The sequence below is a fragment of the Mesorhizobium sp. M0029 genome (genome assembly GCF_040323735.1).
Lineage (GTDB): Bacteria > Pseudomonadota > Alphaproteobacteria > Rhizobiales > Rhizobiaceae > Mesorhizobium.
Map to the genome: position 1 here is coordinate 1 of NZ_JAMYVF010000029.1, position 40,540 is coordinate 40,540.

The window sequence follows — 40,540 nt, forward strand, 5'->3', positions numbered from 1 at the left end:
GGCTCTACGACCGGCGCGATCTCGCCGAGGCCAAGGCCGATCTCGCCGCGTGGCTGTCCAAATGGTCCGCCCGCTACCCGCGGCTGACCACCTGGGCGGAAGACGCCATAGAACAGACGCTGACTTTCTTCCGGCTGCCGCGTCAGCATCACAAGCACCTCAAGTCCACCAACATGCTTGAACGGCTCAACGAGGAAATCCGCCGGCGCACCTATGTCGTGCGCATCTTCCCGAACGCCGAAAGCTGCCTGCGCCTGGTCAGGGCGCTGGCCGTCGAAACCAACGAAAACTGGATGGAGGCCAACCGCTATATCAACATGGATGATCTGCGCGAGCACAAGAAGCTCGCTCTGCGCCAAGCCGCATGACCAGCATCATGGCCGCCCCATTTTGCAGAACTTGACGCACACAACCCGAAGCCAATGCCGCTATCCGCGAGGCTGTCGAGCGGATCAACACCCACGTCATGCGCCGACTGGACAGTGCCGTCGCGACCTGTTTTTTTGGCGATACGTCCAGCAGGTGCTGCCGGCCGAGGAATACGAATCTCCCGAGTGGCGGCTGGCGTGAGTATCAACAGACTTAACGTCGAGTTCGAGCGCTATTTCTACTCCGTGCCGCACAGCCTCATCCGAGAGCAGGTGGATGTCCAGGCGACAAGCCGAACGATCGAGATCTTCTTCACCTAAACGCGTCGCGGCCCATCAGCGCCGCTATGGTGGGGCCCGTTTGGCATGTCGATGGTTGGATTGGTCAGCATTTGTTGATTATCTCCTTATGAAAGTAGCCTGGGCCGCGAAGAAGGGGCCTGAGAAGCTCGATGACGAACAACGCCGCGATCTCCTTGAAATCGTCGAGGATCGCTACGAGAAGCGTTCCACCATGCGTGTTTCGGTAATTCCCGGACACCCTTTTCGCTAAATCCCGGACAGTGATTTCAGTAATTCGCAGGACAGCGATTCCGCTAAATCCCAGACAGTTTTTTTCGAGAGCGGATTAAACGGTCGGTTCTCGGCTGCGCCGTTTGGCAATTTGGCCTCTCACGATGATGTTGAGAGGGGCCATGCCGAGACGGAAGCAAGCGAGACGAACGAGCGTGAGGGATATCCAAGCGATCTTGCGCCTGACCCATGAGCAGGGTCTTTCGGTGCGTGAGGTGTCGGAACGGCTCAAGATCAGTAAGACGACCGACCTATTTGCTGGGCGCGGGAGGCCGGGCTGTCATGCTGGCCGCTGCCGCCGGGCCATGATGACGCGGCGCTTGAGCGGCTACTGTTCGGCCGTGCCGGTCGTCCGCCGCAAGATCTGAGCGAACCGGAGTCTGCGCTGATCGCCCGGGAGTTGAAGCGCAAGGGGGTGATGCTGACGCTGTTGTGGCAGGAGTATCGCGCCGCCCATCCCGACGGCTACGGCTACACCTGGTTCTGCGAGCACTTCGCCGCTTTCGAGCGCCGGACGAGCGCGACATTCCGCAACCGGCATGCGGCGGGCGCAGTGATGCAGACGGACTATGCCGGGCAGACGGTGCCGGTGATCGATCCGGCGACCGGCGCCATTTACCCGGCGCAGATTTTTGTCGCGGTGCTGGGCGCCTCCAACCTGACCTTCGCCTTTGCCAGCTCCAGCCAAAAGCTGCCGGACTGGATCGAAGGCCAGGTGCGAGCGCTCGCCTTCTTCGGCGGTGTCACCAGAGCGATCGTGTGCGACAACCTGAAGGCCGGTGTCGTCAAGGCGCTGTGGTTCGAGCCGACGCTGAACGCGACCTTTGCCGCCATGGCCGAGCATTACGACACCACCATCCTGCCGGCCCGCAGCCGCAAGCCGCGCGACAAAGGCAAGGTCGAGGGCGCGGTGCTGATCGTCGAGCGTTGGATTCTGACACGGCTCAGGAATAGATCCTTCTTATCGATCGCCGAGCTCAACGCGGCGATCGCCGAACTGCTCGAGGAGCTGAACAACCGGCCGGTGCGCCATGTCGGCCAAAGCCGCCGCGAACTGTTCGAGGAGATCGAGCGGGCTGCCTTGAAGCCGCTGCCGGCGGCACCGTTAGAATACGCCGAGTGGAAGTCAGCGAAGGTCCATCCTGATTACCATGTCGAGGTCGACAAGACCTTCTACTCGGTGCCGCATCGGCTGATCGGGCGCACCGTCGAGGTGCGGCTTACTCATCGAGTGGTCGAGATCTTCCACGATCACCAGCGTGTCGCCAGCCATGTCCGCGCTCGCAGCGTTCCGGCCATGTCACCGTCAACGAACACATGCCCAAGGCGCACCAGCGCTACGCCAACACCACGCCGGCCAGTCTGATCAGCCGGGCGGCCAGGATCGGCCCGAACGCCGCCATCCTGGTCGAGCGCATGATGCACGACCGGCCACATCCGGAGCAGGGATACCGCTCGGCCATGGGCATTCTGTCGCTGGCGTCGCGCTATGGGCCGGAGCGTCTCGATGCCGCCTGCGAGCGGGGCTGCTGATCAACGCGATCGCCTACTCCTCTGTCACCGCATCCTCAAAGCCGGCCTGGACCGAGCCAGCTCCGCTGACCGGGAAAGCCGACAACCCAGCACGCCAACATCCGCGGCTCCACCTATTACCAGTGAAGGAAAGGAAGAAAGAATGCTGACGAACCCCACCCTCGACCAGATGCAGGCCCTCGGTCTGGCCGGCATGGCTGCCGCCTGGCGCGAACTGGCCGAACGGAACAACGCAACGAGCTTAGCCGTGATGAGTGGCTCGGCCTGATGCTCGACCGCGAGGTCGCCATACGGGCCGACATCCGGAACCGGCTCGCTCAGCCAGGTTGCGCTTTCCCGAAGCCTGCATCGAGGACATCGACTTTGCCGCGCCGCGCGGGCTCGACCGGCGCGGCACCATGGCGCTCGCCCAGGGTGAATGGCTGAAGGCGCATGAGAACCTGATCGTCACCGGCCAGACCGGAACCGGCAAGTCGTGGCTGGCCTGCGCCTTCGGCCGGCAAGCGGCACGGCTCGATCATTCCGTGCTCTATGTGCGCGTGCCGCGCCTGTTCGAGGATTTGGCGCTCGCCCGTCTCGATGGCCGCTTTCCACGCCTCATCGACAAACTCACCCGCGCACAACTGCTCATCCTCGATGACTTCGGAACCCACAGCCTCACCGATCAACAGCGCTTCCTCGAAGGAACGTTATCGCCGCAAATCCACCCTGATCACCGCCCAGGTCCGGTGGCCAGATGGCATGACCTGATCGCAGACCCCACCGTCGCCGACGCCATTCTCGACAGGATCGTGCACAACGCCCACCGAGTAGTGCTCCAGGGCGACAGCATGCGAAAGCAAAAGGCCGCGCCCCTCTTGACCGGCACCGCGACCATCGCCGTCGACCGCCTTGTCCATAGTGCCTATCGCATCGAACTTTCCGGCGAAAGCATGCCCATTCCCAGGCGCAACTCCCGCTTGACCGAAAAAAACGAGTTCGTCGACAAATATCGAAAGAGACCCAGAGGCGCTCTAAGCCGTCCGGTTTCCTCTCGGAATCGCTGTCCGGATTCATTGTAATACGCATGGTGCCGCGGCCGTCGGCGGTGCGCGCCCGGAAGCATTGGGCAAGACCGCTGTTCCTTTGGAATCAGAGAGACTGCCACGCCAATTGGATCATGTCGCGCCGGACGCCCACATTTGCGCGCGCCAGCCCTTTCTCGCGCCGGATCAGGTGCGTCGATCGCTGGCCAGCATCGACCGACGCACGGCAATTGGACGCCGTGACTACGCCATCCTCTGTCGCTGGCGCGATTAGGCCTGCGGTCAGGTGAGGTGGTGTCGCTGCCAACGCGGAGACCGCGCGATTAGGCTCGACCGGTGGCAAATTCCGCAACTCCCACCGCATTCAGTTGCTCAGAATATAACGCCTCTTCCTTGTAGCCGTGCGAAGTGGCAAGCAGGATGACCCGCGCATCACGGGGTACCGCGCCCTCCGCGAGTAGCCTTCGCAATCCGGAGACGGCAGCAACGCTCGAACGCTCCAGATACAAGCCTTCCCGCCCCAGAAGCGCCTGATCCGCGGCGACTTCAGCATCAGTCACGGCTACTGCCGAAGACCGCGTCATCTCCAACGCCTTCAAGGACTGATATGTTACCGTATCCCCGCTGATCGACACCATGCTAGTACTGCCAGGATAACTGCCGGTCATACCCTGCCCCGCAGTCGCACGCCCGATCCGTGGCAGAGGCTCAACGGCGTGAACTCTGGGCAATGACTGAATCAGCCTCGCCGCCTGGAGGTCGACATAGCCCTTTGCGATCCCCCAGATCAGATCACCACGCGATAACGGTACCACGATATCGGTCGGGGCGGCCTGACCAAGTTGCAGATATAGCTCGAACGCGATGGCCCGATAGCCGTCGACCCCGAAAGGATTGCTCCCGACGGGCGGGGTCAGGTAATTCGTCACAGGATACCATTCGCCCCGGCGCGCCATTTCCCGAACGAGCTTCCAACGATCGTCGGGATGCTCCGTCGCGATGATCCGTGCGCCGTGCATTTCAAGTGCACGCCGCCAGTTCGGCGTGATTTGCGGGGTTGTGACCACAACGCATTTGAGCCCAGCACGGGCCGCGTAGGCGGCCGTAGAGACCCCGGCATTGCCTGTAGAAGCAACCGCGACGGTGGGCGCCCCGATGTGGAGCGCCCTATGGACGATCATAGACGCCATGCGGTCTTTGTGGGAGCCAGCAGGGTTGACGAATTCGTTCTTCGTGTATAGCGTCCCGACACCCAGGGCATCAGCCAGTCGCTTCATGCTGGAAAGCGGCGTATTGCCCTCACCAAGCCCCGAAGCCATCGGATAGCTGAGCCAGTCCCTGATGCGTCCCGCTTCTAGCGAAGACGGAAGTTCTGCGAAATGCGGGGCGACACTTGAAGGAATACCTGCGTCATGACACGCCGGACATCCTTCGAAGTGATCGTCGATCGGATAGAGCGTGTCGCAACGGATGCATTGCATCCCGGCGACACGTGGGTTGAGTTCGACCGCCATAGGCTCAGGCCTTGGGGGAAGGTTCGATATCCTGTAGTAGTTCGAAGAGGCAGTCGCCACGTTTGGTTAGCGTCGGATAGCGCCGGGAGACTACCATGCCCGAACGAGCGAAAAAGACCTTCTCCGGCTCCCTGTGCGGCCAGTGAAGCCAATGGATAAGCCCGGCGAGCTGCCCCTCCGCTACATCCTCGCCAGGTTCGGCCAGCGGTTCAAAAAGCCCGTCGGTCTGAGCATAGACCATGAGCCCGGTGCTGGAGCTTTTCATGAGCCGCACACGTCCGGCGGCCTCGACTTCGCAGGACGGCAGAATGCCGATATGCTTCAGAAGCCGCATGGCACCGTTCACCGCAAGATCCGTGCCGACCGGGTTCAGCGTCGCACCGCCGCCAAGTTCTGCCGTGATTACGGGAACGCCGCTGTTTTCCGCAGCGGCCGGTAGAGTGGTATTGCCTCCCATGCCTGTGCCGTCGGTCAGATAGCCGATTGGAGCGCCGAGCACCTTGAGCAATTCGACCTGCTTCGCATGCTGCTCCGGAGTCTTGCCCGGGCGGATCAGACTGCAGGGCGTGTAAAGAAGCGAACGCCCTCCTGAATGCAGATCGACGATGAGATCGGCCATCGGCAGAAGAATGGACGTGATGTAGTGGGCGATCATGGAAGTCGCCGTTCCATGGGCCTGCCCCGGATAGAGGCGGTTGAGGTTGCCCTCGTCGATCGGCGAAACCCGACGCCCTGATTCGACCGCAGGGAAATTCAGACACGGAATGATGATGATCCGGCCGGCAACGTCTTCGGCCTCGAGGTTCCTTGCAAGACGCATAAGGCCGATCTGGCCTTCGTATTCGTCACCGTGAACGCCGGCGACAAGAACCGCGGTAGAACCGTTGCCGTTCCTGATGCAGATCAATGGGATAGGAACCCACCCATATGCCGAGGTATCGATCGAGATCGGAAGACGCAGGCAGTCCTCCTGCTTCCCGTCTTTTTCGTAATCGATCGGCGACCAAATACGGGTTAATTGAGTCATCTCTTACCCTACCTTCTCATGCTGGATATTGGCTGCCAGATCGCGCCTAGCGCAGGTGATCCCTTGCCACATACGTTGCTGTGCGGTTCATTTCGGCCCGATACCAAGAGCTACCGCGACGACATCCGTAGCTCAGGTCACGGCGTTCACTTGACAAACTCGGACAATTGAGCGCAGCGCGGCACGGAAGGGATATCAAACACGCACGCCAACTTGTCGAACGGGGATTCCGTAATGCCGTAGATTGTCATTCCCGCCCTATTTGTCGCAATGTAGTAAAGTCGGCGAAGCATGGGGTACCCGCTAGGAACACCAAAGACCTCGCCTGCCTTTCCTGAAGCCGGCACCGCGTCGATGATTATTCTTATGTTTGTAATATTGATATCGTGACGACTAAGCACGCTGGTCACGAAACCAGCGCCGAACTCATCGACAATGCCGCCATCGACATCTGACGACAGATAGGTGGCGTCGTACATAATGGGAGAATTATCCCCAGAGAAGACCATCTTGCGGACGCATAGCATCGCCACTTCCGGCGGCTCGAATGTCTGCATCGCTGATTCCGAAATCTTCTCTCGCGCGATCGATAGGAGCCGCAGGTTGGCATTCATAAGCCAAGACATCGAAGCATCTAGCTGGAGAAGAAAGCGCTTGTTGTCTTTTACGAAGGTCCCCTTCCCGGCAACAGTCGTCAGCATACCCAATGACTGCAGATCACGTAATGCCCGCTTTACCGTAATAGCGCTGACCCCGAATTCTTCGCTCAACATTGCCGTGGACGGGATGAGCGCACCCGGCTGATAGGTTCCGCCCTTTATCCGCTCCAGAAGTTCTTCCCGAACCGCCTCGTGAAGCGACGGCGCGCTTTGCAACAGAGAAATGCTCACAGAGATCCCTACCTTGTTCCGACTTGCTCGAACACCCTTCCAAACCGAACCATCGCCGGCACTCCGAGAAGACGTTTCAGATAGATGCTTCGAATTGATAGATGCTTCGAAAGAAGCGGTATACCTAGTATAGCTCCAGGTCAACTGGGTTGCGCAGTCTAGCACCCCTAATTCGTCCGATGGTGACATCCACAAAGCGCTTTTATCAGCTCATGTGCTATTCTCCTGACACGGACAAGCAGCGGCGCCGGAGGAGAGGGCCGCCGCCCATCCTTCATAAACGCTTCTTTCTTTGTAGCGTCCATGCGCCCGCTTTGAGCCTCTTAGGCGCGTTCGGCATGCTCGGCCGCTCCCGGTTGCGCAACTCCTGACGTTGTAGACTTACCTGAACGCCGCCCAGGCGACCTCGACCAAGCATGGCGCGTGCGGCGGAAGACCCGGGCTTGCTGATTCGGCCATATCTGGCGATGCCGAGCGGATTGCCGGACGCGGGAATTGAGCCGAAGTAATGCACCAGTTCTGCGGTTCGGCGAACCGGTGAACATCCCAATGGCCGCAACACCGGTAACCATCGCAAGCCGCCGGACTTGCGGGTGTAACCGCATCTCTGGCGAGGTTACCTCTGCCAGATTCTGAGCCAGCTGATATGTCTAATGAGAGCGGCCCGTTTGTCTTCGGGAACCACTTATCGCTCGATCCAGGCACAGCCGCGGTCGTTGAGCAGATCGGCATGCCGGCATGCCGGCACTTCGGCACGCAGTACGCTTCCAGGATGCACGTGCGACGCGCGCAACTAGACCGCTAAGCCGCCCGGCCTGCCCCGTCGGCAGCCTTCGGCAGAAAGCCGCTGGCGCATGCCAAAAATCCGAGATCTCCAGCGCGGATCAGATGGCGCCGTCATGATCATGCCGGGTACTAATGCAATATCTGCTCAAGGAACGTGCGGACGCGTCATTGGCGGGATTGCCAAAGAATTCCTTCGGCTCGCTCTGCTCGACGATTTTGGCTGCATCCATAAAAACCACGCGATCTGCGATATTGCGCGCAAAGCCTGATCCGATACCCTTGTTTGGACCGCCGGAAGGTGGAGTTTCAATTCGACCATGGTCAGTTCAGCGGCCTGACTTGGCCCAACGGGCCCAGTCCACCTCGAACCGAACTGTGCACTCTCAGGCCGCGCTCCAAACCTCAACAACGCGCATTCAGCCCTTGGTCCAGGACATTGGCCGGCCGACTGGCTCGCCCAGGCGCTGCGGGACATAGGTGCGTTACACGATACCCGATCCCGAAGATTTCACACGCCTAAGTGAGACTGACGACTGGATGGAGGCGATTCCGGGAATCTTGGTCAGTGTCCCGGTCAGAAACGTCTCATACTCTTTCAACCCGGACGTCAAAACCCGAAGGAGGTAGTCGTTGTCGCCCGTCATCAGCCAACAGTCGACAACTTCACGATGCTTCTTGATCTCGGTCTCGAAAGCGACGAGTGCGGAATCGATCTGGCGCTCCAGCTTCACAGACATGAAAATCGCGACCGGCAGGCCCAGCTTTTCCTCGTCGAGTGTCACAGAGTAGCCCGTGATGATCCTCTCGGATTCCAATCGGCGCAGGCGCCGTAGGCATGGGGATGGGCTGAGGCCTACCTTTTCGCTCAGCTCTTGGTTCGTCAGTCGAGCATTGGCCTGCAATTCACGCAGGATCTTGCAGTCCATCGAATCCAGTTTGGCAGACTTCATCGGCGTTATGGCCTATTTGTGGTAGATTCGGTCGAAGTTTTCCAGAATCGAGAAGAAAATAGCAAGGAACTTGCGGCAAATGAGCGGTAAATTGCCAAGAAACACACCGCAGCGAGAGAACCCGTGAAATGGTCAAGGCAACCTGTGACCTCGAAATGCTCCGCCGACTGGAGAGGAAAACTCTCTGGCTCGCCTGCTGGATAATTGACCAGGCGAACCGGCGCGAAAAGGTGGATGGCGTCAAGGTTGGCGGCCATCAGGCATCGTCAGCCTCGATGGTCTCGCTGATGACTGCACTTTATTTCGACGTACTGGAGCCGCAGGACCGTGTCGCAGTCAAGCCTCACGCCTCGCCGGTCTTCCATGCGATTCAGTATCTGATGGGCAATCAGACGCTCGAAAAGCTGCAGAACTTTCGCGGCTATCAGGGCGCCCAGTCATACCCTAGCCGCACGAAGGATGTGGACGATGTCGATTTCTCGACCGGCTCCGTTGGGCTCGGTGTTGGGATTACGCCGTTTGCGTCGTTGATCCAGGACTACATAGCCGCAAAGGGCTGGAGCCCCACCGGTATTAAACCTGGCCGGATGATCGCGCTGGTCGGCGACGCCGAACTCGACGAAGGCAATGTATACGAGGCGCTGCAGGAAGGCTGGAAAAACGACCTGCGCAATTGCTGGTGGATTGTCGACTATAACCGCCAGAGTCTGGATGGCGTTGTGCGCGAGGGTCTCTGCGATCGAATAGAGACGGTGTTCAGGGCATTCGGCTGGGATGTCGTGACGCTCAAATACGGCGCATTGCAGCGTGCTGCCTTTAAAGAGCTTGGCGGCGAAGCGCTCAAGCAATGGATCGACGCCTGCTCGAACCAGCTTTATTCGGCGCTGTTGTTCCAGGGCGGCGCCGCCTGGCGCAGGCGCCTGCTCGATGATCTTGGCGACCAGGGCAACGTGAGTGCGCTCATGGATCGGCGCTCCGACGATGAGCTGTCGGAGCTGATGAATAATCTTGGTGGGCACTGCCTCGAGACCCTGACGGACACCTTCAATCGCGTCGACCACGACCGTCCGACCGTCTTCATCGCCTATACTGTAAAGGGTTACGGTACGCCGCTCGCCGGCCACAAGGACAACCATTCTGGGCTCATGACCTCTGCACAGATGCAGGCCTTTCAGGAGCAGATGAAGGTCCGGGCGGATCGCGAATGGGAGTGCTTTGAGGGGCTGGATGGATCTGCGGAAGAGATCCAGGCCTTCCTCGGCTCCGTGCCGTTCTTCGCAAAGGGCCGCCGACGACACCGCGCCAAGCGCATCGAGGTGCCGCAGACCATTGCCGCCAGCCCAGCCGCAGTGCGCGAAGAAATTTCGACCCAGGCCGCCTTCGGCCGTATTCTCGACGCGATCGGCAAATCCAGCAGCGAACTCGCCGCCCGCATCGTTACGACCTCACCGGACGTGACAGTTTCAACCAATCTCGGACCGTGGGTCAACCGCCGCCAGCTCTTCGCGCGTCGGGAACTTATCGATCTCTTCCGCGACCAGCGCATCCCGAGCGCGCAGAAGTGGGATTTCTCGCCCAAAGGGCAGCACATCGAGCTCGGAATCGCCGAAATGAACCTGTTCCTGCTGTTGGGCGCGGCCGGACTTTCCCATTCTCTATTTTGTGAACGGCTGCTGCCGATCGGTACGCTCTATGATCCATTCCTGTCGCGCGGCCTCGACGCGTTGAACTACGCATGCTACCAAGACGCACGCTTCATCGTAGTGGGTACACCATCCGGCATCTCACTTTCGAGTGAGGGCGGGGCGCATCAGTCGATCGCTCAGCCGCTAATCGGTATCAGCCAGGACGGGCTGGCGAGCTTTGAGCCGGCCTTCGCCGACGAACTCGCCATTATCATAGCCTGGGCCTTCGATTACATGCAGCGCGACGGAGAGGGCGATCCAGACGAGCGCACATGGCTGCGCGACGAGACGGGCGGCTCGGTCTACCTTCGCCTCAGCACCCGCCAGATCGAGCAACCTGGCCGTAAGCCGAACGAACATTTCGCACAGGAGGCGATTGATGGGGCGACTTGGCTAAAAGAACCTGGGCCTAATGCCGATCTCATTATCGCCTATCAGGGGACGGTCGCGACCGAAGCCATTGCAGCTGCGGGCATGCTAGCCGACCGGCGGCGCGATATCGGTGTCCTGTCCATCACGTCGGCCGATCGTCTGAACGCCGGTTGGCAAGCTGCCCAGCGCGAACGTGCCCTCGGCAATTTGCGTGCACTGAGCCATGCTGAGCGCCTCCTTGGCAAATTGCCGCGCCATTGCAGGATTGTCACCGTCATCGACGGTCACCCGGCGGCTCTCTCTTGGCTGGGTGGGGTGATGGGCCACAAAACGGTCAGCCTTGGGGTCGAGCATTTCGGGCAGACTGGCACGGTAAAAGATCTTTATCGGCACTACGGGATCGATGCGGCGTCCATCGCCGCGACTGCAGCGAGCCTCACAAGCGGGAGGTCAGAAAATTCGTGAAGGCCGGCTGCGGGTCGGGTGTTGAAATGGCGGTTAACAGTGATGCGCGCGGAGATCGTGCATATCTCTCTTAATCTGATCGAGACCGCCGAACTTGATGGCTACGCCGGTTGTGGTCACGCCGATCAATTGACCATCGAAGTTTGCCAGCCCCCATCCGCAGCAGGAACCGAGAAGGCTAAATAGGCATGAGGTTCGAGTGTAAGAAGCCTGGTTCCAGAAGCTGTCAGATATCTCGTCACTGGCCACGACACAATGTTGAAGGAAGTGCGGATTCCGAACGAAGCCGGCCGCCTGTGCCGTCCGGCGGGGCTTCTGGTCGAGAGACATATTCGCCCGGGGTCAGTCCCTCGGGCATGAGGCCCCTCGTCATCAACGAGGAATGGCTGATGCCCGCCAAGAGAGAACTGACCAGAGACAAATCCGACAGATGTTGCGTGACGGTGTCAGCGCCGCCGGCAGACCGGGCGCACGCACGGGGCGCGCAGTACGAGCCAGGATAATCTGCACGGGCGGCAAAGGCCGGCTTGAGCTGGCCTCTGTCTGCCAAGCTGACCCACGCAGTCTTGGAGCAGCGCCATGCCAGCAACAAGCCGGGCTGCGCCGACGCACCGAACCGAACTGGGCCACGCTGGCTTGCGAGCTGAAACGACCCGGCGTCAATCTAATGGTGCTATGGAGGAATATCGCGAATTTCGCACTGGTGACTACGGCGACAGCCGTTATGTCACGGCCAAATCTACGTTGCGGGTGCAGGGGTGAGCCAGGGATCTCAGCGATTTTCCTGGTTGGGAAGGTGATGGTTGTTCCCTACAAGGCTTTCAGGAAAGGATCCGTCCAGTCGACCTGGGCACACAGGTTTGCCAATCGGCGCTTTGAGCTAGTCTGCTGCTTCCTTCCGCTGGAACTGTTCTCGCCGACGCAAGCAGAGGCGAAGCGCCGGCCAGACGAACCGGCCGAAACGGCGACATAGCTGCTATCGTTTAGACCACTGTGCCGGCACAAGGATGCCGGTATCCTGCAGACGCCGCACCTCGTCCTCAAGGATGTGGTCTCCGCATAGGTGCTTGACGATAATGAGTCCGTTTGGGCGTGTCACGCTACCGAGTTTGCGCAACGCGTCCGGTCGGACATGCCCGAGCGTGAAGACGCCGCAGCAGACCGCGATGTCATAGCTGGCGCTTGAGTGGGTGGAGAGCGGCCCGTCCCTTTTCGGCCATCTCCTCGGAGAGGTCGATCCCATAGATCAACCGGAAGCCGAGGCGTTCCAGTTCCACGCCGATGAGGCCTGTTTCCGCAGCCAGCGTCCAGGATTGCGACTGGCCAAATAAGGTGTCTGCACGGCGCCCACCAGTTCCGCCACGATCGTCGGCCCGCAGTACCCGTCGCGGCCGACATCCAGCTCGTGGGAACCGGCCCATTCGCGATAGAAGTTGGCCACGCGACCGGCACCCCGTCGGGGGCATGGGATTCCTTGATGCGCTCTCGTGCGGCTCCAGTGCAGTCTGCCGATCGAGGATGTTCATGACAGTTCCTTCATATTGGGAGCAGACGGTCATCGGCGGCGCGGCGGTCGGCACCTGCTGCCGCGCTGGCAACGAGGGCTTCAAAGCTCGTGCCAATTGGCAGACAGGCGAAGAAAACAGTTTTGGTGACAGTTTTCAGCTATTTGGGGCAAAATATGAGATTGGCTAAACAAACCTGTGTCGCGTACCCGACAAAGCTCTGACGGAATGGCGGCCGGGTTACTTCAAGCCGCTGGACGTCGACGTTGCCCGTATCCATCCGGCGGGTCGCGCCTTGTTCGTGCCGCTATGAGCGGAGCGCTCTCGGCCCTGCGCACCGACAGGCGCTGCTCGGCGCTCATACCGCGAGACGCGGCACGTGAAGGTGGCGCTCTCGGCGATGCCGGTGAAGAACGACCGAAAGGATGCACGCGGGATCGCCCAACTGCTGCGGATGGGATGGTGCCGCCCGGTTCATGCCAAATCGGTGACTTGCAGGGATAGCCGAGCCCTTCTTGTTGTGACGCAACCTTCTGCAAGGCAAGCTTCTCAACGTTGAACTGAGCATCCGCGGGACCTTGCGCGGCTATGGGCTGAAGGTCAGAGAAGTCAGTCGTGGAAGGTTGAGGCGCGCATCCGGGATCGGACAGCAGGGCACGTCACTTTGGAGACGGTGGTTGGTGCGATGCTGGCGGCGCGGACGCGTGGTGGTGCGAGTTCACCAAGCTCCATCGCGAGATGCTGAAGATCGCGCGCGCTGCCGAGGTTTGCCACAGATTGATGAGCATACCTCGGATCGGGTCCTTGGTTGCGCTCACCTATCGCTCGGCGGTAGACGACCCGATGCGTTTGGAAAATCCAGTACGGTCGGAGACTACTTCGGGCTTACGCTCAAAATATTAATCCGGTGAGACCGATCGGGACGGTGGTGTCAGCAAGGAAAAGCCGATTGAATTGCACGACCAATTGTGCGGATGACATTACGGTCGAGGCTCATAGCCAGATGCGTCTTGCCCGTGCCCGAGGACCGAGGAACAGCACTGAGTCGGGCGATGTAGACCACATGTTCGCCTGATGAAGGGCGACCCATCTCACAATATGCGGGGTTATCGAGGTTTCCGCTGGATACCCCGCGTCGAGCCTCATGCATAGGAGACACCAGCCGAAGAAAGACGGCGTCATCTGGGTGTATGGCACCAATGATGACGACGGAATCTTGGCCTTCACCGATGAAGGCATCGAGGACGTCAAACTCCTCCTCGAAGAACATCATCGCGTCTCCCCATCGAAAGCTTGACCCCAGCACCGCAGTGCTCATGGCCGCCGGATACGCACGTCTGCGGTCTTAACCGGTCTTCACCGGATGATACCACAGGTTTCGATTTCGTCGGTTGTATAGACCCTTCGGGCCTGGCGGCAAAACCTCGATCTGGGTGACGAGCGTTCCACTCTGGACTTGCAGATTTTTGCTATTCACCAAGGGTCGGAAATGGTGTGATCGACCAATCGATTAAATCTACGGCACGCTGAAGTATCGCCTCGGTCCGAGCCCGGCTGGGTGAAGCGGCGATGACATATCCGAGATGGTCTCGGTAATCGCCTTTCCTGACGATCGGCGTCTTGGGTTGAACATAGAATTTGACCTCGGCGACACCTGCTACGGCAGCTGCCCGATTGTCGCCACCGATCCAATCGAGGATGCCATCGCGATCCGGACGCAGGATCCGCGCTGCCGCAGTCTGCGAATGCCTTTTGCGCAAATTACATTTATCGCCGGTGGCAAGCTTGATGTGCTCGGTAATGAGATCGACACCGAAAGCCAATTGAACCAGCTGAGGTCCGGGCGTGCCACCCAGACGCGGATTGACCTCAATAACGACTGGGCCACGCTTTGTCCACCGAAGTTCAATGCTCGTGGGCCCCCAGCCAAGGCCGAGAGCTCGCAAACAGCTCAGCGAAACGTTGGCGATACCCGTACGCTCGTAATCAGTCAGCACGGCCGGATAGGTGAACTCATGATATACGAAATACGGTGGAGGCCCGAAGTCAGCGGCGCCAATCCCCAAAACCTCGTTTTCCATTGTGTTAGCGTAGTAAAGGGGGCCTTCTGCGAATTCTTCGACCAGGATTCTCGGCGAAGATCGCCATATGTACTGCCCGCCGAACAGATAAGCCGTATGCTCGGCCAACTCATCGGCGTCGCGGCACAATCGGACGCCGCAGCTGCCCGCGCCCACGGCTGGCTTAAGAACCACCGGCAGGCCGATCTCCGCGGCCGCGCTCTTTACGTCCGCCGCATTCACTGCCGAGCGATAAGCAGGTATCGGAACGTCGGCCTCCGCGAGGAGCTGACGCTGAGTGAATTTGTCGCAGCACCGTTTTATGGATGTGGGGTTCGGGCCCGGTAGATCGAAATGACGGCAGAGCTTGCCAATGGTCGCATAGAACGCCTCCAGCGGTGATGTAATTCCAGCAATGTCGTAAATGTCCCCTAGACAGGAACATTCACGGATCAGCGCATCGAGATTGTTGGTATCGACACGGATGGCCTCGTACTTTGCCGCGGCAAGATACTCGTACCGAGCTGGATCAGCCGACAGGGTAATTGGATGTAGACCGAGGCCCTGGGCCGCTTGGATGTAGAGGAGACCATTACCCGTTGGGTCGCCTTCGACCAAAATGAGCGCTCTTCTTGCCATGGCTTTAACTCCCACGTGTGTGCGGCGGTCCAAGTCTGTCCTCTTTGGCTGTGCCTGATCTCGGACTTGCTTAAAACGTACCATCGTGAGCGGCCTTCGGTTATAAAGACTTGTAAAACTTATTTGAATAGACACGCTTCGCAGCCCCAAAGTTCGGGCGTTGGGCTCACTTCTCGCCGCTGCCTTCGCAGGGGTCAAATCCTCACTTCGCTTAACAATCTGCTGGATCCACCGTCGAGCGCTTCGAACGAAAAGATCGCCCACCCCAAGGCAGGCGCCAACCACCTGGGTGCCGTCGCCGATAGCGGCGACGCTGCACGCCACCCTGACCTCGCCGCCGGCGCCTTCGTGGCCGATCAGCGCAATGTCGTCCTGGTCGGCGGAACATGGCACCGGTAAGTCGCATCTGGCGATCGCCATTGCCCGGCCTCTCATCCGCAACGGCGCACGCGGGCGCTTCTTCAACGTCGTCGACCTCGTCAACAGGCTCGAACGGCGCGCCGTTGCGCAATCCGCCCGGCTCGCGGGGCAGCACCGGCACGTAGTGCCAGGGATCGCAGATGACCTCGTTGCGACCGAACCAGCGGGCATGCTCGCCCATGACTACGCCGTCCTGGCGGATAATGATCCGGTCTCGACCGGCCAGCCGACCGCACTCGACAGCACCGAATATTTGTTGTTGTGGAAGCGCACCGTGCACGTCTTAGACACCGACGCGGGAATGCAATGGAAGCCGTCTAAGCGACCGGCATAGGGAATGAAGCTGGCGCGCTCTTCTTCGAATTCGTCCCAGACCGTGCGCTCGCCCTGTTCAGGATGCCGATGCGCCTTGGCATAGGCAACGCATTTGTCGGCCAGCCAGCTGTTGAGATCCTCCAGTGTCTTGAAGCGCAGCCTCGGTGTGAAGAAGCGCTCGCGCACCAGCCCAACCTGGTTCTCGACTTGGCCCTTCTCCCAGGCGGCCGCCGGTGTGCAGGCCTCCGGCTCGACAAGGTAGGCCCGCACATCTGCGCAAAGCGGTGGTTCTCGCGGCGATCCTGCCGATGAAGATCGCGTCCATCGCCGTCTTCATGTTGTCGTAGATGCCGCGCGTGCAGGCGCTGCGGAAGAAGCCGAACGACCGGTCATGGGCGTCGAACACCATCTCCTGCGTTTCGCGCGGATAGGCCCGGACGAAGGAGATACGGCTGTGGTAAAGCCGCGATGTGCGCCACCTTCACCTTTTCCGTCACGCCGTCGAGCAGAACGATCTCGTGGCTCCAGTCGAACTGGTAGGCCTCGCCCGGCGCAAAGCTCAACGGAATGTAGGCTTCGGCCGCGGCGCTGCCGCGATCCGTCTCTCAACTTTGAGCATGCCGCCACGCCGAACTGTAGCTGCCGTCATAGCCGAGGCCGCGAAGCTCCTCGAATATGCGGATCAGTGTCAGCCGCTCCCACTAAGACTTGGCCGAATTCGCAGATGGCAGCCGATCCAACTCGTCACGCCATGCGCCTATCCGGGGACAAGGCTGATGCTTGCACTCGTAGCGGGACTCTGTCTCCTCGGAACGCAAAACCTTGCGCACCACCTTCCGGCAGATCTTGAGCTCCCGGCAGATCGCCTTGATCGACTTTCCCTGCACCAGCGACAGCCGGCGTATCTTGCAATCGTCTCCACAACCAACATCCAAAACACAATTGCCTCCGACCAAACCGGAGGCATCTTGATGACCCATCGTTGAGGGGGCCATTTGTTTGGACGAAATCACCCCTCAAACAGGGTCCTCATTCCATGAAAAATCACAAGCTTTCGGCGTTGGGGAAGATGCGCACGACATAGGTGCGCCTCGGATTTCCTCGTTAAGCCGTTCCATCATATTGGTAACCGGTATGATCCTGACGGTGCTGTGCGATCATCCGGGACAGGGGCACCGGGAGCACGCCAAGTGCGGGCAGGCCGATGAGCTGCGAGCTCGCGTTAGTAGCTGGCGCCCCCGCGATCTGCCCGGTTGCGCCGAGAGCGCGGATCCGTAGGTGTCGCGTCGCCCGCCGGCTCCCGACTGTTTGACGAGGAGCCGATGATTGCAATGGACATCCCCCGCACCTTTGCGGAGCTGGGAAGACGGCCGGCTGCGCCATCCCGGACGGGTCGACCTGACCCGCTCGGGACTGGAAGGGTTCGGCCGCAGTTTGCGAAGAGCGGTTGTCGACGAGGCCACGGGCAACGCCATAGCGGTGGTGCGGGTTCTGTCGCCCTATGTCGGCCGGGTGATTATCGCCAACCCGATGCAGGTGAAGGCGATCGCCCATGCCAAGATAAGACCGACAAGATCGATGCCCGCGTTCTAGCGCAGTTCCATGCCAGCGGCTTTCTGCCGGAGGTCTGGGTACCTGACGAGCGGACCGAGCGGCTTCGCCGCCTCGCGCGGCGCAACCAGGCGCTGGGCGAGCGGGGTGTCGATCGCCGCGGTTCGGCTTACGCCTACAACGTGAAGGAGTTGCGAAACAGCGAGAAAGCCGCGGCCGAGAACGCCGAACGTGCCTACGAGCTGATGGTTCGGCATTGGCGATCACGAGGGCCGAAGCGGCGCACGGACGCCACAAGCGAGGAAGGCTCCCGTCCAGGCGTTTGTTGATTGCCGAGATCGACGAGGCCGAGAATGCATGGCCACACAGCTCTTCGGTGATCGCTTTGACATTCCGGGTCGACACGACCTGCACATACATCTCCGCGAGCGTCACCAAGGCCTTCCGAACGCTGGCAGCGTTCGAACAGCTCAGTGGAGAAGCGGCCGGCCCGGTCCTGCGGAACCTGCAGCTCGAGCTTGCCGACGCGCATGACAAGGGTGCGGCCATAATAACCGCCTCGATGTAGCTGACGGTGGCGGCTCCGAGCTCCATGTGTGCAGCGATGCACGCCGCGCCGGATTTTCCGTTAGGTTGGCGAAGGAGGGCTCGACCTCATTGATCCATGAGGCTGCGGTCGGCGGAAGTGGACGTACCAAGTCCAAGGCGAGTGGCCCCACCGCCTCGGCCATTAAACCAACCAGTGCGTCGCATTGCGCTGCGTCGCTCTCAACACTTTCGGCCGCCAAAATGTACGATCTGCGCGCGTTGCCCAGCCCTTGCGCGGTGCGCTGGCCCCGGTCCAGACCTTCAAGCTGGCGCCGGTCTTGCGCACTCAATTCACTCAGTACGGCCGTCCGCAACGGGGATGTTGTGAATGGAGGATTGAACGAAGCGGCTACCGCTGCGTGAGGGGGGATGTAGCGCAATGAGCCTCCTGTCCGGGAAGATCATGGATGCTGCATTCTACCTCTAAGAGATGAGATCACCGAGTGGCCGAGATGGCCCTCTTGCCACCATTTATCTTCTCGCCACGGCGGCCGGCTATCTGCCGATCGCGACGAACAAAGTTTGTTCGTCATCCAGTCCGCTGGATTTGCTGCCGCAGCCGAATGCCGTCACGCCGAAGCCTGTTGCGCCAGAACATTGCGTCTCAGGCCTTCTGCATGTTTGGCGACCTCAGCCGCGAAAATTAGTCAATAGCGATCTGAGTAGGACCCCGCTTCGCCCAACGTTCATCACAGGATCGAGGCTATGCGCGACTGAAAACCTGCTAGCCCAGGCACGGCGATGAGGCGCCCGCGGTGATCCGTCGTGAGGGCAGGTGGGGTTTGCAGGTTACGAGCGGCGGGTTCGTTTCGGGGCGTCTGCCCTCCATCGTTATGTCGCGAGTTGAGGGATGCGATCGGGGACAATGCGCAGGATGCGCTGGTCGGAGCACGATGTCGGCAGATGCAGACGGATTGCGATTTCATCTCGACCACCCCCGCAGCGATTTTGATGAGGCGCAATCGCAGCGTATTGGGCGCCGGCAAAGCTCGAGCGCCTGCAAGCCCCGCATGAGCCAGTAGGCACCGGCATGCAGGAACAGATGGGGTATTCGGGTTGTGCCTCGTCTTTTAGCGGTGATGCCATGAAGGTGCTGCGCTTCCGGTCGTCCGTGGCCACGCTTTTCTGGCGGGGCGAAGCGAGTGATGCGTGTCCAAATCCGGACAGCGGCAGAAAACATGTCGCGTTCGATACAGGGCCATCTCGGCATTTGGAGGCTTTTTCTTGCGATTCGTGCGCTTACTGCCCGCAGAGCGCGTTGGCACGGGCTTTGCGAATTGAGATTCAGCAACACTGAGTGAAGGCTGACGGCACGCAGCTGCGCAAGACGAGCGACGCTCTGTTGAACCCTCGTGCCCCGTCTCAAAGGGGAACAAGCTTGCGCATAAGGTCACGCAGTCTTTGGCAACAGCTTTGGAGTGCAAAATGATGCTGCGGATGGGGTCACCGGCTCCTTCGATCAAAGTGGAGGACTGGCTGCGTGGGGAACCCCTTGCGAACTTCGAGCCCGGCAAAGTCTATATCATCGAATTTTGGGCAACTTGGTGCGAACTGTGTGCAGCGGAGATGCTCGATCTCATGCGGCTAACGGAGAAATACAGGGACAGCGGACTTGAGGTGGTCGCAGTCGCGGCTAATGAAGACGCTCCATGGGCCGTTGATGCTCGCACCAAGTTAAACGCTTGGTTGACCGAAAAAGTGCTCGCATCTGAACTATCGGATCGCGTTCGATCATACAGGTCAAATGAACAAGCTTTGGATGAAACCCAGCTTTCCCGCCGGGATACCGACTTCGTTCGTGGTCGACCGAGATGGCGACATTGCCTTTATTGGTCATCCGAGCCAGCTCGATGAGGTTTTGCCGAAAGTGCTCAACGGCGGCTGGTGCACCAGCAACAAAGCGAAAGCCGCCGATCAGCAGCGGACCGCCACAAGCGAACCCATGGCGCGCGAAAAAGCGTTGAAGGAGCCGATCGATGACAGATTCTGGGCGGCGGTAGAGAATCATGATTGGAAGACGGCGCTCTGGGCAATCGAAGAGGGCATCGCCTTGATGCCCGACGACATCAATTTTCGGTTGGCTCATGCGCATCTGTTGCTTCACAAAATTCATGACATGTGGACTGGCTTGCCCGTGATGCGCCAATTGGTTCGCGACGCGATCGACAAAAACTCCGAGGAGTGGATGGTGTCGGCGCTAAACCAACTTTTCCATCCGGCCTCGCGCCCTCCCCCTGCTGAGCGCTTCGCGATGGGCAAGGAGCTGTCCAAACACATCCTGGCGCTGAATCCCCCGCAAGGCGACAGCCCTAAGTTCGAGTCCTATCCCGCAGTCGCCCGATACTATCACGAGAACGGAAACAATGATCGCGCGATCAAGTTGGTCGAACTGGCATTGACGTCGCTGGATGGTCCGGAGCCTATCCCGGCCGAATTGAAAGAGCAGCATCTACAATGTTTGCTGCAGGCCCTCGCCAAGTACAGGGGTGGGAAGGTTTGTTACGGCGCTCTCGGGGCGGCTCCGCAAAACAATCTCACGAAGGTCCCAAAGCGCGGTCGGCCGAGGAGAAAAAATAGACTCGCTAGGCAATTCGTCCATTTCCCGGCGTGACCGCAGCAGGAGGGTCAATGCGGCACTTCGTCGATCGTCTGCAGCAGGATCGAGGCTTGAAACTTCATGGCCACCTCCGGCCGCATTGCGGCGGAACTGATGTTCGACGCGAATTCACGTCGCAGATTTCGCAGTCAACGAGTTCAAGGTCGGCCAGAGGGACGTCGACTGCGTGGCATCAGCCGCGCCGAGCCGGGCGTCGGCTGCGAAAAAGAAACCGTCCTTCGGGGAAGTGGACTGAAACGAGGACTAGGCGAAGTCTCTCTCGCCTCGGTTGGCCTTCTGTCAACGTGGGCGAGGCGGCCCTTGCCACCCGTTCGGTCAAATGCCTCGTGCGGCTGATCCGTGCTCAGGGCGAGGAGGAGGGCTCCGGCCTGGACCCGCCGATGATGGAGATGAAACCCGCCGCATGGGGCTTCGGACGATTGCTTTTCAGGGGCGGGCAGTTGGTCGCTCCGTCGAGACATCCACCGGTTCGGCTTCGAGACGTTCAGGAAACTCGCGGAGTCCGGTACGAAACTGGTCCAGATTCGAATGCAGCCATTGAAGCCTATCCGACGTGGCACGGGCGTGAAGAAACCGATTTCGAGGAAGGATCTATGTCAAACCTAGATGAGAGATGGGGAGAAAGTCCGAAAGCTTCAACTGCGCGCAGTTGCCAAGATGAACTTGCGCGAGCTTGCAGAGGATCTCCCGGGAAACTGGACGGAGATAGAGGAAGTTGCCGAGGAAACGTCGGCCGCTTTTGCCAAGTTGGATGGTGCCAAGAGAGAGCTCGCAGCAATGAAGAAGTTTCGATGAGGAGCACATTCACCACCCGCGACGGCTCCGGATGGGTGCCGGAATATCTCACCGCAATAGACGGCTCGACCTGCATCGGCTGCGGCCGCTGTTTCAAAGTCTGCTCTCGCGAGGTCATGCATCTTTACGGCGTCGATGACGCGGGTGAAATCCTCGGCGCCTGCGACGGCGAAGACGACGATTTCAATGGCGAGCTCAATCGCATGATCATGGTCGTCGATCATGCCGGCCGCTGCATTGGCTGCGGGGCCTGCGCCCGCGTCTGCCCGAAGAACTGCCAAACCCATGTTGCGGCGGATCAGGTCGCAGCGGGATCTGAGGAGACAAAACCAGGAGAACGGCGTTGACCTTTAGAATGTTTTGTCGAGTCCTGGGGGTGGTGCTGTGCAGCACCGCACTGACTGTCTACTTCGCATCTCATTCGATCGGCACAGTAGTCGTCACGACCCTGGCTTGTTCCCTGCTCCTTCAACTGGCGTATTTCGCAAGCGTGCTCTTTCTGATCTGGCGGTCTGGCTGCGATAGCCGAATTAGCCGAAGGGCTGAGCATTTCGGCAGTTGCAAGGAAGTTGGATCCGAGCCGCCAGACCTTGATGAGGTGACGAATGAATCCGCAGATTTGCTCCAGCGCGATCAAATGCTGGCCATATCGCTGCTGCTGCCTTGAGGCCCATGACAAGGTCAGTGCTCAAGATAGCGCCACTTTGGACCCCATCAACATTGAGCAGATGTTAGAAGGAATACTGTGCTTGAGAAGTCCATGGTGACCGCAATCCGGTCATTCTGGTTAATCCAGGAGAGGCAGTTCGTGAATGCCATATTGGTAGCCGGTCGCAGTATGCCAGCGTGCGGTTGCAACTCTCTATGACGAACGAGGCGCTGGAAATAGTAATGGGACACTTTTGGGCGTCGGATAACACAGACGACGCCAAATCAAAGACGCCTCTAAAATGACTCGTGCATGGCTAATTCAGCTCCATCGCGTGTTGCCGGAGAGAAAATGCTGCAAAATTTCGAACGCTGTCGCTCACCTTTGGGCCCACGCCCTTCGAGAAGCTCGACCGCCTCTCCAAGCATCTGGGGGGCAGGGTGGGAAATCTACGCTAAGCGCGAGGACTGCAACTCCGGTCTCGCATTTGGCGGAAACAAGCTCCGCAAGCTCGAATACATCATCCCCGACGAGATCGTGTTAATGCGGACACGCTTGTCTCCATCGGCGGGGTGCAGTCCAACCATACGCGGATGGTCGCCGCGGTCGCCGCCAAGATCGGCATGAAATGTCTCCTGGGTCAGGACAGCGGGGTACCCCCATGAGGACAACGTCTATGACCGGGTCGGCAACATTCTGTTGAGCCGGATTATGGGAGCAGAGGTGCGCCTTGTCGATGGGGGCTTCGACATCGGCATCCGCGCAGTTGGGAACAGGCGCTCAATGAGGTCAAGTCAAGAGGCAGGAGGCCCTACGTGATACCGGCAGGGGCTTCAGTTCAGAAATATGGCGGGCTTGGGTACGTCGGGTTCGCGGAGGAGGTGCGCGCCCAGGAGAAACAGCTTGGGTTTGCCTTCGACTACATTGTCGTTTGCACGGTCACGGGCTCCACGCATGCCGGCATGCTCGTGGATTTGCCAAGGAAGGTCGACAGCGCAATCTTCTCGGTATCGAGCTTCTGCCACCACCGCCCAAACCAGGGCGCAGGTGCTAACCATTTCCCGGTATACTGCGAAGCTCGTCGACCTTGGCACGGAAATCATCGAGGATGACGCGGTGTTGCTCGAGGGGTACGCGTCTCCCTGTACGGCCTTCCGTCCGAGGAAACCAGGAGGCCATCCGCCTGTGTGCGCGGCTCGAGGGTTATAATTACCGATCCCGTCTACGAGGGCAAATCGATGCAAGGGATGATCGACCTAGTCCAGAAAGGCTTCTTTCAAGAGGGATCGAGGGTGCTCTACGCGCACCTCGGCGGCGGGCCGGCCATTAACGGTTTCAGTTACACCTTCCTTCCGCAACGGCTGACGCTCGACAGATTGCGATTTCGCCGTCCTGCGTGCCGGCGATGCGCCCAAAGTTGGTTCGAGGGCCGCCCAGAAAACCGAGGGCGCCGGCGGTTAATTAGCCGCTAAACGCGAAGCTGACTGAGTTGATTTGGAAATTTTGATCGATGGATATTTGCTGAGGAAATCAGTTCGCTTAGAGTATCATCGTGGCATATTAGACCAAGGTTGATAGGTCAATATCACAGGAAAGTTAATTCAATGTAGCTGCCGAAAGAATTCCTAAATTTAACCAAGTAAGTTTCAGTATTCCAAAGTTTGTGATTGGCCAAGAACGCAAGAAGAGTGGAGGAATATCCGATGATCTTACAGGAACTGGGCTCTGCCATTCCCGGTGGCAGAGTTTTAGAAATAACGACGACCACCGGCTGCATCGTCGGATGTTCTTATTGCCCGCAGGACAAGTTCGCCCATCGGCAAAGGGCGGTATCTCATGTGAAGCATCTTCGTCTTGAAGATTTCAAGCGATGTCTGGCGCGCGTACCAACTTCCGTCGACATTAGTTTCGCCGGATACTCCGAGCCTTGGCTCAATCCGGATTGCACCGAAATGGTCGAGCACGCTTACGCCAGAGGCCATGGCATCCGGATTTTCACGACGCTTGTAGGAATGAAGGGGCGAGATCTACACCGCTTGCTAGCGCTGCGCTCAAGGGTATTCGTGATCCATGTTCTCGATGATGGCGCATACATGAATAGCCGTCTGGTCGGAGACAATTATCTCGCTTTGATTCGTCAAGTGGTCGACACAGACATTGCCTCAATTCGGTTTATAGTCCTGGGCGAGGTCCATCCGGCTATCGTCGACATAATCCCCGCCGACGCGCTAGTTCGCGCGCGGCCTCTGAGCAGCAGGGGCGGAAGCGTCGATCCGAAGATCGTCGAACCACGACAGCCAGTCGTCGGAGCGCTGACATGCGTTGACGGACGGCAGTATCGGAATGTTCTTCTCCCAAACGGTGACGTTACGCTCTGCTGCATGGATTTTGAACGGCGCCACGTGTTGGGCAATCTTCTGCGCGACGAATACGAATATCTTTTTGAAGGGCTAGTTTTTAGCGAAATCGCCGATCGCATGAATGGGAGAGATGGCTTTCTGCTTTGCAGGATGTGCGAATATGCCCATCCAACGGCGTCCGCATGCTGATTGGAGGTCGGCGAACCGCCTGAAAGGGGGGCGGGATCGAATGTCGATCCTCTTGAGACTGCATAAGGCAGGCCGCCTCCATCTGCCTCGCGTAAATCCGGTGGCTGGAGTAGTCCCCTATTTTTACGCGGCTTCGACAGATCCTGTGGTCGCATCTCCCAGCACCAAGCTGTCTGGCACACTTAAGAGGGGGGGGAGAACCGGCTTAGTCTGATCCCACAATATCCTCCGCTGTCGGCTTTTCGAGACCCTAATCCTCGTTCAGGCAGAGTTGGTCGAGACGCTTCAGAAGCGGTCCGAAAGCGGCCCCGACATCTAAGAACGTCGACGATCGCCGCTACGTCGCTCGCTCGCTACAGCGCTGTTGAGGGCGCGCTCGCGAGCGGCTTCGCTACCGCCGAGCTACACTACCGGCCGGGCACGACGGTTCGTGTTGCTGCCGAAGGCCTGCAACACCTTAACATGCTGCTGTATGGCAGAAGCGCTGTCACAGATGAGGCGCCGCCAGCGCAAGCCTATGATTTATTGGTAGGCCCTTTCGCGGGCGCTGAGCGGATAAGTCAACTACCAGATGCCGTAGTATCGCCGCCTGCTCCAAAACTCTAGAACTGAGTTCGTTCCAACGCATAGACGAGAGATATCGCCATGCAGAGCAACGTGAAGCGGGGGAAGTTCCGACGGCGTCAGTGCAGTTGAGCTGCCGCGCGAGTACGGTCTCCCTTTTGGCGCGGACCTGTTTGAGGAGAGTGTCGGCATTACGAACACATTCCTGGGAGGTCACGACCGTCCAAAGTTCCGCCTGGACCGTCCCGATCTTCAGTGAAACTAAAAACAACCGCAACCGATCAAACGCATTTAATCACTTGCTCGTTGAACGCGGCACGACATGCAGAGGGACCCTGAAATGAACAGCGACGTTTTTGCAGCTCATGAGTCTAACGTTCGTCGCTATGGGCGATCGTTTCCCGCGGTCTTTACGAGAGCCCTTGGGGCGACAATCTGGGACGAGGCCGGCAACCCATATATCGATTTCCTCGTAGGGTCGGGCGCCCTCAACTACGGACACAACAACCCGAATATTATTGCACCGGCAATCGAATATCTCGTCGGCGAGAACATTCTTCTGTCGCTCGACATGTATACGGCTGCGAAGCGTGACTTTATTGAAGCGTTTGTTGATTCGATCCTGAAGCCCAGAGGCCTCTCTTACAAAATACAATTTCCTGGGCCAACCGGCACAAACGCAAACGAGGCGGCGCTGGCCTTGGCGCGAAAATATACCGGCCGCCCGAGCGTAATGGCCTTCTCGAACGCGTTCCATGGCATGTCGCTTGGCTCTTTGGCGGTATCGGGTTCGGCGTCAACTAGGGATCTGGGCGGCGTCGCTCGCCACGATGTGATCCGTGTCCCTTATGACGGATATCCGAACCAAGATTTCGATTCCGCGGGCTACATAGACTTCGTATTGGGCGACCCAGGGAGCGGCATAGAAAAGCCCGCCGCAATCATCCTGGAGACCATCCAGGCAGAAGGCGGCATGAACGCCGCATCCGCAGCTTGGCTTACAGAAATTCAGCGGATTTGCCGTAAGCACGGCGTGGTTTTGATCGTCGACGACATTCAGGCAGGTTCGGGACGAACGGGCGATTTCTTCTCGTTCGAGTTCGCGAAAATCGAACCCGACATCGTGTGCCTGTCGAAGTCCCTAAGCGGTTCAGGTAGTCCGTTCTCGATTGTTCTCATTCGCCCCGAAATAGACATATGGAAACCGGGAGAACATAGCGGGACTTTCAGAGGCAACAATCTCGCCTTCGTGACTGCAGGAGCGATGTGCAAAATGTGGTCCGACGTACAGTTTACTGAAGGCGTTGAGCGGACAGCTGCCAAACTGCAAAGACACCTGGACAGCCTTGTTGCGAAATTTCCCAAGTGCATCGAACAAAAGCGCGGTCGCGGTCTGATGGCCGGCCTCAAGTGCCGTTCGCAGGCCGTTGTCGGCCGTGTGCACGATGTCGCGTTCGAGAATGGCCTGCTGATCGAATCTTCAGGACCAAATCGCGACGTCATCAAAGTCCTCCCGCCGATAACCATCACTGATGACGAACTCGATCATGGCATCGCCATCCTTGATCACGCACTAAAGGAGCAAGCCAATGGAGACCAATCAAGTATCCCAAGCCCCAGCCACCTCGCCTGTTGCGATTAGAGAACGAACCGGCTCGATCAGCACTGCGGACATCATCTCAGTCCTGAAAGGTGAGATCACCGCTCTGCACATCAGGCAAGCTTTCAGCCCCGAAATAGCCGAGGAGATCACCGCGAACTTCAGTGGCAGTCCCGGTCTCAAGGAGCGTAAGGATGGCGTTCCCGGACAATATGTCGGCGCATCCCACTACAGGAAGGATGCAGCCACCTATTTCGCAGAGGCGGAAACTGCGCGACCGTACGTCGACGCGCTTTTCGAGAATCTGGTTGATCCGGTCCGAGCATTGTTCGACGCGTTGAAGCGCGACCTTCGCAAACAGGGCATTGAATTGCGGCTGGCCCGTTCGGAGCACGGTCAGGCTAATGTTTCTCGCGCTCTCAGTTGGTCTGGCAGCGGCACGTTCTCCTTGGACCCCCACGACGACGTCGCTCAAGTGTTATGTGCTGGGAACGATTACGAGCTTTCTGCGGTGGCGCACAACACCGTCGCAGCACTCAACTTCTATCCCAGCATGCCCGAGGAAGGTGGCAATCTGCGGCTCTGGAGCCACAAGCCGACAGTCAAGGACCGAAAGTCGCAAGGTGTGGAGACTACGGGCTATCCCTATTCGGCCGCCTATCTCGAGGGCGTTCCTTGCCGCGATTTCCAACTCAGGGCGGGGGATATCGGCTTGATCGATGGCGGTTTCGTTCACGGGGTCACCGGTCAATCGGGCAACGGAAAGCGTCGCCTGGTGTTGAACAGCTTTTTCGGGTTTGCTCGCCCGGATCTTGTTCTCTGGTGGACCTGAAGTTGGACGTCGTAACGACCGACCGGCTCCCGCCGACATGTGTCACATCGGCCGAACGCGAGGGGGAGTCCCCTTTAGTCACAGCCGCCCTCGGACTGTTTCAGACCGACACTATCATGAAGCCCTTGGCTTTTCAGGTGCTGCCGGTCTCCGACACGATTTGCCAATTACCGGTCCCCGTTACCCGGCGCTCCACAGTTCCCGGTGCCGAGCCGAACACGCATCGCGAGGTGATGATAAGCAAAGCAGAAGCAAAGCGAGAGGTGATCTAGCCAACGTTCAGTTCTTCCTACATCGATCGGGCGTTTACCTGCGTTAGTGTGAAGTGCACGGCAGAACCTTGGACAGATTCCGAAATGGACCGAAGAGTAGTTATCCCACTGTTCCGTCAGATGGAGGTTCAAAAAAACTACCTGGCACAACCGATGCTGAAATCGCCGGATGGGAAGAAGTACCGTTCTCCGGAAGAAGGATCGTGGCTTAGGCATGAGTCGATCTTTTATAAGTCGATAATCCCGGATCGTATAGCCTTTATAGCCGCTGTTGTTCTGCTAACGGTATCCGTCTTTCTCAGAACGTTTTTTATGTGGAAGTTAACCGTATTGACAGATATACCTAAAATCTGCCCTATTTCCCACGACGACTTCCCTTTCGCCGTCCATAGGATGCACTCCTTTTCTCTTGGAGAAAGGGTAGGTATCTCCTCGACGCCGCTGATCCGCCGGTGTTTCATCGTCTCTGCTCCACAGCTATTTGCACAGGAGGGTGTCACTGGCGCGCAAAACTGCCGGGGTTGTAAGGCTTCGGCTCTGCGCGCCGTCCTGGGCAGCTCTGCATCGCCTCAGCTCTACCATCTCATTGCGGTTGGCGAAGTTATTTCAACTTAAAGTTATGTTTCGCCATCACCATGCGAGTGAAACATAGAGGAAACAAAGTCTGTATTCTTCAATCACCGTAGCGGTCGATCAATAATCAACAGTGATGTTGAAAGTGTTTTGCGACAGCATCGTCCAGAGACCTCACATCGGACTGTCAAGGTAAGGCATATGCGACTAATCTAGGCCTGAGGCAAAACCGAGGACCTGCGCGCTCTGCGGCACGCCTCATCCTCCGAGGATGGGATGGTCACCACATTCGAGGCAGACCCCAATGGTGCTGGGAGGATGCCAACAGTGCAGGGATATCCCTGGCGCTGAGCAGGCAAGTTATCCCGCGATCACCCTCTCGAGACTGGGATCGCCTCGACGAGCGTGACGACATTGCCGGCGCAAACGACCGAAGGCGTGTGCGCCCCCCCCCTCGCAGCAGATCCGCTCCGGATCGTCGCCTTTCCGAGCGCGCCGGCCGCAATGCCTGGGGAAGAGGTAATCAGGGGCTCATCGAAGGGGTGTGGCGGGTTCGTCTTCCGGCAAAGGCGCGCGCACAAAACTCTACCGTACGGTCCCGTTTTTCACTTCAATTTGCGCGGTCGGCGGCAAATTCGAACGAGTTCCGGCCGATTTTCGGAGTATGTCAAGCAGGCGTTCGTAGGGCAATTATAGAAAACTCTTCTAGACTAGCATTACACTCTGTGTAGCAATGGTAAACTTTTCCTGCAAAAGATTTAACAGCGACGAACGAGATGTGACAACAGCTCTACATATTATTAATTTATCCCATATTGCAATCGCCGGCAATTCAACAGATATATTCGTGCATGGTGAAGCTATATCCAGCCGAGATACACCGCGGACAGGGACGCCGACTTCTAAGCTTTCCAGAGCCCAAGGGCCAAAGCACCAACGGAGAAGCGAATATGACCACGCTACCACAAATTTCACTGGCGAAACTGGCAGCCGATGCAACGCAACGTGAAGAGCAACAGCGCTTGCAAATGGCCTGCGAGAAGTACGGATTCTTCTACCTTGTCGAGCACGGCATCCCGAAGGAACAGATCGCACAAGCCATCGAGGCCTCCCGGCGGTTTTTCGCGTTGCCAGAGGCGATCAAGGAACGCTATGGTCACGCCTCTCAAGGCATGTATCCTACTATCGCCCGTGGATACAGTCCGTTGCACGGCGAAATACTCCATCCCGAGGCCGGCCGCGATCCAAAGGAATTGTTCGATCTCGGAATTGAGAACGAAGGCGACCGGCGTCCGTTTGCTGGAATCACGCGCTTTCCGGATGAGGCCTTGGCTCCTGGTTTTGCCCGAAGCCTGCTTGCTTTGCAGGCTACCGTGCTCAGCGGAGTTGTCCCGCTGCTTGGAACCGCGCTTGCCGACCTGATCGGTATGGAACAGGGCTGGTTCCGAAGCCATTTCAGCCCGCCGACACTCTTGCAACGCGTGATCCGGTATCCAGCTCGCGGCGGCACGTGTGCCAAGCACACCGACGGTGGATTCTTCACGCTGTTACTGCAGGAGGAACTCCCCACCCGGTCCTTGCAAGTGTGGTTCCGCGAGCGTTGGATGCCAGTGCCGAGCCTGCCCGACAGTCTCGTAGTCAATTTGGGTGACATGCTTCAGGCCTTGAGCGACGACCATTTCAAGAGTACGCCGCATCAGGTCGCCCACAGTGGACTGAGTGACCGAATTTCGCTTCCCTTCTTTATCTATCCCGATATCGACGCTCGCCTGACTTCGCCGCAAGGGCGGCATACCTTCAGTGTTGCGGAAATGATGCTGCGCAACTTCGAGTCAGTCGAAACAGGGCAAGGCGCCGGACGCGCACGAGACTTGCAGTAAGTGTTCGGTTTTCTCAAGCGTGCGCAAACTATGGCAACGACCCGGCGCCCCCTCGGTGTGGTACGGCGGAAGAACACTCCTACAATGGAGACCGTCCCGCCGTCCCACCGTCGCCCACATTGCGCAGCGGCTATGCGTCTCGGCATAAAGCGCGCTGATGCTGTCATACTGGATGAGTTGTGGCCGCACGTAGATCCAGCGGTGCTTTTCAGGCGAGTCTACAGCGCCATCGCTGCGCTGAGGCGATGAATCCGGATTTGGGAAGCGAAGCGACCAATCCGGGATGGAACGAGGAGTACTTCTCTAGGCCGCGACGGGCTCCGCACAAATGAGCGTATTAGCGGCCCCTGCGCTCGTAGTACGCAGATCCGAGCGAATTCCGGGGTTAGATTTTGTGTTTGGAATTTAGTCCGCGACCGCCAGGGACATCGGCACCAACGGCATCATCCCTCAGCCACGTCCATCCGCCGTTTTCCTTGCAGCGCTAGGCCCTCCTGACCAGGTTGGTCTGCCTCAAGGCCGACAAGACGCATTTCGACACTCAATGGCGACTAATCTGATCCTGACAACCCTTTAAGGACAGGAGAATGCTTATGTACGTGAGCCGTGATCTAAACTATGCATTGCAAGCAACGCTGAATTGGATCAGCGATCTGGCGTGGAGACTTCGCTGGCATGATCGCGAGCGGGTTTTCCAAGCCCTGATTGCGACGCTGCATGCCCTGCGCGACTGTCTGGACCGCGACGAGGCTGTGTACATGGGCGCGCAGCTGCCAGCCTTACTGCGCGGCTTTTACTACGAGGGTTGGCATCCCGGCCGCCGCGCCATAGCCAGAAACCGCAATTCGTTTCTCGACCGGATCCACGACAGCGTCCACTGCGACCCGGCGGTGGATCCGGAAGAGGTTGCCCGCTCGGTCCTAGGTCAATTGGCCGACCGTTTGTCTGCAGCAGAGATACAAGAGGCCAAGGCCGCCACTACAAGAGTGCTGCATGACCTTTGGCCAGCCTGAGACACACGTCTGCTACATGAGCGTGTACACGAAGCAACCTCTGGGGGGGGGGCTTTCGACGAGGAAACCAATTTGACTAGGCTTCCTTACGGTCCTCAACAAAAGCAATCTGGGCCACGCTTGAATAGCCTGGCGTCGGCAACTGTCTAATATGGTGGAAAAAGTCGGCTCCGAATCCAGCGTTGCTTCAAAAATCGCGAGGTGTCGCATGGCATCTGGTTCCCTACGTTGGCCTTGTGATCGGCATCGGGTGAGTTTGGCGATTTTGCAGAGGTTCGGGGCGGTGGCCGGAGGTGGAACTCGCCGCGGGCAGCGCTCGGTCCTTCGGATATCGCAGTCGATCGGGATTTAGAATGGGTTTGAGGTGCGCAAACAAGATCTCGACCTTCTTCCGCTCGCCCGAAATGAGATAGTCATCCGTGGCTGCAATATCCCGTGCCATGTCGTGGGCGCCTCATGATGGGACGCAGAATATTCCCGGCAGGCGTTATGGCAGCACCGCGGCTGCAGGCTATCAGCCGTCGCAGTCCAGCTTGCTGGCGCGGTAGAGCGCACCATGCCTTCTGGCTGTGAAGGCATGGCGCGCGGAAACGGCGGAGCGGATGATCCTCGACGGCGACTGGATGAATTGCGCGGGCCATGTCAGCACCACAAGGCTTGATAACTTATCCCGGTGAGGCAAGGGGCTGCTTGTCAACTCGCCACGACAGTGACGCGACACGCCCCCCGGATTTTACGATCCTCACAAGCGATCTACAATCGCTTCATCGGCTGGAGACGAGGCGTATTCAACCGGATGTTCGCCAAAGTGCGGGCAAAAGGCAAGCCCGATCAAAACTCAGGATCGACGCAAAATCGGCGCCGACTACACCATAAGCTACCCCGGCCACGCCGCTGAAGATCGCGGCCCGCCGCAAGGACCTTTGTTCGTAATTGGCGGCTCAACTGACGCGCCGTGACCAATAGCTCGTAGAGGCCCGCGAGCGCCTCCTGGGCTTCACCAGACTGACGCCGAGCCAATGGAAAGCGCCAGAACAGCCACCGCCATCGAACGTCTGCACGAAGAGTTCAAGCGGCGCATCAAAACCGAGACCGGGCTGCCTTCGCCCGAAATCGCGGCCATACTGTTCTGGGCGTTGATGGTGTCCGACAAAGCTCGATGCGAAAAGTCGACGCTGCCCATCAAGCCTCTCCATACGCAGATTGACCTCGCCGAACCGAACCCCAGCCCACCGGGCTGCTCCGCCGAATTCCAACACTATTCGCGACGGCCCCCACACTCCATTAGCGCTCACGCAGGATGGCGTCAGACATCTTCTCGGCAACCATAATCGTAGGGATGTTCGTATTCGCTCGCGGGCAGAAAGGCATCACCGACGCATCGGCGACTCTTAAGCCCGACAGTCCATGAACGCGGCCTGAGGGATCCGTCACGCTGGTCAGATCCTCAGCAGATCCCATTCTGCAAGTCGAAGTTGGATGAAAATTGCCAAAAACGTTTTGTCGTACAAAGCGATCAAGTAGCTCGTCATTATTTATAAGGTCTGCAATGCCGCGGCCATCTGTGATTGCGAATTTAATAACGCTTTGTCGAATCAAAGAAGAACTATCGATAACCGCCGCCAAGATCGATGTGAGGCCGTAGTTCAAAATGTTGTACTTTCCGATTCGCTTTGCTTTTCCAGTCCATGTAGAAGGAAAAGGGTCAAGCGCAGTATTCACTAGAGCCTTATGATCAATCAGCCTCGCTACGAATCGAAACGCTTTTTTCAATCGCTCGGCGTCGCGTTCGTCGCTCAGCATATCGAAATTCACTTCTGGCTCAGCTAGATGAGAGGAACTTTTGAGCGAAACCGTTCCTGTCGAGTAAACACGATTAACCCAGAAATTGAGGGTGCCCAGGCGTTTGCCAACTGGATGCCAGGCAGATTTTGCTAGAACTGAGATGGCCATATCGGTAGGCGGGCAACCGTCGTGGCCCGATGAGTACCGAGCATGCATCTGAATATATCCAGTCGCGGTCGGCAGCATCCGATCCTTCGGTTTCAAGTACGCCGAGATGGCGACCCCAGCGTGCTCTTGAAGATTTCTTCCAACCCCGTTTATATCTGCGACAACCTGAATGCCGAGTTTTGACAGCTGGTCGCCCGGGCCAATCCCAGAGCGAAGCAACAAGGCTGGCGAATGGATAGCCCCGGCGCAAAGGACTACCGTGGACGCGCTATAGGATTGGCGACCAGTCTTGCTCTCAGTAACGACCCCCGTTATTTGGTGCCCTGAAGAGGTTAACTGTACAACAGTTGTCTCTGACAAAATTCTGAGATTGGATCGAGCCCGGACGCTCTCCGGCAAATAAGCCATCGCAGCTGACACCCGACGACGATTGCGGTTCGTCAATGGAACAACTGAGTGGCCATCGCGAAATTCGCCATTGAAGTCCGGTCGGTAGGGAATATTCTCATCTTCAAAAGCCGTTGACACCGCCCTGACGAATCCGGACCACTCTCCCATATCCGCGCGGCCAATGGGCAGGGGCCCTTCATTGCCGTGGAGGTGATCGCTAAAGTCGAGGTCGCATTCGAGTCGGCGGAAATATGGCAGGACGCCTTCCCAATCCCAACCCGTTGCGCCGATGGACGCCCATTCATCATAATCGGCAGGGCCACCCCGGTTGGCGACCTGGGCATTGATGCTAGAGCCTCCGCCTATGACCCGAGCTTGCTCATAGTGCTCACGTCTGTTGCTGTTTCGCGCAATGGCTGCTGAGAGTGAGGGCCACTGATAGCGCTGATTGTAGTAAGCCCGCGTGGGGTTGCCATCGAGGATATCATCAGGGATAGCGTGCGGGGGAAAGTCAGGACCGGCCTCTATGAGCAGGACGTGACTGCCATTGGCCGATAACCTGTTCGCCACGACGCAACCGGATGACCCACCACCTATAACGATGTAGTCGAATAACAAAGACAATCCTCGCTTCCATCTGTATGCCCCGACAGGGGTAGCAACTGTAATAGGTCACTTCAGGAGAGTGCCTCCTCGTAACGCAGGAATCCACACTGCACGTCAATAGTTGGCGAGCGGTCGAGAATCAGCAATAACAGAAGGTTGATCGCGATAGGCGCACGCCTACCAGCGTCGCCGCTGCAGCCGGTGCGCCGTCCGGTCCTGGATTCGGCGGCCTGGACGAGGAGACCGACCATCAGGCCGATGGTGTCGACAACGATGTGATACTTGCGGCCGTTGATCTTCTTTCCCGCGTCCAAGCCGGATTCCACCGCTTTCCGTCGTCTTGACCGATTGGCTGTCGATCACGCCGGCCGTCGGACTTGCTTCCCGACCTCAGCCTCGCGGGCCGCCATGACGAGGCTGTTGCTGACGGTCCGCAACAGGCCTTCCTCACGTCGGCGATAGAATTACTTCTGCACCGTTAAAAAGGGGTGGCAAGTCTTTCGGCAGCCATCGCCAGGCGCCGCCCGACGAGGCCAGATAAAGACGCGCCTTCACGGCTTCGCGCGGGCCGCAAACAGGGATTGCGAGCCGAGTTGCAGGCGATCCGCGATCAGGCCGCCGACGCATGTCATTCCTGCGATTGGCGGAGACATTGACTGATTTCCTCCTGCGACTGCGGCAATCGGCAGAGACTTTGGAATTCAGCGACTGCCAGAGAATCGTCCGCTTGCTGGTCAAGGAGGTCTTGGTGGATGACGACCAGGGACGGAAAGGAACCCCTGACGCGCAAGCTGACAGCGCCAGCCTCGCGGCTCATGCACACGCCAATGGCTGCGCACAAGGTGGTTCGCCCCGTTCTGCGTGGACACCATGGCCACTACGCAGGCGTTCAATCAACCCCACCCAGCATCGTCGGAGGATACGAATGGGCAGTTCAACAAAGTTTACAGAATCTTCGCAGCCGCAAATCCCTTAAGATGCTACGTTCAACCCGAGGTCCGAGGTCAGGCAACGGAAAGCGGCTGATGCCGATTTACGCGAAGCGCAAGCGGAGGTCATAATGGCAAAGAGAGCGCTGATCCTGGTTGAAGGCATAAGTACTATGCCGCAATACGTCCAAGCGGCCCAGCGTCTTGGGCTTCATCCAATTGTCCTGTCGGCTGATCCAACTCAGTACGACTATCTTGCCGCGGCGGGAATTGAGGCAATCTGCGTCGATACAGACAATCTCTATGCGCTGATCCGCGAATGTATCCGGCTGCGTGCGACGTATGATATTGCTGGCATTACGACCGCCCAGGAGTCGGTCTATGCGACGGTTGGCAAGCTCTGCTATTATTTCAATCTACCGGGACCGAACCCCGCATCGATTGAACAATGCTGCGATAAGTTCACCCAACGTCAGCTCCTTGCGGAGGCCGGCATTCCAATACCTGCTTACCGCTTGGCGGCGAGCGCTAGGGACGTAGAAAGCGCTGCCGCGGAAATCGGTCTGCCGGTGATTCTAAAGCCCGCCGTAGGCAGCGGCAGCAGCGGCGTCCGATTGTGCCGCGACGTCGACGAGTTAACCGAACATACGACCTATCTGTTGAGTGGAAAGCACATATGGCCGTCTTCGCCGAGCATGCTCGTCGAAGAATTCGCACAAGGCCCCCATTATACCGCTGAGATGATGGGGCATGAGGTCATTGCGATTGCCGCTAGTGAATTCGGTAGCCCACCGCATTTCGTCTACCATCACGTGACCCATCCGGCTTCGCTGGCTGATGGCGAGAATGAACGTATCACCGAGGTTTCGTTAAACTGCTTGCGAGCTCTCGGCGTTGGCTGGGGGCCAACCAACATTGAACTCCGGTGGACCGAGACTGGACCAGTCGTGATTGAAGTCAACCCGCGCCTTGCGGGCGGCGCCAATCCTCGATTGGTTCAGCTGGCTTACGGTATAGATCTCATCTTCGAGCACATCAAACTTGTCATTGGCGAGGAATGGGATTTGCGCAGAAGGCATTCGCACTTTGCGAGCGCGCGGTTCCTGATCGCCGATCGCAATGGCACCCTGAGTTGTATCAGTGGCGACATTCAGGCGGCTGCTTTACCAGGCGTGGCCGATGTCGAATTGTATGTTGAACCTAAGAAGCCGATCGTCATACAAGGTGACTACCAAGACCGCATCGGACATGTCATCGCCGCTTCACTCAGCCCTGCTGAAACCGAGGCGATACTTCAGCGTGCCGTCGACTTAATCAGTTGGTCAATCAAACCATTTCCGAGCGCTGGCGAACAGGAACACTGCGCAGCCACGTCCCGGACTGTTGAAAAGAAGTAAGCATCCGGTAGGCGCAGGTCGGCGGCCAGCTTTGCGAGAAATGCGGCGGCGGGCATGACAAGGCTCATGTGGCGGTGCCGTGCCATGAACCCGTCTCGCAATGGTCGAGAAGCATTCCTCGATCGTCCCTTACCGACTTCGGCATCGGGGCCCTTCGCGAGATCATCGTTGAACTGGCCCTTTGGGCCGCGAAAATGGCCAACCCTCGAGAGCCCGTTGCGCGTTGCTCGCAGGGAACTTTGAAGATGAGGGTGGGAGCGGAAAGAATGCTGAACGATCGACGGTCGCATGGGCTTTGGGAGCGGACAGCTCCGCCGCCGCCTGCAACGGAGAAGCTGGGAGGCGACCTCGTCGCCGATGTTGCGATCGTCGGCGCCGGCTACACCGGGTTGTCCACCGCGCTGCACCTGGCCGAGCGGGGCCTGGACGCTGTCGTGATCGAGGCAGCCGAGATTGGTTTTGGCGCTGCCGGTCGGAGCACCGGGTTGGTGAATGCGGGCCTCTGGGTGGTGCCCTCGGCGCTCAAGGAGACGCTCGGTCCGGTCTATGGCGGTCGTTTGCTTGGTTTGCTGCGCGATTCCCCACGCACCGTCTTCGAGATCGTCGACAGGCATAACTTGCCGTGCGAGCTGAAGCGGGTCGGCACGATCCATTGTGGAGCCGATAAGAAGGGCGTCGCCGAGATCGCGGAGCGAGCCCGGCAGTGGCAGGCGCTCGGCGCCCCGGTGCACATCCTCAATGCCGGGGAGACCCGTGCTAAGACCGGCACCTCGGCCTTCCCCGCAGGCCTCCTCGACCTGCGTGCCGGGACGATCCAGCCGCTCGCCTATGTGCGCGGCCTCGCTGGCGCCGCGATTGCCGCCGGCGCGACCGTCTTCACGGCGAGCCCGGTCGAGCACATCGCGCGCGAGGGCGGCGTCTGGCGGCTTGCCACGCAAGGAGGAAGCGTCCGGGCCAAGTGGGCGGTTCTTGCGACCGACACCTACACGTCGCGCATCCTCCCCGAGCTGCGCGGCGAGCAATTGGTGCTGCCCGTCTTCCATGTCGCGACTGCGCCGCTGAGACACAGCATTCGCCGCACGATCCTGCCCGAGGGGCACGGCGCGTGGGACACCCGCACCGTGCTGACCGCATTTCGCACAGACAATGCCGGCCGCCTCATCCTCGGCAGCGTCGGCGCGCTCCGCGGCACCGGAACCGCCATCCATCGCAACTGGGCGCGGCGCCGTATCCGGGCGCTCTTTCCGCAGATCGGTGAGGTCGAACTGGAGCACGAGTGGTACGGTTGGATAGGCATGACCAACGACCATCTGCCCCGCCTTCATATCCCAGCGGAAAACATGGTCGCGCTGACGGGCTTCAACGGACGAGGTGTCGCGCCGGGTACGGTGTTCGGTCGCGAGCTCGCCCGCCATATCAGCGGGGAGCTGCCGCTCGATGGGATGTTCCTGCCCGTATCCCGGGCGCAGAACGCCCCCTTCAGGGCCATCAGAGAGGGCTACTATGAGCTCGGCGCGCAGATCGCGCATCTGCCGCCGACGCGCTGACCCGGTCGCGGGCGCGCACAAGCCTCGCGACCTCGGCTAGCGCCACCACGGGATAAACGCACAATGTGCAGGTAGTAACGTGTCATTGTAATCCAGCCGTCGCCCCGATCCCGCGCGCCTGCTCCATCGCAGAAGACATTTCGTATCGCGTTGCTTGGGAAATGCTTCAGCTTGTTGAGGAAGCCCTCGACGAGGTTGCGGTGTCGATGCAAGCCAGCGACCGAACGGGATCGGTATGCGTCGGTTGGATGCAGGCACAGTGAGCAGGATCATCGCCGCACCGTATCAAACCGCGTCCGGCCTATGCCGGGTTTCAAGGCCGTCGGCAGCGGCAAGCGCCACGCTGGCGGGCAGCGAAAGGCAATAAGCGGCAAGGCCATTCGCCTTCAATCGGGCTCCGACACTGAAAGCAAAATTCGAAGCAATCGCTGCCTGAATTGCGTCCAGTGGTAGCCCGTCATTCGGCCAACGAGATTTTGGAACGCGCCCCCGAAAAGGAGCGTCATTTTTCCACGGGTTCAGCCTCAATGAGAAAGCCAGGCTCCCACGGCTTGCAAGCTCGGAGCAAATTCCATTCGTGCAGCAAAAGACGCGAGTGAGGTGCAAGAGCTCTCGGCGCGGGGGACATGACAATGCATGAGGAAGGCCTCTGAAATCTTCGGCAATCCGCAAAAGGAGCGCACTCGCGCCTTCCTGCAGCGGATCATCGAGGCGGGGCGTCTTTAGGATGGACGCACTGAAGAAGACGATCGACGTGCTGTCCAGGAAAGCTGACACATCGCGACGCTTGCAGGCCATGCCCACGCAATCTGATCCGGATATGGGTCGAGAAGTTTCAGGCGGGCGCTCTCGATGAGGATGCCGCAGCGGCCGATCTTCTCCAAGTTTATGAGGCGCGCATTGCCGCGCTCGAACGGCTAGAACTAGAGTTTCTAAAGGGGGCTCTGCATGCACGACCGCGGCAGAGAAACGGGCCTACCTCCGCGACCACCGGTCCCATGGTCCTCTCCGTCGCCGAACGATGCCGGCTGATGGGTTTCTCGCGCACGACCTTCTATGACCAGCCGCGCAGCCGCGGCCGACGACACCGCGATCGTCGAAGCCGATCGCAGCCGTCTGTGACGAATTCGAGCACTATGGCTGGGCGTCGTCCGTGCCGCTCTTCGGCAAAAAGGCATGATCGTCAACAAGAAGATCCGCCGCCTGATGCGCGAGCACGACCTTCAGCCAAGAATGCGCCGCCGATTCCACGGTGACCACCGGACAGCGATCACAATCAGCCAATCTTCCCGAATCTCGCCCGGGCCATCATCTCCGGCGGACCCGATCAGCTCTGGGTGGCCGACATCCCATACGTCACCGTCGGCGGCGGCTTTGCCTATGTTGCCGTTGTCCTGGATGCCTGGTCGCGGCGCGTTGTCGGATATGGCATCAGCCACTTGATCGACGCGCGGCTGACGCTGGCGGCTTTGACCGCCGCAGTCAAAGGACGCAAACCACCACCCGGCTGCGTGCATCATTCTGATCGCCCAATTTGCCGCGGCAGCCTATCGCGACCACCTTACCGCCACGGCCTAATCGGGGGGTAAAGTATCAGGACCGCATCGATCCTTCCCGCTGGTGTCCTTTGACGAGACCTGGACCAAGACCAAAATGGCGCCGCTCAGAGGATGGGCGCCGCGCGGCGAGAGGATCAAGGCCAAGGTGCCGCACGGTCATGTGTGGACGCCCCGACGGATGCAAGAACAATCTTTGGTGCAGGCTGCTGCGCGTGTTCGGGTGCGTATTTGGGCAGCAAGAACAGCTTGGCGCCGGCCGAGCGGATGGCACGGCGCACGGCCTTGCCTTGTGCGCAGATGCGCCAGCACGGTCGTGTTCCGTAGGAAGTTGCGGCGCGAGCAGGTGCTGGCCTATTTCGCCGCGCAGCCGCCATGCCTTGTGGCTATGGAGGCCTGCCCGGGCGCGCACTACTGGGGTCGCGAGATCGGCAAGCTCGGCCATACAGTGGCGCCGCCGGCCGAGACATTCCGCTCCGGGCGCGACTTTGCAGCCTGGATCGGGCTGACGCCGATCCAGCGCTCAACCGGCGGCAAAGAACGGCTCGGACG

The 40,540-nt window shown here is 59.0% G+C and carries 32 protein-coding genes and 13 pseudogenes; 31 read left to right on the forward strand and 14 right to left on the reverse strand.

Going from position 1 to position 40,540, the window contains the following annotated elements; all coding sequences use genetic code 11:
• The 6 genes and pseudogenes from NKJ76_RS29625 to NKJ76_RS29650 all read left to right on the forward strand — a co-directional run.
• The coding region (locus NKJ76_RS29625) for a transposase (RefSeq protein ID WP_352539018.1) at positions 1 to 368 on the forward strand (368 nt) is incomplete at its 5' end.
• Between the two features lie 198 nt (positions 369 to 566).
• Positions 567 to 689, forward strand: a complete 123-nt coding sequence (locus NKJ76_RS29630) for a Mu transposase domain-containing protein (protein WP_352539019.1) — start codon at positions 567 to 569, stop codon at positions 687 to 689.
• 115 nt (positions 690 to 804) lie between these two features.
• Positions 805 to 903 (forward strand): annotated as a pseudogene (locus NKJ76_RS29635) (AAA family ATPase); the annotation flags it as partial.
• A 160-nt stretch (positions 904 to 1,063) separates the two neighbouring features.
• A pseudogene (gene istA, locus NKJ76_RS29640) lies at positions 1,064 to 2,600 on the forward strand (IS21 family transposase).
• A gap of 16 nt (positions 2,601 to 2,616) precedes the next feature.
• On the forward strand, positions 2,617 to 2,742 hold the full coding sequence (locus NKJ76_RS29645; protein ID WP_352539020.1) for a hypothetical protein: 126 nt from the start codon (positions 2,617 to 2,619) through the stop codon (positions 2,740 to 2,742).
• On the forward strand, positions 2,729 to 3,535 hold the full coding sequence (locus tag NKJ76_RS29650; protein ID WP_352539021.1) for an ATP-binding protein: 807 nt from the start codon (positions 2,729 to 2,731) through the stop codon (positions 3,533 to 3,535). Before NKJ76_RS29645 ends, NKJ76_RS29650 begins: the two co-directional genes overlap by 14 nt.
• A gap of 287 nt (positions 3,536 to 3,822) precedes the next feature.
• Here the strand turns inward: NKJ76_RS29650 and NKJ76_RS29655 are convergent, their stop codons facing one another.
• From NKJ76_RS29655 to NKJ76_RS29665, 3 genes are all read right to left on the reverse strand, one after another.
• Complete coding sequence (locus NKJ76_RS29655; protein ID WP_352539022.1) at positions 3,823 to 5,013, reverse strand: threonine synthase; 1,191 nt, start codon at positions 5,011 to 5,013, stop codon at positions 3,823 to 3,825.
• Between the two features lie 4 nt (positions 5,014 to 5,017).
• Positions 5,018 to 6,040, reverse strand: a complete 1,023-nt coding sequence (locus NKJ76_RS29660) for a succinylglutamate desuccinylase/aspartoacylase family protein (protein WP_352539023.1) — start codon at positions 6,038 to 6,040, stop codon at positions 5,018 to 5,020.
• Positions 6,041 to 6,186: 146 nt separating this feature from the next.
• Complete coding sequence (locus NKJ76_RS29665) at positions 6,187 to 6,930, reverse strand: GntR family transcriptional regulator (RefSeq protein ID WP_352539024.1); 744 nt, start codon at positions 6,928 to 6,930, stop codon at positions 6,187 to 6,189.
• 854 nt (positions 6,931 to 7,784) lie between these two features.
• Here NKJ76_RS29665 and NKJ76_RS29670 point away from each other — a divergent pair.
• Complete coding sequence (locus tag NKJ76_RS29670) at positions 7,785 to 7,985, forward strand: hypothetical protein (RefSeq protein WP_352539025.1); 201 nt, start codon at positions 7,785 to 7,787, stop codon at positions 7,983 to 7,985.
• 213 nt (positions 7,986 to 8,198) lie between these two features.
• Here NKJ76_RS29670 and NKJ76_RS29675 read toward each other — a convergent pair whose 3' ends face one another.
• Positions 8,199 to 8,666 (reverse strand): Lrp/AsnC family transcriptional regulator, encoded by a 468-nt coding sequence (locus NKJ76_RS29675; protein WP_352539026.1) that lies wholly within the window; start codon positions 8,664 to 8,666, stop codon positions 8,199 to 8,201.
• Positions 8,667 to 8,794: 128 nt separating this feature from the next.
• Here NKJ76_RS29675 and NKJ76_RS29680 point away from each other — a divergent pair, with 128 nt between their 5' ends.
• Together NKJ76_RS29680 and NKJ76_RS29685 are read left to right on the forward strand one after the other, a co-directional pair.
• A complete protein-coding gene (locus NKJ76_RS29680) occupies positions 8,795 to 11,188 on the forward strand; it encodes a thiamine pyrophosphate-binding protein (protein WP_352539027.1) in 2,394 nt (797 codons plus the stop codon).
• 42 nt (positions 11,189 to 11,230) lie between these two features.
• Entirely contained in the window at positions 11,231 to 11,374 is a 144-nt protein-coding gene (locus NKJ76_RS29685; RefSeq protein WP_352539028.1) for a hypothetical protein, read from the forward strand.
• Between the two features lie 1,060 nt (positions 11,375 to 12,434).
• On the opposite strand, the gene NKJ76_RS29690 is transcribed toward NKJ76_RS29685, so the two are convergent.
• A complete protein-coding gene (locus tag NKJ76_RS29690; protein ID WP_352539029.1) occupies positions 12,435 to 12,629 on the reverse strand; it encodes a hypothetical protein in 195 nt (64 codons plus the stop codon).
• 83 nt (positions 12,630 to 12,712) lie between these two features.
• Here NKJ76_RS29690 and NKJ76_RS29695 point away from each other — a divergent pair, with 83 nt between their 5' ends.
• On the forward strand, positions 12,713 to 12,883 hold the full coding sequence (locus NKJ76_RS29695) for a hypothetical protein (RefSeq protein WP_352539030.1): 171 nt from the start codon (positions 12,713 to 12,715) through the stop codon (positions 12,881 to 12,883).
• A 741-nt stretch (positions 12,884 to 13,624) separates the two neighbouring features.
• Here NKJ76_RS29695 and NKJ76_RS29700 read toward each other — a convergent pair.
• Together NKJ76_RS29700 and NKJ76_RS29705 are read right to left on the reverse strand one after the other, a co-directional pair.
• Complete coding sequence (locus NKJ76_RS29700) at positions 13,625 to 13,966, reverse strand: hypothetical protein (RefSeq protein ID WP_352539031.1); 342 nt, start codon at positions 13,964 to 13,966, stop codon at positions 13,625 to 13,627.
• Between the two features lie 196 nt (positions 13,967 to 14,162).
• Positions 14,163 to 15,392, reverse strand: a complete 1,230-nt coding sequence (locus tag NKJ76_RS29705; protein WP_352539044.1) for an ATP-grasp domain-containing protein — start codon at positions 15,390 to 15,392, stop codon at positions 14,163 to 14,165.
• 327 nt (positions 15,393 to 15,719) lie between these two features.
• Between NKJ76_RS29705 and NKJ76_RS32495 the strand changes: the two are divergent.
• Positions 15,720 to 15,987: pseudogene (locus NKJ76_RS32495) on the forward strand (ATP-binding protein); the annotation flags it as partial.
• An 8-nt stretch (positions 15,988 to 15,995) separates the two neighbouring features.
• On the opposite strand, the gene NKJ76_RS32500 reads toward NKJ76_RS32495, so the two are convergent.
• Together NKJ76_RS32500 and NKJ76_RS32505 are read right to left on the reverse strand one after the other, a co-directional pair.
• On the reverse strand, positions 15,996 to 16,397 hold the full coding sequence (locus NKJ76_RS32500; RefSeq protein WP_502902369.1) for a hypothetical protein: 402 nt from the start codon (positions 16,395 to 16,397) through the stop codon (positions 15,996 to 15,998).
• 780 nt (positions 16,398 to 17,177) lie between these two features.
• Positions 17,178 to 17,254, reverse strand: a pseudogene (locus NKJ76_RS32505) (transposase); the annotation flags it as partial.
• A 199-nt stretch (positions 17,255 to 17,453) separates the two neighbouring features.
• On the opposite strand from NKJ76_RS32505, the gene NKJ76_RS29720 reads away from it, so the two are divergent.
• Positions 17,454 to 17,720 carry a hypothetical protein gene (locus tag NKJ76_RS29720; protein WP_352539047.1) on the forward strand — a complete coding sequence of 89 codons (267 nt, stop codon included), beginning with the start codon at positions 17,454 to 17,456 and terminating at the stop codon, positions 17,718 to 17,720.
• Between the two features lie 261 nt (positions 17,721 to 17,981).
• On the opposite strand, the pseudogene NKJ76_RS29725 reads toward NKJ76_RS29720, so the two are convergent.
• A pseudogene (locus NKJ76_RS29725) lies at positions 17,982 to 18,240 on the reverse strand (transposase); the annotation flags it as partial.
• Positions 18,241 to 19,703: 1,463 nt separating this feature from the next.
• Here NKJ76_RS29725 and NKJ76_RS29730 point away from each other — a divergent pair.
• The 10 genes and pseudogenes from NKJ76_RS29730 to NKJ76_RS29770 all read left to right on the forward strand — a co-directional run bounded on the left by NKJ76_RS29730 (position 19,704) and on the right by NKJ76_RS29770 (position 27,872).
• Positions 19,704 to 20,120 (forward strand): TlpA disulfide reductase family protein, encoded by a 417-nt coding sequence (locus NKJ76_RS29730; protein WP_352539045.1) that lies wholly within the window; start codon positions 19,704 to 19,706, stop codon positions 20,118 to 20,120.
• Positions 20,011 to 20,877 carry a TlpA family protein disulfide reductase gene (locus tag NKJ76_RS29735; RefSeq protein WP_352539048.1) on the forward strand — a complete coding sequence of 289 codons (867 nt, stop codon included), beginning with the start codon at positions 20,011 to 20,013 and terminating at the stop codon, positions 20,875 to 20,877. The genes NKJ76_RS29730 and NKJ76_RS29735 overlap by 110 nt, the downstream gene beginning before the upstream one ends.
• Positions 20,878 to 21,342: 465 nt before the next feature.
• Complete coding sequence (locus NKJ76_RS32510) at positions 21,343 to 21,489, forward strand: hypothetical protein (RefSeq protein ID WP_502902367.1); 147 nt, start codon at positions 21,343 to 21,345, stop codon at positions 21,487 to 21,489.
• Positions 21,477 to 21,678 (forward strand): annotated as a pseudogene (locus tag NKJ76_RS29740) (CCE_0567 family metalloprotein). Before NKJ76_RS32510 ends, NKJ76_RS29740 begins: the two are co-directional and overlap by 13 nt.
• Positions 21,675 to 22,025, forward strand: coding sequence for a ferredoxin III, nif-specific (gene fdxB, locus NKJ76_RS29745; RefSeq protein WP_352539032.1), 351 nt, complete (start codon positions 21,675 to 21,677; stop codon positions 22,023 to 22,025). The pseudogene NKJ76_RS29740 and the gene fdxB overlap by 4 nt, the downstream one beginning before the upstream one ends.
• Complete coding sequence (locus NKJ76_RS29750; protein ID WP_352539033.1) at positions 22,022 to 22,345, forward strand: exopolysaccharide production repressor protein; 324 nt, start codon at positions 22,022 to 22,024, stop codon at positions 22,343 to 22,345. The genes fdxB and NKJ76_RS29750 overlap by 4 nt, the downstream gene beginning before the upstream one ends.
• Before the next feature lie 311 nt (positions 22,346 to 22,656).
• Positions 22,657 to 23,676 (forward strand): annotated as a pseudogene (locus tag NKJ76_RS29755) (1-aminocyclopropane-1-carboxylate deaminase); the annotation flags it as partial.
• A gap of 354 nt (positions 23,677 to 24,030) precedes the next feature.
• Complete coding sequence (locus NKJ76_RS29760; RefSeq protein ID WP_352539034.1) at positions 24,031 to 24,876, forward strand: radical SAM/SPASM domain-containing protein; 846 nt, start codon at positions 24,031 to 24,033, stop codon at positions 24,874 to 24,876.
• Positions 24,877 to 25,780: 904 nt separating this feature from the next.
• Positions 25,781 to 27,082 (forward strand): diaminobutyrate--2-oxoglutarate transaminase, encoded by a 1,302-nt coding sequence (gene ectB, locus NKJ76_RS29765; RefSeq protein ID WP_352539035.1) that lies wholly within the window; start codon positions 25,781 to 25,783, stop codon positions 27,080 to 27,082.
• The gene (locus tag NKJ76_RS29770) at positions 27,030 to 27,872 is read left to right on the forward strand and encodes a 2OG-Fe(II)-dependent halogenase WelO5 family protein (RefSeq protein ID WP_352539036.1); all 843 of its coding nucleotides are present in this window, start codon (positions 27,030 to 27,032) and stop codon (positions 27,870 to 27,872) included. Before ectB ends, NKJ76_RS29770 begins: the two co-directional genes overlap by 53 nt.
• Positions 27,873 to 28,371: 499 nt before the next feature.
• Here the strand turns inward: NKJ76_RS29770 and NKJ76_RS29775 are convergent, their stop codons facing one another.
• Complete coding sequence (locus NKJ76_RS29775; protein WP_502902366.1) at positions 28,372 to 28,605, reverse strand: helix-turn-helix transcriptional regulator; 234 nt, start codon at positions 28,603 to 28,605, stop codon at positions 28,372 to 28,374.
• Between the two features lie 1,062 nt (positions 28,606 to 29,667).
• Between NKJ76_RS29775 and NKJ76_RS29780 the strand changes: the two genes are divergently transcribed.
• Complete coding sequence (locus NKJ76_RS29780) at positions 29,668 to 30,597, forward strand: 2-oxoglutarate and iron-dependent oxygenase domain-containing protein (RefSeq protein ID WP_352539037.1); 930 nt, start codon at positions 29,668 to 29,670, stop codon at positions 30,595 to 30,597.
• A gap of 593 nt (positions 30,598 to 31,190) precedes the next feature.
• Positions 31,191 to 31,610, forward strand: a complete 420-nt coding sequence (locus tag NKJ76_RS29785; protein ID WP_352539038.1) for a DUF2267 domain-containing protein — start codon at positions 31,191 to 31,193, stop codon at positions 31,608 to 31,610.
• Positions 31,611 to 31,862: 252 nt separating this feature from the next.
• Here the strand turns inward: NKJ76_RS29785 and NKJ76_RS32515 are convergent.
• Positions 31,863 to 32,157: pseudogene (locus tag NKJ76_RS32515) on the reverse strand (IS5/IS1182 family transposase); the annotation flags it as partial.
• A 419-nt stretch (positions 32,158 to 32,576) separates the two neighbouring features.
• Between NKJ76_RS32515 and NKJ76_RS32520 the strand changes: the two are divergent.
• Positions 32,577 to 32,817, forward strand: a pseudogene (locus NKJ76_RS32520) (transposase); the annotation flags it as partial.
• A gap of 77 nt (positions 32,818 to 32,894) precedes the next feature.
• On the opposite strand, the gene NKJ76_RS29795 reads toward NKJ76_RS32520, so the two are convergent.
• Together NKJ76_RS29795 and NKJ76_RS29800 are read right to left on the reverse strand one after the other, a co-directional pair.
• Positions 32,895 to 34,571: a GMC family oxidoreductase gene (locus NKJ76_RS29795; RefSeq protein WP_352539040.1), complete on the reverse strand. Its 1,677-nt coding sequence runs from the start codon at positions 34,569 to 34,571 to the stop codon at positions 32,895 to 32,897.
• Positions 34,572 to 34,780: 209 nt separating this feature from the next.
• Positions 34,781 to 35,123 (reverse strand): annotated as a pseudogene (locus NKJ76_RS29800) (transposase); the annotation flags it as partial.
• Between the two features lie 496 nt (positions 35,124 to 35,619).
• Here NKJ76_RS29800 and NKJ76_RS29805 point away from each other — a divergent pair.
• From NKJ76_RS29805 to NKJ76_RS29830, 6 genes and pseudogenes are all read left to right on the forward strand, one after another.
• Positions 35,620 to 36,885, forward strand: a complete 1,266-nt coding sequence (locus tag NKJ76_RS29805; protein WP_352539041.1) for an ATP-grasp domain-containing protein — start codon at positions 35,620 to 35,622, stop codon at positions 36,883 to 36,885.
• Between the two features lie 266 nt (positions 36,886 to 37,151).
• The gene (locus NKJ76_RS29810; RefSeq protein ID WP_352539042.1) at positions 37,152 to 38,432 is read left to right on the forward strand and encodes an NAD(P)/FAD-dependent oxidoreductase; all 1,281 of its coding nucleotides are present in this window, start codon (positions 37,152 to 37,154) and stop codon (positions 38,430 to 38,432) included.
• Between the two features lie 1,337 nt (positions 38,433 to 39,769).
• Positions 39,770 to 40,021, forward strand: a complete 252-nt coding sequence (locus NKJ76_RS29815) for a DDE-type integrase/transposase/recombinase (protein ID WP_352539043.1) — start codon at positions 39,770 to 39,772, stop codon at positions 40,019 to 40,021.
• A pseudogene (locus tag NKJ76_RS29820) lies at positions 40,012 to 40,151 on the forward strand (IS630 family transposase); the annotation flags it as partial. The gene NKJ76_RS29815 and the pseudogene NKJ76_RS29820, both read left to right, overlap by 10 nt.
• A 129-nt stretch (positions 40,152 to 40,280) precedes the next feature.
• A pseudogene (locus NKJ76_RS29825) lies at positions 40,281 to 40,451 on the forward strand (IS110 family transposase); the annotation flags it as partial.
• Positions 40,434 to 40,540, forward strand: a pseudogene (locus NKJ76_RS29830) (transposase); the annotation flags it as partial. The pseudogenes NKJ76_RS29825 and NKJ76_RS29830, both read left to right, overlap by 18 nt.

Excerpts from the sequence above, each read along its gene's own strand:
- NKJ76_RS29645 (WP_352539020.1), top strand. The coding sequence starts at position 2,617 with ATGCTGACGAACCCCACCCTCGACCAGATGCAGGCCCTCGGTCTGGCC.
- NKJ76_RS29655 (WP_352539022.1), bottom strand. The coding sequence starts at position 5,013 with ATGGCGGTCGAACTCAACCCACGTGTCGCCGGGATGCAATGCATCCGT.
- NKJ76_RS29660 (WP_352539023.1), bottom strand. The coding sequence starts at position 6,040 with ATGACTCAATTAACCCGTATTTGGTCGCCGATCGATTACGAAAAAGAC.
- NKJ76_RS29670 (WP_352539025.1), top strand. The coding sequence starts at position 7,785 with ATGCCAAAAATCCGAGATCTCCAGCGCGGATCAGATGGCGCCGTCATG.
- NKJ76_RS29675 (WP_352539026.1), bottom strand. The coding sequence starts at position 8,666 with ATGAAGTCTGCCAAACTGGATTCGATGGACTGCAAGATCCTGCGTGAA.
- NKJ76_RS29680 (WP_352539027.1), top strand. The coding sequence starts at position 8,795 with ATGGTCAAGGCAACCTGTGACCTCGAAATGCTCCGCCGACTGGAGAGG.
- NKJ76_RS29685 (WP_352539028.1), top strand. The coding sequence starts at position 11,231 with ATGCGCGCGGAGATCGTGCATATCTCTCTTAATCTGATCGAGACCGCC.
- NKJ76_RS29695 (WP_352539030.1), top strand. The coding sequence starts at position 12,713 with ATGACAGTTCCTTCATATTGGGAGCAGACGGTCATCGGCGGCGCGGCG.
- NKJ76_RS29700 (WP_352539031.1), bottom strand. The coding sequence starts at position 13,966 with ATGATGTTCTTCGAGGAGGAGTTTGACGTCCTCGATGCCTTCATCGGT.
- NKJ76_RS29705 (WP_352539044.1), bottom strand. The coding sequence starts at position 15,392 with ATGGCAAGAAGAGCGCTCATTTTGGTCGAAGGCGACCCAACGGGTAAT.
- NKJ76_RS29730 (WP_352539045.1), top strand. The coding sequence starts at position 19,704 with ATGGGGTCACCGGCTCCTTCGATCAAAGTGGAGGACTGGCTGCGTGGG.
- NKJ76_RS29735 (WP_352539048.1), top strand. The coding sequence starts at position 20,011 with ATGAACAAGCTTTGGATGAAACCCAGCTTTCCCGCCGGGATACCGACT.
- fdxB (WP_352539032.1), top strand. The coding sequence starts at position 21,675 with ATGAGGAGCACATTCACCACCCGCGACGGCTCCGGATGGGTGCCGGAA.
- NKJ76_RS29760 (WP_352539034.1), top strand. The coding sequence starts at position 24,031 with ATGATCTTACAGGAACTGGGCTCTGCCATTCCCGGTGGCAGAGTTTTA.
- ectB (WP_352539035.1), top strand. The coding sequence starts at position 25,781 with ATGAACAGCGACGTTTTTGCAGCTCATGAGTCTAACGTTCGTCGCTAT.
- NKJ76_RS29770 (WP_352539036.1), top strand. The coding sequence starts at position 27,030 with ATGGAGACCAATCAAGTATCCCAAGCCCCAGCCACCTCGCCTGTTGCG.
- NKJ76_RS29775 (WP_502902366.1), bottom strand. The coding sequence starts at position 28,605 with ATGAAACACCGGCGGATCAGCGGCGTCGAGGAGATACCTACCCTTTCT.
- NKJ76_RS29780 (WP_352539037.1), top strand. The coding sequence starts at position 29,668 with ATGACCACGCTACCACAAATTTCACTGGCGAAACTGGCAGCCGATGCA.
- NKJ76_RS29785 (WP_352539038.1), top strand. The coding sequence starts at position 31,191 with ATGTACGTGAGCCGTGATCTAAACTATGCATTGCAAGCAACGCTGAAT.
- NKJ76_RS29805 (WP_352539041.1), top strand. The coding sequence starts at position 35,620 with ATGGCAAAGAGAGCGCTGATCCTGGTTGAAGGCATAAGTACTATGCCG.
- NKJ76_RS29810 (WP_352539042.1), top strand. The coding sequence starts at position 37,152 with ATGCTGAACGATCGACGGTCGCATGGGCTTTGGGAGCGGACAGCTCCG.